This window comes from Actinospica acidithermotolerans (genome assembly GCF_018139625.1).
Taxonomy (GTDB): Bacteria; Actinomycetota; Actinomycetes; order Streptomycetales; family Catenulisporaceae; genus Actinospica; species Actinospica acidithermotolerans.
The window spans coordinates 1-57,671 of the sequence record NZ_JAGSOH010000001.1; the positions used below are offsets into that span (position 1 = coordinate 1).

A 57,671-nucleotide genomic window follows, 5' to 3' on the forward strand; every position below is an offset into this window, starting at 1 on the left:
GGTTGTGCCGGGGCGCTAGCTCAATTGGCAGAGTAGAGGACTTTTAATCCTTGGGTTGTGGGTTCGAGTCCCACGCGCCCCACCCGCGATCATGGGTTTGACGTGCACTTTTAACGTTCACCCTCCCATCCGAATGGCCGTACGCGGGCGTCGGCGGGAGGGAAGTGGGAGGGGCCCGGAATGATCTTGGGGCGGTGTCGCTGACATTTCGCTCTGCGGGAATCGACGGGTCGAATCTCTTGGTCACCGTCATCCTCGTGTGCCCTGCCGACGGCAAGGCAGTCGGGCGCTTTAGGCCGTCCTCAGGTTCCCTTGAGCCGTTCACAGTAAGACATAGCATCCAGACTCGAGGCCGACCCCATGTGCGTCAAGCATGGCGTCGGTAGGGCGCCGACAGTAGCCTTGTAAGCACTCTGCAACAGCTACCACAGCGGCGAGGATCTACGATGAGCATGGCCGACGGAGCGCGCGCGTGACCGATGTCGACGAGTTGTGGGTGTATCTGAATGCGCTCCTTCTGCCCGCCTTCACTCGGTACCGTGAGCGAATCGCCGATCTACCCATCGAGGTCAAGGCGGACAAGACGCTGCTGACTGAGGCGGATGTCGAAGTCCAGAGGTCGATCCTGGACGCGATCAGGGCCATAGAGCCGTCCGCCGTCGTCATCGCGGAGGAGGACGAACGCACGAGCGTGCGCACGGAGGTACTGGCAGCTCAGGGGCGCGTATGGGTCGTGGATCCGATCGATGGAACCGCGGAGTTCGTCCGAGGAAACAGGACCGAGTTCTGCAGCGTCGTGTGCCTCTTGGAGGACTGGCAGCCATCGGCGGCCTTCGTTCTCGCTCCCGAACTCGGCCGCGATCGGACACCAGTCCTGGTCACTGCGGATGTCACAAGCGCACGTATCTCGGTGAACGGCGTCCCTGCTACGAAACCGACGGCGTCTGGCAATGCGCAGTGGCTATCGCTCACCCGGAGCGAAGGCTCGCCGGTACGCGCCGTAGACCCGGCCGCCAAGGCCGCGGGATACCAACTCAAGACGCGGACCACCTCCCAGACGCTCGACATGGTCCGCACCGCCGTCGACCTCACGAACTTGACCGATCCAGCTCTGCCCGCGTTCTCCTTGTTCTCTCGACGCGAGCAGAAGCTGTGGGACGGCGCGGCCGGGCTCGCGCTCGGACGCGCCTGCGGCCTGCGCGACTGCGATGAGACAGGCACTGAGTTGCCGCTGGGGCCGGAGCTTCTATCCGCGGCGACGCCGGTGTTCTCCTCCACGGTGATGGGGCAGCCCAAGACCGTCGCGTGGTTCTTGGAGGCTGCCGGTCGATGACCGAGAGCCACGGCACCGACGTACTGATCGACGTCACCTCGCTGATCAGCGCAGAGGACTATTTGGTCTCTCAGAATCGCCACGCACGGCCAGGCGATCCGTTCGCCCAGCAGTGTTTTGTTGAGATCATCCAGTCACTGATCTTCATGACGCATGTCTACGTCTCCCACCCGCTCCTGCACAACCCCGAGCCCGCTGACTTCGGCCAACGACCTCTGCTGCTGCAGTCGCTGATGGCGGCGGGCCTGCTCAGCCCGCTGCAACTCGACTCGAAAAAGCAATCCAGCGCCCGCGCCCTCGAACGCCGCGCCATCGCTGATCTGCAAGGCGCGAACGGCATCAAGAGCATGGCGCGGTTCGTCGACCAGGCATTCTCCATCGACCAGAGCACCGTTGGGCGCCAGAACGGGTTATCCGAGCGGCTGCGCGCCTGGGGAGCCTTCCAGCACAGCGAAGTCAAGATCGCCACCGGACACCATCGAGAACGAATACCCACCCAGGACGGAGTCGAGGACGACGAGTTCGGCCGCTGGGCACGCGCCGCCGCACTGCTACTGGCCGGCGCCCTCGACACCATTGCCGAACCCGGCGACGGCCCGTACGTGATGGCGACTCTCGCGCGCGGGATGAAATACCGGGCACGCGCCGAGGCTTGCCACGTGGCCTACCAGTCCCACCCGCTGCGCCGCGACTTCTCCCTGACATTCGACCTGACCCGACGGGGCGCGACCGACGCTGCGGTACTCGACCTGATCCGCGCGGTCCGCGGCATCCACGACAGCCTCGCCGACGCCGCCGGCGTCGAAGAGACCCACCGGCTACGCCTGCTCCAGCTCGAACTTCCCCTACTCGGCGGAAGACTCTGGACCGCGCAGGAGACCGGAACCATCCCGGATCCGGACTGGATCGAACTGGTGGTCAGCCGGGTCCGGGAATACCGAGATCGTGCCGCCGAACTACGGCAGGCCATCATCGACTGCATCACCGACGAGGACCAGATCCGCTTCGCTCGCGACATCGAGGGCGTAACCCGCCACCTGCTCGAGCGCCTTGGCCTGCGGCGCGTCGAACTCTCTCCGCTCGAACAAGAACTCGTCTCGTCAGTCGCCTCGGTCGCCCAGGCCGCGCCAGGAGTACCAAAAGTCAGCGGCCTGTGGGTCTCCGCCCGCACCATCGGGAAACAGCGCACCTTCACAGGCGCGCAGCCGTACCAGCGGTTCCTCTACCGCGAGTTCCTTGACGCATGGAAACGCGCAGGACGATAGCCTCGTATTCATTGCTGTCAAGGCTGGTACTGCACGAGCGTTCCGCGGGCCGGAGACATGAGCATCGCAAAGTGCCGCGTCAGGCGCTGGACGTCGGCAGGCGCATGGATCACGGCTCCGACCTCGAGGTTGGAGCCCATCGCCCTGCCGGTGAGGTTGGCACTGCCGAGAAGCAGCCAGGAGTCGTCGACCGCGATGAACTTGGCGTGCATTGCGGCGCCGACAGGCCGAAGGTGCTCGGGCCAGTGCCACACGTTCATGCCTGGGATCCGGCTGAGGCGCGCTGCGGCTTCGGTACCGCGGGTCTCCGCGATCGCGTCGATGCGCACACCTCTGGTTGCGGCTGCAGTCAGGTCGGTCGCTATATCCGCGATGTCGTTGGCTGCGTACGTTGCCAGGAGGATGCTGTGCTCGGCCCTAGCGATGATGCTGGATGCGACGGCAGCGGTGTGGCGGACGGGTTCAGTGCGGTCGCTTGGACCCGAGATCACCCATTCGAGTGCGTGATCGGCCTTCCACGACTCGTACTGAGACATGGCTGTGCGTAGCGAGAGAGCGAGCGCCGCGCCGTGCGGTTGCGGCTCAGTAGCCCGCCATGCCGCCGCGAGTTGCCCGGCTAGCGGCCCCAGCCGGGGGTCTCCGGGCCGGGCGCGCACGAGAGAGGCCACGAGTCCAGAATCGGGTCGCACGAGCGGTTCGAGCACCTGTGCCCACGCCCGAACGTGGGCCGGGCCGAGCGAGGTGGCGACTTTCGCCAGGACCTCGGGAAGGCGGTCGCTTCCGTAAGGTTCGCCGGACATCAAGCCATCGCGGGTAGGAGATCAAAGAAGCCGATTCCGCTCTGCGCGAAGGTGTCCACGAGGAGGGCGCGGTCGAGGTAGCGGTTGCCGGTCTCGCAGGACGTCTCGGCGGCGAACAGGCACGCGTGGCACGCCGCCCCGTGAAGTCGGCCGTGCTCGCGCGGATCGTGCTCGGCGCACAAGGGGTCGGAGCCGCACAGTTGCGCAGCCTCCATCGCCTGACCGAGCAGCGGGACTAGACGGTCCTTCTCGCCAAGGCTCACGAGCCCGCCGAGGGTGCCCTCGCTGTCGGGTGCAGCTGTGTACAGGAGGAAGCCGGCCATGGGCTGGTCCCCGCTCCTGGCGTAAATGCGCTCGCTGATTCCGGACGCTCCGTAGCCGCACTCAAGGGCGAATTCGCGGATGAGGCAATGCGCGAGCGTATGCAGCAAGACGTATCGGACGCCCGGCCAGTCCAGCTGAGCGCCCATTCTCTGGCACCACCTGGCATGTGCGGTGCGCAGGACGGCTTCGCGCTCGCGTACGGCGGCGAGTTGTTCCCAGCGGGCGATGCGTGCCTCGTCGAAGCGGAGGAAGATTCCTTCGCCGCGTGTCTCGGCGCAGGGCACCCAACTCGGCGGGTTCGAGCTGATCGGCGCGCATCGTCGGTTGTCGGCGCCGACGGCACCTGCGGAGGTGTCCCAGTCCGGCGCGTCGAGTCGGGTGAAAGCGTAGAGGGCGCTGACCTCGCGGAGCTTGGTGACGCGCACAATGTCGGCCAGGGCGCTCGCTGCCCCGGTATCTCCTGCGGGCACGATTCGTCCACGCTCGCGGCGGGTCGAGAAGTCGTCGAGGTTGTGCTCGCGCTGGTCGGTGAACGCGTCCCATTCAGGCGCTCGTAGGTCGACGGCTTGTTCCTGCGTCTCACTTTCCTCGTCGGCTCCCGGGGCCACGGCGGACGCGTGCAGGGCTGCGATGGTCTGATAGACGCTCTCGACGCCGAATTGCTCGAGGACTTGCCAAGCACTCTGGGTAGGAAGTAGAGCCTTGACCGTCTCGGCGGGCAGCGGGGCGAGGATGCTCAGCGATTCCCAATGCTCGCGCACGGCCTGTTCGACCGGCTCGTCAGTACGTGGCAGCGAGAATACCTTGAGCTGCATGGCGAACCAGCTGTTGGTGGCGCCCAAGGCCAGCGTGCGGGTCTGCTCGCCGCATGAGTCGAACTTGTCCAGGTGGGGGTGGCGACCGCGGCAGGCAGGGAGGTTGGCCTGATTCGTGTGGCCGATGGCGTCGGCCATGCTGCGGCTTTCGTTGCATGAGCAGCGGACGAAGATGTTCGCCGCCTCGCCGGTGGTACCCCGCTCGACAAGAGTCAGCGTGTGACCGGGACCGGGGTCTGTGCCGCCGTGCACGAAGAAGAGCCAAGGGAAGTCGTCAAGGTGGCCGTTGGGGCAGGCGAGCACGAAGCGGGCGGGCAGCGCCGTCGCAGGGACTCGGTGGTTATGCACGTATCGCGTCTTCTCCGGCGCGTAGCTGTTCGCCTTGAGGGTGAACAGGCCCGAGCGCGCGGGCGCGAGCAGATTGCAGCTCGGGTTCGAACAGCGTAGCCAGCCTGGGAACACCTCGACGGGTACGCCGACGCTGGCCCAACTGCCGAACGGGTCGCGGGTCTTCGGTTGGTGCGGCGGCAGGCGGAGTTGAGCGACCTGCGGGCCGAGCTTGCGCCGGACGGCGGCGAGGAGGCGTTGTTCCGCTATTACGGAGGCGCTGCCGGGGTCCCAGCGGTCCAGGCCCATCACCATGACGGAGAGGTTGGGGAGGTCCGCGATGGAGCCGATGCCGAAGGTGTGCAGCAACTGGCTCGGGCGCAGTTCGCCGACCCGGAACCGGTTGTCGGGGGCGGGGCTCACTGCTCGGCTCCTGATTCGTCGCTCGTGGGGTTCTGGTCGTCCTCGGCAGGTCGGGGTGTCCACTCGGGCTCGGCCGCGCTTTCCTCGACGCGGGTGTGGCTCTCGGGGTCGTGGCTGAGAATGAGCTGGATGCCAGGTTCGACATTGCGCAGCGAGGTCGGGCAGGTGAAGCGCGTCCATGCGCCCGACTCTGGCTCGCGCAGCAGCGCTTCGATGTCGCCGGAGTCCGGGCCGCGGCCGGGGCGGTAGCCGAGCCTGATGCCGGGCGCGCGCCTGCGACGCTCCCAGTAGTCCAGCCGGTCGTCGACGTGGCGCAGTATCCGCTCGCCGGCGACTCGCGGTCCGACGACGTCCACGGCCCGGCGCTTGAGGTACTGGCCGACGTGGTCGGCGAGCTCGGAGTCACGTGTCAGGTACCCGGCGCCGAGATTCGTGTTGTAGTCCGGGCGCAGGTCCCGCACGAGTGCGGCAAGCACCCCGGACAGGCCGCGATCGATGGCCCGGTCGGCGAAAGGGGTTACCGACAGGGCCTCGACGTGCTGGTACATGGTCGCGTGGAACGCTTCGAAGGATTCGTAGTGGGACAGGTCGCGGGGCCTGGCCCAGTTGTAGACCGTAAATACGAGGCCCGGTGCGGCCCGGCCGACGCGGCTGGTCGCCTGAATGTATTCGGCGGTGGATTTCGGCTGGTTGGCCACGATCATCGCCCCGAGTCGGGAAACGTCAACGCCGACGGCGATCATGTTGGTGGCCAGTAGTACGTCGACGGCGCGCGGCGTTTCGGCTCTGGGTCGGCTCGGCGCCGCATCTGGGCCGTATCCTGCGGATCGGTTGGTGTAGGCCCGTTCGAGCTCGGCCAGGATGACTGGGATGTCGTCGTTCGACATGCGGGAGGTCAGCTCGCGCACTTGTGGCTCGCGGCGGTTTGCCAGTCCGCGTTCGTCCGCTCGACCTACCCTGGTGCTCACGTCGTCCTCGACGAGGCGGCGCATGCCGCCGAGGTCGCGTAGCGAGTTGAAGTATCCGACGACGGTCATGTACGGGTCGGTGACCTCGTTGCGCCCGTACTTCTCGTGCAGTGCGTGCGCGGCCGCCAGGAGCGCGACGTAGACCCGGATGTGCGTGTTCTTGATGCGGGATCCGTGCGCGCACAAGCCGATGTAGAGGCGGCCGGGCTTGCTGCCGAGACCGGTGGTCGGGCGGGTGCGGGCGAAGAACGAGTCGTCGGCGTCGAGGCCGGGCGGTGGGAAGACGCGCGTCTCCCGGTTGAACAGCGCCCCGATCTGGTTGCGAGCCCGTCGCACGGTCGCGGTGGAGGCGATCACCTTGGGCCGCACCGGCTGTCCAGGCTCGCGCTCCCAGGTGGCGAGGCGGTCTACCGCAGACTCATAGAGCCCGACGAGGGAACCGAGCGGCCCAGAGATCAGGTGCAGCTCGTCTTGGACGATCAGGTCCGGCGGCCGGATCCTCGTGCCGGGAAGGATGCGCGCGGCGGGAAGGGAATCGGTGGCCTGATGGCCTGTGGCGCTCTCCCAGGAAGCGCTCGTAGTCTCCGCGGCGAGATGACCGTGGCGCTCGCAATACCGATCCACACCGCCGAACAGCGTGCGGGTGGCGCCCTGCCAGGGAAGCTGCGCGAACTTGTCGACTGTGGCGATTACCAGGGACGGCAGCAGCCGGTAGAGCTCCTCGTCGGTGACGACCACCGGTAGCCCAGGTTCAGCTCCCGCGGCGCCGGAGTACTCGCCCATAGGCCCGAAGGGGCAGTACATGAGGTCGGGACAGCGCACCCACGTGCGGCGCAGGCCCTTGAGGTCCACAGTGATGGCGCGGGCTGCCTCCAGGGCACTCCCGCACCACGGGCAGTGCGTGAGCTGATGCGGGCTGCCTCCGCCGAGCCGAGGCCGACCCCGGTCGCGGTGTGCCTCCTTCACGTACTCATCGGCGCGATCCACCGTGTTCGGTGTGACTTCGCCACCGACCCACAGCCCGATCCGGAACGGCTCGTTCCCCCACCGTTCGGTGTCGGCGCGTCGTAGAACCTCGCATGCACAGATAAGGGCGGAAGCACGGTGGAACTGCTGAATTGTCAGCAGCCGCAGCGTGTAACGCATCAGGACCGCGATCCCGTGATCGGCGCGGTAACCGCCGAATTGGGGCTGCAGGCGGCGCACGGCGAGGGTGAATGCCGTCAGACCGAGATAGGCCTCTGTCTTTCCGCCACCGGTCGGGAACCAAAGCAGGTCCGCCACCGCCGTGCCGGAGTCGGTGGAGCGCTCCCGATGACCTGGGTCGGCCAGCGCGGGCAGATTCAACAGTAGGAAGGCAAGCTGGAACGGCCGCCACGAACGGTTGCGAGGAGCCAGGTCGTCCGCGTCAGCCTCCGCAACCGCCGTTTCCGGCGCGAGGCTAGGATCGCGGCGACGCGCCGCCGAGGCGATCGTGTGGATGCGCTGGAGGTGCATGGCGCTGTTCGCGAACCGGAACGCGGCCAGCGCGCGCTCGTCCCGCACTTCGTCGGCGCCCGTGAGCAGGTCGATGCCGGCTTCGATACGAGTGGCCGCCTCACGGGCGGCGGCGAGAGTATCGCGGACTTCGCGACCGAAGCCGGTAAGACGCGCCTCCGGTTCCGCTGCGCGACGCTCAGCCCGGTCAATCCAGGCGCGGTAACCGGTGACCAGGGGCATGAGCGCCGCGCGAAGCGGCTCGACCTCGAGATCCGCAAGCACCTTCATGTCGAGAACGAGTTCGGCCAGTTCGGGAAGATCCGGATCCGCGACGGCATCGGGCACGTCCGTCGCCGCGAGCTCGTGCTCGGGCGCAGTGGCCGTGCTGATCCGCACGGCGCGCATACGATCCGCCTCGTCGGTCTTCGTCTTCACCCCGCAGCCGTGGCCAACCGCGAACTCCGGGAGGAACCGATAGGTCATGGACAGACGCCGCTGCTCGGCACGATCCTCCGCATCCCCGCCCCTGCTGGTGCGGTCCGCCGAACGGCGTGGCAGGAAACACCCAGAGCCGTCCGCTGCACGGGCGGCGAGCGCCGCCTGAAAGACCCATGGGCGCACGCCGAGACCGTGCTGAGCGTTCACCAGGAACAGCGTCACCAGCCACGCGTCGTCGTGCCAGCGCACCCGGCCGCGCACCTTCACGTCGGGCACTTCGGGGTCGAGCGCCCGCGCGGCGATCGGACCCTCGGCGAGCTTGACGGGGATCTCGCCGCCGCGCTGCCGTCGCTGATAGCGACGCGCCTTCGGCCGGTCTGGATCGGGGACGCTCTCGTACTCGCCCCAAGCGGCGGAAACGAGCAGTTCAGTGACCGAGCCCTCGACCCGCGCGGTGAACCCGATGGAGGAGGGCACGAGCGACGAGGTGTTCGGCGCCTGGGTCTCTATGTCCGCGCCGTTATCGTCGGCCAAGGCGCCGTCGCTCTCCGCGAGCTCATCGAGTTCGTCGGGTGCTACCTCAGTGCCGTCCGGCGCGAGCTTGCCGAGCACATACCACTCGCGCGGATCATTGGCGAGCGACTCCTCGTCACCGAAGACGGGCCCGCGGAGATCCGACACGACCATATCCGCCAGCTCGTCACGCACCTCCTGCGCGGTGGGGGCACGCAGCACCGGCTCGGTGCCTCCAGCAGGAGGCAGCGCGTCAGCGGGGAGTTCTTCGCTCATGCCGACCACACTACGAGCGCGTCCCGACAGAAGCCTTCGACACTCGCCACGGGGCGGGCATAGCCCGCCGAAGCTGGCGCACCCTCGAAGCGTGTACCGGTCATCAGAAGAGCCGCCCGGAGTCGTCGTCGGCAGCGAGAGCCAGATCGCCGCTGAAGTCGGGAGGCGGCGGCAGAGCGGTCGTGCGCTTGGACGCGGCGCGCTTCACCGTCTTCTTCTTATCGTGCAGTCCGAGTCTCTCTTCCTCGGCGTAGCGCAGATGGTTGAGCTCGAGGAGGCGGTCAAGGATCTCGACCTGGACAACGGGGTCGATGGTGTACCGGAGACCGTGGCTCGTGGTGTGGAAGCCGTGGTTGAGGTCCAGGTCGGTCCATTCGGCGCAGTCCGGAGTCTGCTGGTAGGCACGGAAGACGGCCTCGTCGATGAGCTTATGGATCTCACGGAGTTCGACAATGTCCGGATCGTCGTTCGAGGGATCGTGGAACAGGTTGTAGAGCTTGGTCAGCCCCAGATCGCGGCGAAGCATGGTCGCGGAGCGGACCTCGTGAAGGCGCGTGCCGAGCTCACGGAGTTCGTCGGTGAGGTCCGGCCGCGCGAACGTCTCGAACCCGTCGGACGGGGTGTAGCGGAGATCGTTTCGCATGGTCGACTTGCCCTTCTCCGTCCACCACGCGAAGTGGAACGCGCTGGAGAGCAAGGCGAAGAAGGCGGGATCGTCTGACGCGAAGACGCCAAGCGCATGCGAAAAGACAGTTCCAGTGGGCACCATCGCCACCATGCCGTACTTGCTCACAAGCGAGATTACGATCACCCGCGCTAGGCCTCTGCTCGCTTCACCGAGACCCACGCTGCGCCTGCCAAACCGCCACCAAAACTTCCGATAATCCTTGCCGCTGCTGGAATCCCGAGACGGCTTTACTCTGTCAACCACGATCCGGAACACGTCCGGATAGGTAGATGCTCGATCGACATCCCAGTCCTGAAAATCAATTACCCAGCGACTGGGTGAGCAATCAGGTCGCGAATTGAGATCGTCACCATTGAGATAGGGGTAAATGACGTCGCCCGTACGTGAATCGGCTGAGATCAATGCGTCCGCTTCAGCGGGCTGCAGTACAAATCCGATGCCATTTACGAATGATCCGATAAATGCGCAGGCCATATTCGCGGTCAATCGCTCTGGGCGTCCCTCCGCGCGCGACTCGGGGTCCAAGGATGAAGAAATGGCTTGCACCAGACGACCGTCAAGTATGCGGCATTCCGCTTCGCCGATTCGGCCACACCAAAGTAGCGATACTGAGACGTTTGCAGCACCAGGCCACTGCTGAGACTTGACCGCTCGATAGATTCGGAGGTCATGACGCTCCAGCTGATCCAGGCCGACCTCGCGAGAGTCTCCTTGCGCGATCGTATTTGTAGCAATGATTCCGAAGCGTCCATGCGAAGCTACGGACGCGTATCGAAGCAGAAAATAGGAGCACAAATCAGCCGAACCGCGAACGCCAGCGGCAAGCCGCTCGACTAGATAGCCCCGATAGTCGTCGCCAAGCGGGCCGGTGACTTTTTTCCCTCCTAAGAAGGGCGGATTGCTAACCACTGCATCGAATGCATGCGTTGGCGCACTTCCCGACGACGTGCCGCACACTTCCGGGAACTCTAGTGCCCAATGCAGTGGGCGGATCGGCTCGGTCCGTGGGCCGCCCTCAGGACCCTTGAGCCACCCATCCAGAGCCGTTCGCATCTCGCTCTCAGCAGCCGAATCCCCGCTCAGGGCGTCCGCTAGCTTCGGTGCGATCGACGCCAACCGGTCGTCGTACGCCTCCTCTGACCTCTGCTCCGCCGTCGCGAGCGCTGCCGCGACCACCGCGTCCGCGACCAAACGCAGCTGCCCTGTCAGTCCTTCTGCCTCCTCGAGCAGCTTCGCCTTGGCATCGGCATCGCGGATGTCGTTGTCCGGCATCAGTTCGATCTCGCGTCGGAGCTCTGCCGCCTGTGCGAAGAGTGGCGCGGCCTTGTCCCGAAGCATGTTGATGAGCAGGTCGTTTTGGACCGACTGCCGTCCCGGGTCCAGGTGGAACGCCGTGATCTGCTCAGCCGTGATCGTGCCCACCAACGAGTCCCCACACCTCAGCGCATGGTCCACGAAGGAGAACGGGCGTCCCTTGGCCAGCGTCACCAACCACAGCGAAAGCTTGCCGAGCGAGACGGCCATCGGGTCGCGGTCGACGCCGTACAAACACCGGTCGACAACCATGCGCCGCGCTGCCAGCAGCAGCAAATCGCGGTCCTCGATCGCAGCGATGTCCTCCGGCCGTCCGTCGCGCTCCCAAGCCTCGACGACGCGCTCACTCAAGTACCTGCATGCTGAGACGAGGAATGCCCCGGAACCCATCGCCGGGTCGAGCACGCGCAGCTTCAGCAGCTCCTCCGCCGGAAGCACGTTCGTGGGATCAGCCGGTACACCGTCCGCCGGCCCCGGCTTGTAGCTCAGTGGCTCGAGCGTGTACTTGACGACCTCTTCCGCGAGCGCGCGCGGCGTGTAGTGCGTACCCGTATTCCGCCGGTCGCCGACCTGCGTGATGACGAGCGAGCCCTTGGGGAACACCGTCGGCAGGCCCCGCAGGTCTCGGCGCAGCAGGCCGTGGAACGGCTTGACGGCTTCGGCCAATTCAGCGTCGTTATCACAGGCGGCGTGCAGGTTCGCGTACTCGATATCGCCGATCGGCCTGGCCAGGCCCTTCGCGACCTGTACATCCGTCGCGTTCATCGCCGCCTTGAGCTCACTCTCGAGCGCAGACTCCGGCCACGACAGCATCTTCGACAGTGGAATCTCGGGCTCGTTCTTGCCGGTCAGGCCGAGATACGGCTCTTCTACGCGCAGGCAGGAGAACTCGAGCAGACCCTCGTACACGTGCCCGATCTGTTCGACGTCCAGGCCCTTGTAGGACAACCGCTCGGGAGTGTCGCGTCGTCGGCCGCTCTTGTCGATGCGCAGCATGAGCAGCGCGTCGAGTATGCGGTAGACAACGCGGTCGGTCACCTGCATCGGTGCGAGCCAGGGGAATTCGCTCGGGTCGAAGAGTGAGCCGCCGTACGCCGGGATGCGCAGGTCCGGGTGGACGCAGCCGTTGTAGATCGCTCCGAATAGGGCGATCAGGCGCGGCCACGCGGCGGCCTGCCGGTCGCCGATCTCCGCGCCCTCGCGCGATCCGGTCTCGTGCAACTGCGCGTAAAGTGTGCCGACGGCGTATGACTCCTGGTAGAGCGGGTCGTCGATCGGCAGCAGCCGCTGTTCCTCGGCGTAGAGCAGGAACACCAGGCGCATCATGACCGTGAGGGCCGCGCGGTAGACCGCGCGTGGCTCGACGTCGTTGAGCAGCTGGAGTCCGGCTTCCCGGTCCAGTCGCGACAGCTCCCCGGTGAGTAGCTCGACGGCGAGAAGCACCTGCTTGCCGAGGGTGTTGGTCACCTCGGCTCGGTCGTCGACGGTGCGGGCGATCAGGGCGGCGAGCGAGCCAGTGAACTCGCCTCGTGCGTCGCGTTCGGGCAGCGCGGCACGTCCCGGCTTGAGTAGCGTGGCGAAGGCGCGCAGCAGCAGCGGTTCTTCAAGCCACAGGTCCGGGTCGAAACGGGCGACGCTGACCGGCTGGCTTTCCCGAGAATGCACGAGGGCGAACTCGCGGCCGTTTGTTAACAGGGCCAGCGGCACCTTGCGGGCCCGGCACAGGGCGGCGGCCTGATCGGTTGGCGCGACTGTCTGGTTTCGTCCTGGCTTGTCGAGTCGGGTCCGCACGCCTTCCGGCCAGGGAAGCCGGTAGACGAGCACGCGCTCCTGCGGTCCAGTCTCGCCGCTGCCGGGCGTGGCCGGTCCGATGAGCGCTCCGTTGGGCCGCAGGGTGCCTTCGCCGTGGAACGCCGCGGCGCCGAGGTCGCCGGGCACGCCGTCGCGCCAGACCTGGCCGCGCCAGCCGAGCAGTTCGCCGAGGACGAGGTCTTGCCAGGCGCTGCCGAGTCTGTATGGGTCTTCCTGTACCTCGTTCCAGGCTTGGCGCACGCGTGTGGTCTGCTCGACTGTGAGCTTTTCCAGGCCTTGAGGGAAGGCGTCGGCTCGGGTGAGCACGGATGCTGAGAGGAACGGACCGTCGGGGCGCAACAGTCCGAGCCATTCAGCGTGCTGGTCGGCCGGGTTCTGCTCGCTTCGCTTGATTCGGGGAGCCATGGCTGATCACCTCCTGTGGGCGAGCGACGCGGGGACGAGGAACGTCACGGCAGCGGCGAAGTGCCGTGGAGACGGGTCGGCGTAATGGCGGCGCAGCGCTTCGGATTCTTGCGCTTCGAGTTGCGGAAGCTGCTGGTAGCGGCGTTCGAGGGCGTTGCGGTCTTGGCGTGCCTGTTCGCGTTCTTCGGCGACGGTGAGGATGTCGAGCTGCTCGTACCACTGCCGGTTGTCGAGCGCGGACTCGATGTTCCGGCGCAGTTCGGTGAGAATCGCGCGCATGTCCTCGATTTCCTGGGTGCAGCGCCGGTCCAGGGTTTTCGCCTGCTTGCGTGCGGTCTGGTCCGAGGTCTTCGCCAGGGCGCGGGCCACGTCGGGGCCGAGTTGGGTCCAGAGGGCGGCGAGCTGGTCTTGGAGCTCTTGCGGTGGCTGTTCGTCTGCCGCCGCGTCGAGCCAGATGCGCAGTTCCTCGGCTGGGCGGGGTTCGAGCTTGCCGGCTTCGATGCGGCCGCCGGCGAGCACGACTTCCTCGTGCAGTCGTACTCCCGCGGCGCCGGTGATTACGACGCGGCCGTGGGCGACGACAGCTGGTGCGCGCAGCAGGTCGCCGGGCACGATGCGTGCGGTGACGCGGCTCAGCCGTGCGCCGTCGCCGCCCTTCCACAGTTCGGCGCGCAGCAGGCGCAGGCACATCTGTACGAGGCGGTGGCCCAGGTGCAGCAGGACGACGTTGTTGGTCTTACTGGTGACCCGTTCGTCGTCGAAGGTGACCGGACGTTCCTTGCCGGTGACCGGGTGGCGCAGGCCGTCGTTGCGTGCCGCGGCCCACGCACCGGGGAGTTCGGGCAAGGTGAAGCAGCGTCCGTCGAAGCCTTTGGGCGGGGCAACCTCGGTCAGGTCGCGGCCGTGCGCAAGCCGAAGGGCCGTGCGCACGACGTGCTCGAGTGTCTCGGGGGTCAACTCGAGTGCATCGCGGGAGCCGTCCAGGGCGGAGCTGAGTTCGCCGAGCCGGTCGCGCAGGTCGCGCTCGATGCGCAACAGTGCGCGGGAGGATTTCTGCGCGATGGCAGTCTCGGCCCCGCGCCAGTCGGTGCGTTTGCCGAGCATCTTCTGTTCGACCTGATGGGCGATCACGTCGCCTGCAGAGCCGAGGTCTTCGCGGATCTGCTCGACCTTACGCACCGCGGTGCTCAGGAAGTGCAGCTCGTCCTCGAGCGAGCCGTCGGCTTCCTCGGCCATTCGGGCGCCGTGCTCGTCCCAGCCCTCGGGTACGAAGTGGTAGACCTCGACCTTCGGCGCGCTTTGGCCGTGCCGGTCGATGCGGCCGTTGCGCTGTTCGAGGCGGTTCGGGTTCCACGGGATCTCCCAGTGCAGCAGCCTGTGGCAATGGTTCTGCAGGTTGATGCCCTCGCTCGCGGCGTCGGTGGCCAGCAGGATGCGCACCGGCGAGTTCGCCGGATCGTCCTGGAAGACCTCTTTGACGTGGGTGCGCTCGTCCTCGTCCTGGCCGCCGAAGAGCTGCGCCATCCGCTCCTTCGGCACGCTCGCGTCGTTGATCAGCCGTTCGTAGAGCCAGTCCTGCGTGTCGCGGTATTCGGTGAAGACGATGACGCGCTCGTCGGACCAGCCGTCGGCGCTCGACAACCCCGGATTGGAGCTGTGGGGCCGGATGATGGGTTCGAGCCAGGCGCGGAAGGCGGCGAACTTGTCGTCCGGGCGGCGGGTCGCTGTGCGTGCCCAGGTCTCCAGGTGCTCGAGCAGGCCCTCTTCCTTCTCGTTCAAGGGTGCGGCCACGCGGCGGGCAGCCGCCAGCGCGTCGGCGCTGACCTGCGCGAAGGCCTTGTCGTCCTCGGCGGTCTCGTCGACCTGTTCGAACAGCGGCCGCAGCACGCGCGGTTGGAGTTCTTTCGCCTCGGTCTGCGCGAACGTGTCCGTGCTGTGGCGGCGCATGGTCTCGCGGTGGACCGCGATTGTTTCCGCGAATGCCTGGGGGCTGGAGAGTAATCGCTTCTTGAGTAGGGTGATGACGAACTCTTCGGCTGTCTGTTGGCCGGCGCCGCCGACCCGTTGACGGCGACTGGTCGCATACTCGCTGAGCAGTGCGTGCGCCGAACGTGAGTCCTCGCCGTAGGCGACCGGCACGGCCGCGAGCACCCGTTCGGGGAAGCGCGGCGTGCCGTCCCAGCGCGGCGGCAGGTCTCGCTTGAGCCTGCGGACCATCACCTTCGCCTTCTGCTCCTCGGTCGGCCGCACCCCGCGGGCGAAACGATGGTCGTCGAGAAGCTCGAGCAGCGCCTCGAAGGATTCCGGGTAGCCGTTATGCGGAGTTGCCGACAAAAAGAGGCGGTGTTCGCAGTGCGGGGCAAGCGTCTTGATCGCCTTGGTACGCAGGGAGTCCACGGCGTAGCCGCCGCTGCCCGAGGGGGCGCAAGTGTGCACCTCGTCGACGACCAGCAGGTCGAAGGCGCGCGGGTATTGCGGCACGCCGGGCAGAACCTCGCGCAGCAGTCGGAGCGGGCGCTCCCGCTTGAGCCAGTCGATCGAGACGATCAGCCGCGGATAGTGCGTCCACGGGTTCGCGTACAAGCCCTGTGATCTGCGCAGGTCCTTGAGCAGTTCGGTGTCGAGGATGCGGAATTCGAGCCCGAACTTGTCGCGCATCTCCTCGTGCCACTGCCGGGTCAGGCCGGCCGGACACACGATCAGCATCGTGCGGGCGCGGTGGCGTAGCAGCAGCTCCTGCATCACCAAGCCCGCCTCGATCGTCTTGCCAAGGCCCACGTCGTCAGCGATCAGCAGGTTGACCCGCGGCATGCGCAGTGCTCGCGCTACGGGGTCGAGCTGGTAGTCCTCGATCTGGATGCCGGAGCGGAACGGGGCCTGCAGCGCGCGGGTGTCGGCCGAGGCGACCGCGCCCCAGCGCACCGCGTGCAGGAACGCGTCCAGCAGTTCCGGGCGGTCGAAGCCCCGGCTCGGGTCGGGTAGCGCGCCCGACTCGCTGACCTGCGCCCCAGGCTCGAGCTCCCAGATAACGCGCAGTTCCTCGTCCCGGGCATCGGAGTCGACCGAGACCAGGCTCACCAGGTGCTGGGGCGGGGTAGACAGATCAGCGAGAGGATCATCCGCGCGGACGCTCGACGCCTCGACACCCGCCACAACCCACGGCCGGTTGCGCACCGTAACCAGCTGGCCGTCACCCGGTACCGCAGACCTCGTGGCCTCAGTCATCTGCGCACCCCTCACCGCGTCCCACCGCGCTCGCCACCTGTAGATCATCGTAATGCGCGACTGCGAACCACTGAAGGTGGCAGCGTCGCGCAGCGGAAGTCTATGGGTACGCACAGGCACGGCGGTGGCGCTACTCTGGCGCCCGTGCCTCAGCTGATGCTCGCCAGCGAGTTCCTCCCGGCCTACGCCAAGCTCGAGCCGCCCGTGCGGGCACGGGTGCAGTCCGTGTTCGGGAAGTTCGCTGAACACACGTTCGCTGGCCTGCACCTGGAGAAGCTCCAGAACCCTCGTGACGAGCGCGTTCGCACGATCAGGATCGACAAGTTCTGGCGCGGCGTCGTGCTCGCCCCGGAAAGCGGCGACCAATACTGCCTGATCAACGTGCTGCCGCACGACGAGGCCATCGCATTCGCGCGGACTCGGCAGTTCAGCGTGAACCAGGCGCTCGGCGTCATCGAGATGCGCGACGCGGAAAACCTCGAGCTGATCGCGCCGGCGCTGCGGGTCCAGGCGGCGCAGGCGCCCGAGCGGCTGTTCGAGGCCATCTCCGACAAGGACCTGCTTCGTCTCGGCATCGAGCCGGACCTGCTCCCGCTGGTCAGGGACATCACCAGCGAGGCCGCGCTGCAGGTCGTGGAGCGGCTGCTGCCTCAGGCGCAGGCCGATGTGCTCACGGCGCTTGCCAGCGGGCTGACCGTCGAAGAGACCTGGGCTGAGGTCAGCGCCGGATACGCTGCGCAGTCCGGCGCAGCTGGGACGGCTGATGCGGGCGACCTTGGCGCGGCACTGCAGCGCAGCCGGTCCTTTGCCGTTGCGGTGGACGGCGAGGCGGAACTCTCAGCGATCCTCTCGCAGCCCTTCGACGCCTGGCGCGTCTTCCTGCACCCGAGCCAGCACCGCCTCGCGTACGCGCCCTCCTACACCGGGCCAGCGCTGGTCACGGGTGCAGCGGGAACCGGCAAGACGGTCGTCGCGCTACATCGGGCGGTATACCTAGCCAGGAGCCGCCCAGAGCTGCCCGTGCTGCTCACCACGTTCACGCGCGCGCTGTCCGACAGCTTGCGCGCGTCACTGGCCAAGCTCGACGCCGACCCGGACGTACTTGGGGCCATCGACGTCCAGGGCGTCGACCAGCTCGCCTATTCGGTCTTCGCTGAGCAGCGTGCATCGCTTGGCGAGCAGTGGGCGGTAGCCAGCGCCGCCGATCAGGCTGCGGCATGGCGACATGCACTCGCTGAAACGCAGGCCCCGTTCGCCGCGGAGTTCCTCTCCGACGAGTGGGAGCACGTCGTCCTGGCCCAAGATCTGACCACCGCGGAGCAGTACCTCGCCTGCACCCGCACTGGACGCGGCGGGACTCTCGGCCCGCGACAGCGCGAAACGGCATGGCAGGCCATCAATGCCGCAGCCGAGCACCTGCGCGAAGCGAACCGGTGGACCTTCTTGCAGATCGCGGCCGAGGCAGCCCGCTACCAGGCCGAGCAGTGCGTGCCGCGCTACCGGCACGCTGTCATCGACGAATCACAGGACCTGCACCCCGCGCATTGGCGCCTCCTGCGCGCGTGCGTCGCCCCGAACGTCGACGACCTGTTCCTGGTCGGCGACCCGCACCAGCGGATCTACCGCAACAACGCTTCATTGCGCAGCCTCGGCATCGAAGTACGCGGCCGCAGCAGAAAGCTGACACTCGGCTACCGCAGCACCGGCGAGATCCTCGACTACGCCACCCACATCCTCACCGGCGAGCATGTCGCCGATCTCGAAGATGACCAACAGCAGGACAGCCTCGCGGGCTACCGATCGCTGCTGCACGGACGCAAACCGACGGTGCGGGCCGCTGCGCACCGTGCCGAGGAACTCGACGCGCTCGCCGCCAGGGTCAGGCAGTGGCTCGATGAGGGAATCCCCGCCGAGTCGATCGTCGTTGCAGCCCGCACCCGACACCTGGTCGACGAGGCCGCGCAGGCGCTGCGCGTTCACGAACTCGACGCCGTCGTCATCGACAAGGCCACAGCGGACGGCGGGGGCGTTCGCGTCTGCACGATGCACAAGCTCAAGGGCCTCGAGTTCCAGTGCGTCGCTCTCATCGCCGTGGAGGCAGGCGTGATACCACCGGCCCAGCTCGGAGACGATCCTGCCGACCTGATGCGCGAGCGCTGCCTGCTGTTCGTTGCCGCGACCCGCGCGCGAGACTCCCTCCACGTGTCGTACAGCGGGGAGCCGAGCCGGCTCTTACCTGGGCAGTCCAAGTGAGCGCGGGCTCGAGGTCTCAAGAGTCGGGGAGCGCGGAGATCAGCGTGTCCTCGGGACCGAAGTAGCTCGGGATGAGCGTGGCACGCCGCCCGGGCGGGGTGCGAAGGACTCCGCGGGCGACCACGCGCTGCTTGTTCGTGTGACATTGAAGCGCGATGCGGTAGGAGGCCTTGTCCAAAGTGATCCACACCGTACGCACGCGCCTTTCAACCAGCGTCTTCACCCCGATGGTCGTGTCGGGCTCGTCTTCTGCGTCGTGGAGGTCCTGAACCACACCGAAGATGATGTCTTCTCGCTCACGCGGCAGGGTCCTAAGCTGCGTGGCGATCTCGTCGAGGGGTCGCACCGACTCAGAGGGAAAGACGAGCGTCCCGGTCGGGTTGATCGGCGGTGATGCTGCTCGCGCCCAATTGAACGTAACGTCGAGCGCATCGAGCTCGCCTGGCGAAAGCACATCGACCACAGCCTTGCAAAGCTCGTATGAGAGGCCTTGGCCCACGGCTTCCGTGACCTCGGCCGGCCTGGGCATGGTCTCGCGCGACACGGCCATATCAGCCAGTGTTCCGAGCGCCCGAGACATCGTGACCATCACGCGCCTGTCGAAGAGGGACTCCTCGATCTCCGCGCTGACCGGGGGCGTATCGGCTCTCGGATCGAGCTCCGGCGGACGGGCCCTGCTGATGATCGGCACAATGTAGGAGCCACGCTTGGTGTGCCCCAAGCGCACACGATCAGCATGCTGGCGGGCTCGCGCCTGCACGCTCCTGCCGATATGCGACTGTCTGCGAAGAGTTGCCGATGCTGCGGCCACGACGAGACGTCGAGCGGAGTTGAAGATGTTGATCCCAGCCTGCAGTGGGATCGAATCGTCCGTGTCCGATCCGAGCGCCCTAAGGTCGGTGACGTCGTCGTAGACGTGGGCGATGTCCTGCTGGATGTGCGCGGGGTCGCGGTGCTCGATCTGGGCGAGGTCGTCGGCGAGTAGACGGATACGCTTCTCATAGTCAGACGCCGACTGAATCAGCGGCACGAGAAGCTCGAAGTCTTCGCTGTCCGGCCGCGTCCAGAACTCTGCGACTCTGGTCCGACCGGATTGAGCCCACCCTGTGTGGCGGAGGTATGCGAGCACCTCACCGCTCCCAGGGATCACAGTGGGTGCGCTCACGGCCTACCTCCCTCCGTGATCCGCTCCAACAGCCGCATCCGCCTTGACTCTTCGAACATACGCTCTAAGGACGTGCCGTCAAGACGGTTGAGGCGGGGCAACCGTACCGCAGTTGAAGATCGACCTGGTGGCGGCTGGCCGGGCTCCATGAGCGTCCAGTAACCATGACACTTCAACTCGACGGCTTCCAGATGATGGGTCAGCCAGTCCTCGAGATCACGAGGGACGATGACGAGGCATAAGTACGCTGGCGCCGACCTGTCGGGGTCGACGAGCTTCTCGTAGGTCGGCAGATCCAGATCAAAAACGTAGTCGCCGCCGACGCTTCGCGCCGACCGTGTGCACTTCAGCTGGAAGTCCACCATTAACTGCCGCTTCCGCAGCGTGACGTCGACTCCGTCTTTGTCGACGTTCCATTCGCCAATCGTGACGCCTGCTTGCGACGCAATCGCAAGCACGAAAGCCTTACTGATCTGCTCCTTCTGCCAGCTCTGCCCGTCCATAACGCACCCCCTCCCTCGACTCCAGCACGCACGGGGGACGACACCACTCGAACGCACTGAGTACATAACCCTGATACAGGTGCCGAAACATGCAGGTGGGAGCTATGGGGAGCGCGCAGACATTCGACGCGCCGTGCCAATTGGCGACGGAAATCGCAGCTGGACGCCGCGAGGTCGGGCTCCGGCTTCCGGAGCCCGGCCTCGCGATCGTTCGCCGTCCGGGTTAGCTCAACGTCTCGCTGGTCGTCGAACCATCGGACGTTCCGTCGTCGGCCGCAAGCCCGAGGAGCTTGGCGAGCCTCGCCGCGGCGGCGCGGCGGGCTTCGTCGGCGACGCCCTGGTAGGTGTCGCGGGTGAAGCTGGAGGTGGAGTGGCCGAGCAGGTCTTGGACGAGTTTGACGTCGATGCCTGCGGTCAAGGCATGGGTGGCGGTGCCGTGGCGGACGTCGTGCAGGCGGATGGGCGGGAGTTCGTGGGTGGCGACTAGTTTGTAGAACTCGTACGTAAGCTGCGCGGGGTGCAGGGCGGTACCGTCCTCGTGCGTGAACACAAGCCCGGTGTCGGTCCAGCTGTCGCCGCACTCGATGCGCTGCTTGTCCTGGGCTTCCTGGTGGGCGCGCAGGAGTTCGATCACCGGGTCGGACAGGGCGATGGTGCGGTAGGAGTCCTCGGTCTTCGGCTGGGTGAGTTCGGTGCGCCAGCCAATCTGGGCGATCTGGCAGGTGACCATCAGCTCGCCGGCGTCCAGGTCGACGTCGCGCCAGTGCAGTCCGGCGGTCTCGCCGCGGCGCATGCCGGTGAAGACCATCAGGTGGTAGGCGGTGGCGAAGCGGTGGCCGTGGGTGGCCTTGAGGAAGTCGATGGTCTGCTCGACCGTCCAGATCATGACCGGGCTCGGCTTCTCGCCGGTCTTGCGCCACGCGACCACGCGCGGCGGCGTCCACACCAGGCCCCTGGGGCGCCGCCCGCCCGAGAGACGCAGGAGTTTGGCGGGGTTGACCGGGATGAGCATCTGCGCAACCGCGTCCGACAGGGCGGAGGAGAGTGTGGCGCGGATCCGCTTTACGGTGGTGGGGCCGGTCTCGACCTCGGGGCGGCCGAGCGCCTTGAGCTTCATCCGGGCTGTCTTGGCCCGCTCGCGGTCTCCGGTTTCCACAGCCTGTGCAAGCTCGGCCTTGAGCACGGACTTGCGCAGTGCCGCGGCGCGGCGTTCGGCGTTCTGTGCCTCGATCGCGGTGACCATGCCGCGGATGTGGCTGACTCGCAGCTGGCTGAGCGGGATGTGGCCGAGGTGCGGGATCAGGTGGACGCGGATGTGCATCTCGTAGCCCATCAAGGTTCCGCCGGCCAGGTCGGCCTTGGTCTCGAGCCACTCGGTCAGGTAGCGGCCGAGGGTGAGTTCGGTTTCGACCGGCTGGCCGAGGGTGAGCCTGCCGCGCAGCTCGTCCTCGCTCGGCAGCGGGGTCTTGGCCTTCAGGGCGGCGCGGATCCGTGCGGCGATCACGCGCATCGCGTGGTTCGGGTCCTCGGCGAGGTCGGCGAGCCGGAGCAGGGCGACGAGTTGGGCGAGGGTGTCGCGGCATTCGGTTTCGGTGGGGAATCCGGCGCGCAGGTGCTCGCGCTTGCCGCCGTCGCTGGTGGGCACCTCGAGTTGGAAGCGCCAGGTGCCGTGGTCCTTCGCCCAGCGGCCGTCCTTGTAGGTCAGTTGGGGGCAGGCCTTGCCCCACGGCTTGGTCTCGCTCGTGCCATCCTGCAGGTGCGCCGTGCGGGTGCACGAGCAGCGCTTGAAGACTGTTCCGGCCAGCTTCTTGTTCGCCGTCATCGCCCGTTCGCCTTTCATCCGTTGCGGGAATCTGTGGGCGCGGTCCCGAAAATCTGAGGGATTCGCGCCGTCGGACGCCATGGACGCTCGCCGACCCGGCGGGCATCAACCGGTCGCGTGAAGATGCTCGATGAACGCCACTCCACGCCCCGGGAAAACCGTCACGTATATATACAGATCGGGCACCCCCATTTGTCACACAGTTCGGCAAAAAACGGGCGTGAGATAGATCGCAAAGAAAACCGGCGGCCGCTGTTACACGGGTGCGCCCGCCGTCGGGCCGAAGCTGCAACATGAGCGCTGACCAGCATCTTTTAGGCCGCTGTCGGTGTGCGCCTGCTACGTCGAAGCCCCGACTGGCTATCGGCATCGCCGTGGTGCGCAAGGAGAACCCGAACGGTCACGAGCCCCTGCGGCGCCGCGGGGCGCGGCATCGCACTGGCCACCATGACGACGACCACTCGTCCGTCCCTCCTCTGCGCCCTGCGCCGGCCTGCCGGGCCGGAGAGGTGCGCCGTCGGCAGAGTCGCCTCGGTACCGACCGTCCTCTTCGTGGGCCCGGTCCTGGACGAGGGAATGGCGGATCATCGTCGCCGACTGGTTGGTACGCGGACTGACAGCGCGACCGGGTCCTGTCGGTCTCGTATCCGTTAGCGCGTTCCACCGCTACGTTCGACAGCGCCGAGGGCCTTGCGTATTCGAGCGGCCACCAGCGCATTCCAGTGCAGTCTTGTGGCGATTTTCCGGTTGCACGCTCGCTCTTCGGCTACCTACCGTGGTCGCCCATGGCCGAGATTCTCGCTGGGATAGACGACATCGACTGGTCGAGCCTGACGCACGCCTATGGACGCGCGACCGATACCCCCGGGCAGCTTCGCGCGGCGTTCGACGGAGATGCTGAAGCGATCGAAGAACTCGACGTCTCGCTCTACCATCAGGGCGGCTGCGTCTACTCGGCGGCCGCCGCGGCGATGCCGTTCCTGATCGACCTGGGCTGCGAACCCGCGTTCGCCCATCGGCGCCTGGTGCTGGAGATACTGACGAGTTTCGCAAGCCTGCTCGGGGAGCTGAACGAGCCATGGCGCTCGCGGAGCGAGGCCGAATCGGTGCGCGTGAGCATGGGGAATGCGCTGCCGAGATTCATCGCGCTCCTCGACGATACGGACGTCCTCGTGCGCGCGACCGTAATCGACCTGCTGGCCGCTTACAGCACCGGAACCGGCCCCATCGTCGACGCGCTGCGGCGCCGTTTCGCTGTCGAAACCGACCGTCACCTGCGTGTCGTGCTCATGACGACGTTGGGCGAGATCGCAGACCACTTGCCACCGCAGGAGCGCACCGATCTGGCCGCGTGGATCGCGGAGACCGCCGCACACGACGAGCGCCTCCGGCTCGCCGGGTTGATCGCCCGGGCGAACGCGCTGCCCGGCACCGTGGCATCTTCAGAGGTCTTCGACGCGCTGACCGACCCGGCGCTCGTACCCCGCGACTACGTGGCAGGTGCCGCGACATCTCACGATCTCGCCGTGTGGGTCACGCACCGGTTCAACGGCAGGGATCTCGAGCGGCGGCTGTGCTCGTGGGCGCTGGAAAGCGCGCGCATTGGCGACGCGAAGACGGCGCTGACGCTGGCGAGCACGCTGATGCACCACTCACGCCGGGCCACCGCCGACCTGCTGCCGGATATCGCGCGGTTGCTCGACCATCCGCTTCCCGCCGCCCGGTCCGGTGCGGCCCATCTCATGGCCGCATCTGGACAGGCTTCCGTGCCGTTCGCCGACCGTCTCGCGGCGGCGCTCGACGACCCGGAACCCGGCGTCGTCACGCGCGCGATCTGGGCGCTCGCGCGGCTCGGGGATGCCCGGATCCTCGCTCACCTCACGGCCGCGGTCGAGGGCGATCCCGCGTGGTTCCGGGTCTCCCGGATGCACTACTCGGCTCCGGGTTTCATGCTCACCGATCTGCCCGGTCTCGCCGACGTCCTGACCCCGATGAGACGGCATGCAGACGCGCTGATACCGGCGATGCGGCGACGCCTCGCCCGGGAAAGAGACGTCCCAGCCCTGCACACGTTGACCGAAGTCCTCGCATCCTACGGCCGACCCGCGCAGGCTGCGCTGCCCGAGCTCACGGCCCTGCTGGCCACCCCACACCGCGCGCTGGCGTGCCGAGTCCTCGGTCAACTCGGCCCGGACGCGTCCGCAGCCGCCAAGGATCTACGCCGTCTCGCCACCGCAGCCGCGCGAAACGCCGCCGCACGCGAGGCCGCGACGCCGGCGTGGGCGTACTTCCGGGTGACCGGCGACGCCGATCCGTTCCTGCGCACAGTCAGCCTCGATCAGGGCATCTCCACGCCGCACGAACTCTTCCGGCAGATCGCCGATCTCGGCCCCCGCGCGAGCGCGCTGGCGGCCGGCATCGCGGAACTTCTCAACGCCAATCACGGCTATTGGGATGGCTGGACGGGCGTCGAAGCCGCCCACGCGCACTGGCGGATCACCGGCGACCCCGCCTTGTGCATCGAGGTGTTCGACGCTGCACTCGAGCCTGTTCGCCGCGGACGCCAGCTCCCCGTCAGCCGCCAGGTCCTGCGCTATCTGCCGGCGCTCGGCGAGGCGGCCGGACGGTTCCGGCCGCTGCTCGAGGAGATGATCGCGCGCCCGGAGCGGCTGGTTTACTCCGGCGGGTGGAGGGGATTGGCCGAGGACGACGAAGCAGTCGCCCTCGCCCAGGCGGCCCTGAACCCTTAACCGCTGCTCAGCCCCCGGTAGGCCGCGATCCCGATTCGGGCGAAATCCGGCTTAGCGGAAAAATTCAGGCAACTCTTAGGGTCGGATCTGTGACAAAACGGGTCTCCCGATCTGTATCTAGGTGGAGGGGAAACCACGAGCGACGACCAGCGGTTGCACCGTACGCGCAGCCGCGTGATCGTTCCCGAGCCGGTTTCCGCTCTCCGTCGATGACCGGATCGAAGGAGACTCGCACATGCCCCGCGCCACCAGCCGTTTCCCCGCCCCGAACACGGGCTTTCCGTATCTGGTGTTCCGCACCACCCCGCGTGACCGGTACCTGGCCACGATGCTCTTCGAGCACCGCGTGCTCACCTCCGAGCACATCGCCCGGCTCGCATTCACCACGCTGCGCCGCGCCAATCAGCGGCTGGCGGAACTGACCGAACTCGGCATCGTCGACCGCTCCCGCGCGAACCCGGCCGTCTACGGCTCCAGCCCTTACCTGTACACCCTCGGGCCTCAAGGCGCCCAGTTGGTGGCCGGCGAACGCGACACGACGATGAAGGAGCTGCGCTATGACCGCGGCGTGCTCCTGCGCCAAGCGGTACGCCGCGACCTGCCGCACACCCTCGGCTGCAACACCGCGATGGTCCGCCTCGCCACCCGCCACCGCACCTCGCCCGATGTCCGGTTGCACGCCTGGCTCGGAGCACTCAGCTGCATGCGACGCTGGGGCGACATCGCGCCATACCACCGTGAGGGAGTGCGCGCCGACGCCTACGCGCTCACCTCCGGCACGGCGCATCCGACCGATGAGCAGAGCCGTTTCGCATGGTTCTTCGAGTACGACACCGGCAGCGAATCGATCAACCAACTCGCCCGGAAGCTGCGCGGCTACCAGAACTTCGCCCACGAGTACCGGGGCCACTATCCGGTCCTGGTCCGCGTGCCGAACACAGCCCGCGAGACCCGCCTGCACGAGGTGATCGCCAAGACCCACCACATCCCGTGCACCGTGCCCGTAGCCACCACAACCAGCGACGACCTCGGCGCGGCGGTATGGCGCATCGTCAGCGACGAACACCTTCCAGCCCCCGTGTACGCCGGCCAGCGCTCCCCGCTGTCCGCGCTGGGCTTCATCTTCACCACGGTCGGCTATCGCCTGCTCGAACCGCTCACCGGAGGCGACGATGAGGACGATGAGTACGTTCCGGCACCGACCATGGATCAACCCTGAGTCCCGTCGACAGCGAGACCTCCGTGCTTGTACCGCACGCGACCTCGACACACCTGGGGTGGGGCGAGCCTGAGAAGGCCTTCGACGTCCTTCGAGCCAGCCGTCCTTCCGCCCACCGCTTCGCCCACCGACCCGTCCAACCCCATCCGCCCTGCTTCGCACACAACCGCAGGTCGTCGCCGAGTTCCCGTGATGACATGCGGCAGGCTAATAGGGCTATACGCCCTATACCGCGCGACCCCCGCCCCGCATGCGGCGACGACCGGTGCGGGCGCGGCCCACACGCGCCCCCTCGCGGGCTTTCGCCCCGTTCTGCGGTCGTGGTCCGCTCAGGCGGCTACCGGGCCCCACGTGGGCCCGCACCGGCCGCGCACGCCGCCGTAACCCGCCCCGGTGATCACATACACGCCGTCGACTTCGCGGGCACGGCGGCGTGCGCGGCCGGTGCGGGCCCGGGCAGCCGTCGGCGCGAAGGACGCTGGTGCCGTCGCGCCGACGTGCTTCGCCCAGGCCCACAAGGCCGTCGGCGTAGCCCGAGGCAGGCAGCGCAGCGGGAGAAGAAACCTGTGGTGATACGAGCCCGGCGACTGAGACCATCGACGCCATGAACCGTGGGGGTAGCGAAGCGATCAGCCTGGAGCCGATCGCGACCGAGTGCGTGAAGCTGGTCGCCGAGCAGTTCGGCCGCTCGCTGGACTGGAGCATCGAGAGCCTCACCGAACTGGATGCCGTATGCGTCGACTTGCTCGCCGACGGCCCGCTCGGCGAGAAGCGTCTCGACCTCTGGTGGAAGCTGATCGGCGCTTACACCGGTGAGGTGGTCATCAGGGCCTACAACGGTCAGTGGATCCAGCACGAATCCTCGACCGGAGCGCCGGGGATCTCCGCGCTCGGAGTAACCGGCTTCCCCTTCAACATCGCGAACAAGATCCTCACCGGCGAGGAGTTCAAGAGCCTCGCGTCGTTCGCGCGCGCCCTGCCTGTCATCGCCGAACGCCAAACCGGACAGGCCTAACCCCCCAGCCTTCCGCGCCGCCGCTGACGGGCCGCCGCGAGGCGGGTCGACCGTGGCGGCGCGAATGGTGTCAGGCGTCTTCGTTGAGCGCCGCCATCGCGGCGCCGATCCGGCGGGCGAGGTCGTGCAGTTCGGGCTGCGGGATCTCGAGGTACTCGGGCTTGTCGACCGCGGCGAACTGCTGCTCGTGGAACGGAACGCCGGGCGGCAGCGGAGCAAGGTGCCAGTGGACATGGGCTACGCCCTGCATGCTGCCGAAACTGTAGACGTACAGCCGCTCGGTTGCCGTGAGCCCGGACAGGACGCGGCCGAGGCGATGGACGCGGCGCTGCAGCATCAGGTACTCGTCTTCGGAGAAGTCGGAGACGACTCCAGTCACGTGCCGCAGCGGAGAGAGTAGGCAGTAGCCGTAGAGGCGCGGCCAGGGCGGGAAGAAGACGACGCAGTGCTCGTCGCGGTAGGCCACGATCTCGTGCTCGGGGGTAGTGGCCTCGTCGGTCAGCTCGCATATGAAGCAGCGGCCGGCCGCATTGTCCGTTTGGAGCTTTGCAGCGTACGCCTCGGAGTCGATCGTTCTCGTTCGCATGCTGAAAACCGTAGGCGCGATCGGTTATGGGCGGCTGGGCCAGGCATATCGAGGCCCGGAGATCCCGAAACGGCGCCGCCCCGGGCCCGGCGCGGCGCGGCGGTTCCGGTCCGGCCCCCGCCGCTATCCGGCCCGGCCGCCGCTCCGGCCCCGACGCGGGCCACGGCGCGCCGACACGGCCCCGGTGGGGAGAGCCCGGCGCCCCGGGCCGGGACGGCGGCGCCCGGCGGGCGTCCGCCCCGCACCGCCCCGGCGGCGGGGGCGTCGCGCGGAACGCGCCCGTGGACCACCCCGCACGCCACCACGCGCCGTGGCGAAACCGGCGAATTATCAAGCACCACGTATCCACATATGGCCATCTGGCGGAAGCGGAGCAACGCTGCGCACGACCGAAACCCGATCACACCGGGAGCCGCGCATGACCCCGCACACACCCACCGGATCCGAACCGAACCCGAACGCGCGCCCCGCGCCCTGGAGGGCGCTGAGCGTGCCGCTGCCCGCAGGAGAGACCCACCTGCTCGCTCCGCTGCGACGCATCGCCGCAGCCAACCTCGCCGCCTGGGGGCTGCCCCAAGGCATGACCGATGACGTCCTGCTCGCCCTGACCGAGCTCGCCGCCAACGGCCTGCGGCACACGTCCGGGCCCGTCCGCGTGCACATGTTCACGGACAGAGCCTCGACCTACGTTCAGGTCGAAGACACGAGCGCCACGGAACCGCCCCGACGCAACGAGTTGAACCTCGCGCCGGAGCGCACCCACGGCTTCGGCCTCGAGATCATCGAAGCCCTCGCCTCCGGGACCGTCAGCCGCGTCCACGCTGCGCGAGGTAAGACAATCACCGCCAAGTTCAACCACTGACGGGCAAACCGTGCAGCGTTCGGCGGGTGGCGCGTCGTCTACGAGGCGTCGCTCGCCGTTTCTCGTCGCGCCGGAACCTTCGTTAGTCGCGCGGCGCGGTTCTAGCGACATGCCAGTGGCGATCGCGCACAGCGTCTGCGCGTCCTCGCTCAGATCGGGCGGCAGAGCCGGGGGTGCACAGAGCGACGAACGGCATCATCGCCACGAACGCCCGTGCGTTCTGAAGCGGCGAATGCGGCATCGCCACCGCGCCAGACTCCCATTTCTGGACAGCTCGCTTCCGCGACTGTTCTGCTCGCCGATCCTGTCCCCCTCCCCCATCGGCTAGGCGAAACCCGCCTGCGAGTCGCCCAAACTCTCGCGCACGGACCGCAGCCTCACCGTTAAGGCGGACGGCCGCGATCCGGGATTGACGCCCGACGTCCTCGGCGCCGACGGTCTCAATCTTGAGGCACTCGGAGCCGCTGGACGCGAGAGCACCGGAAGCACTCGGCGCTCGTCCCGCCTGCAGACACAACGGGCCGACGGCGGCGTCACGGGTGGTGACGGACTTGCTACAACTTTCGCACGGGGTCAGACGCACTACCGGAAGCCACGCGCCCTCTAATTATCGAACTCGCCGCTCTTGGCGCCCTTGAGGAAGGCGTCCCACTCATTGGCGGTGAACCAGAGCACCGGGCCGGCGCCGTGCTGCTTCGAGTCCCGGACGGCTCGTCCGCCGTCCGGGAGTTCGGCGATCTCGACGCAGCCGCCGCCGTTGCCGCCGCTGAAGGTGGACTTGCGGAATGCGAGATTCGACAGTTCGCGGTGCTCCATCATTTCTGCTCCTTGATCATGCCTTCGATCAGCCCCAAGGAGGCCTCCGGGGAGAGGGCTTGCGCCCTGACGAGATCGTATCGAAGGCGGAAGCCGCGCACTTCCTCGCTGCGCTCGACGACCGTGCCTTGGCCGGGGCCGTCGGCGAAAGCGATGTCCGGTCCGTCGTCGAAGCCGAGCAGGATGACGGCGCCGTCCGAGCAGGCGTGGGCACCGGTGGCGAACGGCAGGACCTGCAGTACGCAGTGCGGCGAACTGCCCAGCTCGACGAGGCGTGCAAGCTGGTTCAACCACACTGCTTGCGGGCCGATGGGGCGACGGAGGACGGCCTCATCGATCACTGCCCAGATTTGCGGGCCGCCGGGCACGAAGGCCGTCTCCTGGCGTGCCATCCGTGCGGCGACGAGGGCATCTGTGTCGTTGCCCCGATAGGCGGCGATGAGTTCGCGCGCGTAAGCCTCGGTCTGAAACAAACCTGGCACGTTCTGCGGGTCCCATGAGTGGATGGACATCGCCCGCGTTTCGAGTTCGACGTATTCCTGAAACCAGCGCTGCACGCTCGCACGCTTCACGAGCGGCCAGAGGCGTGCGAAGGCTCCGTCCGTCCCGAACGCCCTATCGCAGCCTTTTGCGAATTCCTCGGTTGGAGTGCGGCGGGTGAGTTCCACCATGCCCACGGCCTGCTCCGAGTAGCCGAGCTTCTTCCCCAGGTCGTTCTGGCTGTAGCCGCTTGCTTCACGTAGGCGTCGGAGTTCGCTCGCGAAGAAGGCGGCGGGGGATTCGCCCGGGTCGATCGGCTTGGTAGGCATCGGTTGGCCTCCACACAGTTGTGCTTGTGGGGTTCTGAGTAGCTGTCAGCCTACTCGCGAGACGCCACGATAGGTACCACATCGCTCACGGCACGTGACGCAACCGTTGTGAGGACCCGAACATGGCGATCACGAAGTACCAGGCCCCAGAACACCAAGGACTTCAGAGGCTGACCGTCCGGCCGTCCGAGATCCGGATCGGCGACTGGATGCGCGATCTCGGCAGGCTGCGTCGGGTCGAGAGCGTCGAACCCGTCGAGGACAAGGTCATTCCCTCGACGCTCTACACGATCCGCTTCACCGACGACGCTCACGGCGCGTACCCCACGCTCGGCGTGCGCGAAGCGGTCCCCTTGACCATATGGCGCGAGCCTTAGCCCGTGAGCTCAGGGGACGAAGAGCACCGCGCGGAGCGCACCCGCGGCAAGCCACGTCACCGAAAGCTCACGACCACAGACACCTCCCCATCCCTTCGAGAACGGACTTCAATGCTCAACGAACTCACCGACGATCACGTGAAGAACGCGCGCATCCTCGCTGCCCAAGGTATGGACCCCGCACGGATCGCACGGGACTTCTGCTTCGACCCCGAAGCCCTGTTCGACGCGGTCGAGGGCGTCACGTTCCGGCACATCACCGACCCGCCCCGCGCGCGCTGCAAAACGCTGGAGATCACGAACCCGCAGGGCGCCCGCATCGCCGGGGTCCAGCTCGACGGACGCCGCCTGCGCAAGATCCGCACCGAACGCCTCAAGCTCAGCCAGGGGAGGTTCGCACTCGAGCTCCGCCAGGCCGGAGCCGCTCTGGGCGTACCCAACCGGTGCACAAAACGGCTCGTGCAGAAGTGGGAGCGCGGTCTGCACAAGATGCCCTCACCCAACTACCAGCTCGCACTGGCACAGGTCATCGGACAGAGCGTGGAAGCGATCTACCAGAGGGTGCTGCCCGAAGTGGTCGACGACGCGATGGAACAGCTCGCAGCCGTCCTGCCGGTGTTCGCTGAGACCTACGACAAGCTAATCGAACTCAACGCACACCTTGTCCATCACGTCAGCGAGGCGGACGCCGAGCAGGTCGTGCAGTCGCGACCCGGCGCCCGCACGATCGTCATCCCGCAGGCCAGCGTGCTGCCGTAGCTAATCGATCCTGCGGCAGCGTCCGCGTGCTACTGGTGACTTCAGGCGGTCCAGCGACCGGCCGCCCACGGGGCGCCCGCTAATCGTGTCGTGGCCCAGCCCGAGCTGCCGGGAACTCGGAGGACGCCGTGCCATGGTGGCGCCCTGTGATTACAGAGCGCCACCGTCAACCTGCCGCACAAGCTTCGCAGGTAGCTCCCGCTCTCGCGAGGCGACACCGTCGGCGCGGACTGGGCCGTCTTCGTCCACGTCGGAGCCATAGCCGCCGAAGTGCTACCCCTCGCCGCTCCAGTCGTCGCCGTCCGCCTCGGTGTTCAGTAACTCGCCCGGACCACACGCGGTGCAGCCCGAAGACCGGGCCCATAGGCTCTGAGCATGGCGAACACGGCGAGGACCGCGGCCAAGCGCAAGACTGAGACCGCGATGACCAGACGTGCCGAAGAGTTCCACCGCCGCGAAGAGATGCTGAGCGAGATCGTCGCCGAATACTTCGACGCCGCTGAACAGGCAGAAAAGGCCAGAGCCGCTGCCCACGCGAAGGCCCAGAAGATCCGCGCTCGCGCCGACGAACGCATCGCCGCCCTCGAGGTTCAGGCCGAGGCTGTCGCGGGCGGCCATGAACACCGTGCCGACCAGGCGATCGGCCGCATGCTCGAACTCGACGAGAGCCCAAGGGCGGTGGCGGACACCCTCGGCGTGCCGCTCGGCCACGTTCGCGACATTCAGCGCCCTGCCCAGGCTCCGAAACGCGTCCCGGACACGGAGTAGCTGAGTTTCTATTCTTCGCCGTCGTCCTCGAAGCCCGGGTGGTTGAGCACCCAGTGGCCTGTTTCGTCTTGGTGCACGAGCTGGTAGAGCTGTGTGTCTCCGGCGAGCATTCGCGGGAGGGTGAATTCGAGTTCGGGGAAGAAGTTCGGCCGCCAACCGTCGTCGTCCGTGAACGCCGCGGGGTCGCTGCTGACGGCGGCCACGACGGCGACGTTGACGGCATGCTCGTACTCCTCCTCGGCATTCTCGTCGAGGCCGGTCGCCTTCAGGTCGCACCAGGCGGCGAGGACGCCCTGCAGGCCCTGGACCGTAGTGTTCATCTGCTCGGTGTCGTCGGCAGGTTCGTCTGCCTTGCCCCAGCGCATCCACACCAAGCCGTCGGTCAGACTGACCCAGTAGCTGTTGTCCTCGTCGGTGTAGTTGGCGAGGAACGCCGCAGGTCCGCAGTCCGGCAGGTCGGCGCCATTCAGCTCCCGGACCGAGTCGCGGATGAAGATCTCGTACGCGTTGTGCGGCAGCCCTCGTCCGCCGAGCGCGTCGGCTGCGTGCTGCGGTACTTCGGCGTGTTCGAGCGTGTCGGGGTCGTACGGCGTCCACTCGGGTGTCTCGTAGTAGAGCCGGTCGTCGTCGGTGCGCATCCTGACTCCTTCGCGTACGTCCTCGGTGCCGGCCTCCGGTTAGACCTGTAGGCGCAGCGTAGAACCTCTGCACCGCTCGCGCGGTCTCGCTGAGTCACCATTTCGTCTCTTTCCAGAACGAGGGCTGCCGCAGGGCGCTACAGTCAGCGCGTATAAGGACTCGAGGTTCAGTTTCGTGGGCAGGGGTGGGCTGAGGGATGCGTGCTGGTGAGACGACCTTCGCGGGCTTACTGGAAGGCAAGAAGCAGTTCCAGGTTCCGCTGTTCCAGCGTCCGTATTCCTGGAAGGAAGATCAGCTTGGGCAGCTGTGGCTGGACATCCTCGAGCAGGCCGAGCTGATCACCGAAGGTACCGAAGGTTCTACGCACTTCCTCGGGTCCGTGGTCCACGCCCCGTCACCGCAGCACACAATGGCCTTCCCCCGCGCGCTCGTGGTCGATGGCCAGCAACGGCTGACCACTCTGTCCCTGGCGTTGGCCGCGCTGCGTGACCACGTGAGGGCGTCCGATCCTGATTGGGCCGCCGAGATCTCGCGCCGGTTCCTGGCCAACAGCCGTACCCAGGGCGACGACACGGTCAAGCTCATGCCCACCCAGGCCGACCGGGCTACATACCGGGCCTACATCACCGGACCGCCGCCAGCCGCTGACGATTCCAAGGTCGGGTTCGCCTACCGGTTCTTCCTGGCGAAGCTCGCCGAGATCGCGATCAGCGATGACCAACCGCCGCTCGAGAAGATTGAAGAGGCGATCACATCGCGGCTGACGCTCGTGGAGGTCAGCGCGGACGAGCGCGACAACGTCTACCGGATCTTCCAGTCACTCAACAACACCGGTCTCGATCTCACTCAAGCTGACCTGCTACGCAACTACCTGTTCATGCACCTGCCCACCCGCGGCCAGTACGTCTACGAGAATCTCTGGACGCCGCTGCAGAAACGCCTGGACCCCAAGCAAATCGAGCACCTCATCTGGCTGCAACTCGTACTCGAGGGCGAGAACCGAGTTCGCCGTCAGGACGTATACCGGGCTCAACGGGATCGATTCACCGCCACCGACGAGGACGAAGGCGTCTACGAGGCCTACGCCGAGGAACTGGTCAGGCGTTCCTGGCACTACCAGACCATGGTCGATCCCGCGCACGAGAACAACCCCGAAGTTCGCACTGCGCTCACCACGCTGCGCCGCTGGGACGCGGAGGTCATCGCCCCGCCGGTCATGCTCTTACTCGACCATCGCGAACGTGGCCTGGCCACGGACGCACAGGTCGCACGCGCTCTCGGGCTGATCGAAAGCCATCTCGTGCGCCGTATGATCTGCCGCGTCCCTTCGGCTGGACTGAACCGGTCGTTCATGGATCTGCCGGGGCAGCTCGACCCGGGTGCAGCCGTCGATGAGGAGATCCACCGGCTTCTCTCATCAGAGCGTCGCTCCTGGCCGACCGACGCGGAGGTTCTCGACGCGATCTTGACCAAGCCGTTCTACCACTACGGCCGTGCCAACCAGCGCACTTTCGTCCTGCGCCGTCTGGAGGAGTCGTACGAGCACCCTGAGCCGATCGACTTCGCCTCCGCCAAGCTCACGGTCGAGCACATCTTGCCCCAGACCCCCGGCCCGGAGTGGCTCGAAGTGCTGGCCGAGGACGCTCTCGACGGCGAGGAGCCGCTCGATCTGCACGCCAGGATCAAGCACACCCTCGGCAATCTGACCCTGACCGCACAGAACAGCAAGCTGTCCAACCATCCGTTCCAGCGCAAGCAGGATCTGCTCAACCACAGCCACCTCGAACTCAACCGCCGGATTGCGGCCACCAAGCGCTGGGGCGCTGCGGAAATCGAGCAGCGCGGCCGCGAACTGGCGAAAGCCGCGATCGAGATCTGGCCTGCCCCACTACCTGGACCACACGGGCCGACGGAGGGCAAGGACTGGTCGCTGCTGCACCAGGCGCTCGCCGCGCTCCCGCCCGGCGCTTGGACCACCTACGGAGACCTCGCCGCTCTCATCGGCTCCGCCGCCCAGCCCGTCGGCAACCACCTTGCTCAAGCCACAGACGTCACCAACGCATGGAGAGTGCTCAACTCCGCAGGCAAAGTCGCCGAGAACTTTCGCTGGACAGGCGAGAACCGCGGGCCGGTCCTCGACGTCCTGCGGGCGGAAGGTGTTCGCATTGACAGCAAGACCAAGCGAGCCGACCCTGCGCAGCGCATCAGCGCCGACGAACTCGCAGCTCTGCTTGGCCTCGGTGGCGGGGAAGATTCCTGATGCTCGCCCCATTACGGCAGTCGGACTTCATGGACTGATGTGGGGCGAGTTGTTTGCGCGGTGGGGTTATCTTCGCCAGAGGAAGTCGTCGGGCGCGCCGAGGTTGAGCCACGTCGTCAGCCAGTCCGCGAGCGTGAGTTCAAGGCTGTGCAGCTTCGGTTCCTCGCTTGGATCCCAGCCCCACAACGGGGCCGAAGGGTCCTTGAGGTCGATCAACGTCCAGATGCAACAGCCCTCGTCCAGAATCCACAGCATGCCCGGCGGCATGGGGTGGTAGAGCTCGTGATCCGGCGGAAGCTCTACCGTGAACTCCCTGAAGGCATCGACGATGTCGGCGAAGTCCCCGCTTGATCCACGCCCGCCCGGCACGCCCAGGACTCCGGCACGCGGGCCGAACCCGCCGTTCGCCACCTCCGTATACAGGCGGCGTAACAGGGCCGGCAAGGCATGTCCGATCGCCGCTTCCGCAGCCTCGACCATTCCGGGGCTCGCGGGCGCCTCCTTGAACCTGCCTTCGGCGGCCAGCGCGGAAAGCTCCTGGACCAGCTCGTCTTCCGTCACGCCCGCCATCATCGACGGCGCAAGCGGACTATGTCCACCCTCGATGTAGCTGGTCCTGACCATGACTCGTGCGAGCCGGCTGGCTGCGTCCGGGGGCTACGCCCGACAGAAGTCCCGTTAGCCAACATCTCAATATACTTGCTTTAAGCCCGGAGACTACTTAGGCGCGGGTGTCGTGGCGCGCACAGCAGACAGGCGAGGGGTCGATGGTCGCGAGCTGCCCATCCAGCTCGCAGGCGATCTGGACGTTCGTCCTCAGCTACCCGACCCGACTTCGTAGTCACGGCGCGGTGATTCACGGCTTCCGCGTGACGATTCATGGCCCCCGGCAGTTGGCCGATACTGGCACTTCGAACTCGAAGATCCGGCATGCGATGCTTCACAGATGCCATCGTCAGCGGCAATGCCCGGTGGTATGGTCGTTGCAGCCTCAGGGGGAGGCCTATCTCATGCGCATGGCCAAGTACGGGGAGGACGTGTCATGGCCGGTGGCTATCAGGTGGACGTCGCGGCGCTGCGCAGCTTCGCGCAGGTCGCCGATGCTCAAGAGCAGCAACTCGAGCGAATACACCAGACGCTCGCCGGAGTGCAGATCGACGGCGATGCCTTTGGCCTGTTACCAGCCTCTGGGGACCTGCACAGCGCGTACACCGCGCACGCGCAGGCCGAGGTGGAGAACACCGCTGAAGCGGCCCAACTGCTCCACGAGACCGGCGCCGGTCTCGAGCAGACCGCAGTGAACTACGGGCAAACCGAGCAGGCCATCACCGAGATGTACCACAACATGAGAGGCCAGCTGGGAGGCGGCCGTGGGTAACGGAATCGGCGACGAGGTCGTCGCGGCCTACAACTGGATCAACCAGCCGCTGTTCGACATCAACCTACCCTTCCACCTGCCGCATCCGGTCAAAGCTGCGGAAAACGCGCTGGACGGAGCCATCGACTCCACTGTGCACGGCATTCTCGAGGCCACCGGCCTGATCTCGATCCTGCAGGAGGTGACGGGAAAGCCGGAACCGCTGGCCCAGGCCGCCGACGTCTGGCTCGAACAGGCGCACAAGACCAAGGCCGTCGCCGATGAACTGCGCCAGAGCGCCCGGCCGCTTCCGCAGGAGTGGCAGGGGCAGGCCTCGGCTGCATTCGGACAGCACCTGGGCCAGTTCGTCAATGCGCTGGATTCGATGGCAGGCGACATGGGCACTGCCGCGCAGATTCTCAACCAGGCGGCGCAAGAGTGCCAGGTGGCCGAGGACCTGGTCAACGAGATCATCCGGGAGGCGATCGAGTGCGCAGTGGCCACACTGGCCGCCACCGCCGTCGCCGACCTCTTCACCTTCGGCCTTGCAACGATCGCCGGAGGCATCGCGGAGGGCGCGGAGATGACCGCGTTCGTCGCCCGGGCCGCCCAGGTCTCCACCAAGCTGGCCGAGGTCCTGGAAAAGCTGCTAGGCACGCTCAAGGACCTCAAGGCCCTGAAAGAGGCTGAGGGCGCCTGGAAGGCGTTCAAGGCTTTCCGTCAGGCCAAGGGGATCTTCCAGGCTGCGAAGGCGCTCAAAGAGGGCGACGGCGCGCTGCTGGCTACGAACCGGGCACTGCACTTCGCCACCGGGGTAGTCAAAAGCGGCGCAGTCGCGCCGGCACTGGGCCTAGTCGGTCTGACACCCGACCTCGTGGGCGGCGCCAAAGACATACTCACCAGCAGCGACGGACTCGGCGCTGACGCGACCACGATAGATGCCCTGACCGGGACCGGCCAACCGGCTGATCCGTACCACCTGCCGTCGCAGCTGGCCGGCGATCTCGATAGTCTGACGACGCTGCATCCGAGCGAGCGCAAGCCGCTGAACCTCGACTAGCCGGAGCATGACCATGGGACGTTTGCCTGACGACGCGGAGCACACCCGCCTCGCCGACCTCAGCCAGTACGGCTCCCAACTCCAGCCCGTCCTCGCGCCGGACGAGGTGCTCTATGCTGCGATCCCTGTGCGCCTGGACTCGGACATCAAGGACCCGCCGAGCAAGCTGCTGCCCAAGTCTCCCGGGTTGAGCGGTCACCTCGGTGGCACGCTCGAACGCGTCGCCCCCGTTCTCGCCCCGACCGAGACAGTGCTCACCGGTATCTTCAACATGGCGTCCCGCAGCAAGTCCTGGGATGGCGGCTGGGACAGCAACGCGGGCCAGTTCGTCATCGCCGTCTACCCCTGCAAACGCGCTGAAGGCTCGGCCATCCTCGGCGCATCACTGCAGTTCGTCCGCACCGACCGGCGGCTTCTGGTTGCCCACCTGCCCCGGCGCAGCAAGAGCCCGACACCGACCCTGATCGCGCAGTTCGGTCCCGGCCAGCTGCGCAACCGGCCCGAACCGCCGCCCAAACGCCAGAAGCACCGCGCCGACCTGGTCTTCCCCGACGGCTCATGGCTCGCGCTTCAGGCCGACACGCCACAGCAGGCTGACTTGCTGCGGCAGGTCTTGGGCGCCGCGAACTGAAGCTGTGGGGAGCCCGGCCTCGGCTTGAACTCACTGTCACGCGCGGGCGCCCACTCGAGATGCGCGACGGGCAAAGACTCCCCTGGAATGTCAACCTGGGCGCGGTGACGACCGCCCGCACCTTGTCATGCATAAGCAGGCTTATGCACAGCTATGCCCACAGATTCCGGCGAGGCTCGAGGACGATGTCGACATCGACGAGATCGCGCCAGCGGGTGTTGGCGGTGCCGCGCTGCATCATCGTTACGATCTTCTCGGCGAGAACCATCGAGAGCGGGTAACCGGTGATCTCTAGCGTTCCGCCGAGGATCCTGGGCAGCTCGACCGGACGCGGGGCCGGCCATACCGGATCGCCCACGTCGATATCGATATGGAAGGACAAGCGAGCCACCGAGAGCGTCCCGGTGAGGGTGACCCGTACTCCGGTGTACTCGTTTTCATCGCGGATCGATTCGGCGCTGGCCGAGTCCGGGTCCAGTTCCAGGCCGTCGTCGAGACGGATGGCGGCGATGGCGCGCACCACCTCGCGCATAGCCTCGACCTCGCCGGAGAGTTGGTCGGCGTACAGATCGATGTCTCGAGTTGGCCGGCGGGTTCCGAAGGCGGCGAGCAGTACGCCGCCCTTCGAGACGAACCGATCGGCATAGGGGGAGACGGTCAGCCGGGCAAGGAAGCCCTCAAGGGCGTAAAGCTGGTGCAGCTCGTCCGTGGGGCGAGCCTGCCTGCGCGCAAGATTCTGCAGGTCGAGGTAGGTGCGCCCGCTCGTGGTCGAGCGGGTCGGGTGCTAGGCAAGGAGTGTCTCCAGGGCGGTACGCAGCGCAGGCCGGGTACGGGGGAAGTCGGCGGCGAGTCCGAGGAGCGTTGCCGGCTGGCTTCCGGGCAGGCGCAGCCAGCGCTTAAGGGCGCCGATCGCCAGATCGCTTCCTTCACGGTGGCGCAGTCTGAACGCGTCGATGATGCTGCGTTCGGGGCTGTAGAGGCCGATGGACAGCTCCTTGGTCAGCTCGAGCGTTTCGCGACCGAGATCGAAGGTGGCTGGGGTAAAGCTGTGCCAAATTGCTGGCGCCCTAGTCGCGGGTCTCCATTGCCCACGGGGGAGGGCGATATCGATACCCGCCGGAATCTCGTCCGTCAGCCCGTGTCTGGCCAGAGCGGTGGTGAGACATAAGGTGGCCTTTGGAGCTCGTATGGCGATCTCGATCAGGTCGATGTCGGCGTCGTGGCCGCGGTTGCTTCTCTGGAAGAGGCCGTGCCCGAGCTGTTCGATCTGCCCGTCGTCACGGAGTTTGTAGAGCCGCCGCTTCGAGATCCCGGCCGTGCGCGCGTCGGTATACGTGAAAGTCTCAGGTAGCGGCGTGTCTGTAGCTCCGCTCATCGTGCCTGCCTCTACGCGCGTCGGTCCTGACAACCGCATTCTGGGGAACTATTCTACACAGGTAGCCACTACCTGTAGTGGATAGTTCCCGGCCGGGTTCATCGGCGAGAAAGCCCTGGTCATCGGCCCACCGGGCGTTCTGCAGCGGGGAGTGCGAGCCCATGGCACGAGGCAGATGAAAGGCGGCTCCCCAGCGGTCTGAAGTCTCGAGCCGTAGACCTCGACGACGTCGAAGCAGCCCCCGCTCCATTCTGGTCCACGGTGGCATACTGGGGGTGTGGAGCGAGCTGGATACGCGCAGACCAGGCCCTATGCTGTGGTCGATGACTTGGCTGAGTTGGCTGGGCCCGACAACGGCGTGGTTGACCTGCCCTTGCGCCTAGACTGGTCCGGACCGCGTCATTACGATCTGGCCGACGACCAGGATCAACGGCTGCTGTACGAGACCGTCTTGAATCAGGCTCTCGATCCCGCCGACCTCCGCGCAACCTTGAATGCGGAATTGCTGCGCGGGCTCTGGACTCGTTTGTGGTTGCCCGCGCGCGTGCGGCAACTGTGGGAGTCGCGCTTCCCGGCCCTGGCTATGGCCCGGGCGGCGTAATCTGTGGATCCGCTGCACGAACGCGTCGCGCGCACAGCGCTGGCAACGATCGACAAGTTCGGCTTCGTGCTCGCCGGGGGCTACGCGATTCAAGCCCATGGCCTTCTCGAACGCATGTCCGAGGATGTCGACCTGTTCACCGACCGCGGTGACCCCGCCGCATTCGAGGCCGCGGTCCGAGCAGTCAGCGAGGCGTGGATGCAAGAAGGCCTCATCGTCACCCTCGACGCACAGCACGAGACTTTCGCGCGGTTCACCGTCACCGATGAGCAGCACCAATCCATGAAGGTCGAACTCGGCTACGACTGGCGGGCGAATCCTCCGGCTCGAGCAGCCGTCGGGCCAGTCCTGCACCGCGACGACGCGGTCGCCAACAAGATCTGCGCAGCCTTCTCCCGAGGACTGCCTCGGGACTACATCGACATCCACGCCGCCATGACCACAGGCGGCTACACCCGCGAGCGACTCGTTCAACTCGCCGCCGAACACGACCCCGGGTTCGACACAACGGTCTTCGCACAGGCCTTGCTCGCGAGCTCCCGCTACGACGATACCCGCTTCACCTTCTACGGCCTCGCCCCCGAGCAGGTCGCCGCACTGCGCCGGGATCTGCTCGATTGGGCTGAAGACCTCCGTCAAACCGGTGAAACCCAGATTCTCTGATCCCTCCCGCCTCGCACCAGGTCAGCAGGTCACCACGTGGGGAACCCTCGTGCCCAGGCCAGGTCGATCAGCTGCTCCATCGCCACAGCGCCGTCCTCGATGTCTGTCTGGATGCAGTAGACCTGGCGAGAGGCCACATGGCGACCCACGGTGTCGACGACTCGTGAAAACTGACCCCCTAGCGACTGTTGAATCTTGACCCCCCGACGCTAGGGAGGTGCTGAAAGTGCAAGGCTCGGTCATGGTCACGTGTCAGCCGCCGCTTGCGGCGACGATGCCGTTAGCCCAGAACGACTATGGGCCTGACAACCCCCGGCCGCGCTCCCCGCGGTTCGTCGGCGGCGCCATGGTGACCACGAGCGCGCGGACCGCACCCCAGCCGTGTCTGACGCCCCTGCGTGCGTCGTCACCGTGTCGTCGACGGTCGGTGACCCGCAGGGCACTCAGACCGGTTGCGGCGACAAGCTGTTTACTGCGAGAGTGCAACACCACTCCGCCCGTGGACACCGCGGGCGCCGGACCAGCACCCTGACAGGGATGAGACGTGATCGAGGTCATCGACGCCGAAGCAGCGCGGCGTGCGCTGCATCACGGGGCCCTGACCTGCCCTTCGTGCCGGACTGGTCGGCTTCGCCCATGGGGCCGCGCTCGGCACCGCGCCATCACCGGCGCGCACGGCGTTCGGCGGCAGCTGCGCCCCGACCGCGGCCGCTGCAGCGACTGCCGGGCCACGCACGTGCTGCTGCCCGCCGACATCCTGGTCGGGCGCGCCTACGCCGTCGACGTCATCGGACCCGCGCTGGCCGCCTTCGCCCGCGGAACAGGCCGTCGCACCATCGCCGCCGAGCTCGGCGTGCCGGCCTCCACCGTGGCCGACTGGACCCGGCGCCTGACCGCGAACGCCGACGCCATCACGCTCGACGCCGTCCGCCGCGTCGTCGCGCTCGATCAGGACCTGCTGTCCACCACCGTGCACGCGCGTCCCGCCGCCGCAGCGCTCGACGCGCTCGGCCGCCTCGCCACAGCCATCACCGCCCGCTGGCCCGCGGCCGGCCGCGACCCGTGGCGGCTGCTCGCGCTGGCTACGGGCGGACGCCTGCTGCGCCCGTCCTACCCCGGCTGATCCAATTGCCGCGTGATGCTCCCGCCTGCCCGAAAACGCGACGCAGAACCTGAATCCCGTGATCCGGCGACAGCGCGACGATACGAGCGACACCACGACGATCCCCAACCATCGAAAGGCGAAGAATGCCCGAGTCCACCATCGTCACCGTCAACGACGCCCGCCATCGTCATCTACCGTGGCGCCTGACAGTCACGAGCAATCTGCCCTTCGGGCGCTGGGGAGAGACCTTCTCAGACGACGTAGTCGCAGCAGCCATGATCGATCGCCTGGTCCACCACGCCGAGGTCCTCACCCTCACCGGCGACTCCTACCGCACCCGCCAGCGCCGCGAACTACTGGCCAAGGACAACCGCGCCGCCAACGGCTAATCACCGTCGATACGCAGCTGAAGATCCGACTCCGCCGAGCACCGGCGCGCCAACTGCTCGATCCCCTCGAGTAGCGCTCCTGAGAAGCGGGCCTTCTCCCGCTGCCGCAACACAGACAACTCCGTCACGAACTGGTCCATCTCCGCGCTCGAGAGCACCAGTGAGCCGTATGGGTCGATGCGCTCGAGCATCGGCAGACCGCAGCCGCTACACAGCTCGGCGAAGAGATCGCTCGGGTCGAGCACGACCTCAAGATGCTCCTGCCGCCACCGGCTCGGATTGCTACCCGAACGGTGCACACGGATCAACGAGACGTCGGCTCCCACAGCCCAACAGTGTGCACCACACCACGCCGGACCCGCGCTTCCGGGCCCGGGCACCACGACGAACGAGAACCACCGGGGTCAGATTTCGCAAGACCGCTGGGGGTCAAATTTCACGAGGCGTTGACACACGGTTCGCCATGTGGCGAGGTTCAATCGGCGAGGCGCTTCGCCCACTGAATCTGGCGAAGCCGGATGTCAGGTTCGGCTCGTGTCTGGCGTAGTCGTATCGACGTCGACGACGCGCAGCGTGCCCTTGGTCAGGACCAGTACGGTGCGGGATCCGTGCTCGCGAAGAGCCCTGATCCGCTGCGCGATGCGCCTGGAGTGCGTCGAGTAGCGCGGCGCCCCGGGGTCTGGATCGACCAGCGCCAGCCGCCCCCTGGAATCAGCGACTACGAACCCCGAGTCCGTTTGGACGGCATGATCGACGTCCGCCGCGGCGAATCGGCGCAGCGGTGTCCCGTCGTGCGCCTGGAGGGCTCTGACTCCGCGGCGGGCCTCGCGTACCCAGAGGATCGGGCCCGTCCTGCTCACCGCCCGAGGCTCCAGGTCGAGGTCGTCAGATCTGAAGAGGGTCGTGACGGCTCCGGTGGGGAGCGAGAGTTCAACCACGGTACGCGGACCGCACCGCGCAAGGACTCGATCGCGATCCAGCGGCGTAAGGACCGGCCGCGTGTCGCCCGAAACCAGAGGCTCGGGCAGCGACCACTGCGCCTTGATCCTTCGATCACGCGGTTCGACCAGGCTGACCTCCGTGCCGTGCGGCTCACCGATCAACACGCCGGACTCCACCACCACCGGCACCGCGCTCTCGACTCGCTGCGGAGTGCGCCACAGCATCGATCCGGTCTGCAGATCGAACGCGGTCAGCGGAGTGTAGCCGCGCCAGCCGCCGACCAGCACCGTGTCCCGCGTCGCGGCGAGATGCCCGGTGAACTCGGCCAATTGCGCGCTCCAGAGCACTTCGCCGGTGCGCACGTCCAGGCAGGACAGTTCTGGACGATTCTGCGAGATCACCAGGCAGCGCTCGCCCACGATGACGGTCGCGCGCGGCCACGCGCCGCATGCGATATCCCAGCGCAGTGCCCCATCGCGGGGATCGAGACCGACCAGGCGAGTGCGTCGCTCGTGGACGACGATGTGCTCGCCGGTCACCGCCAACCCGGCCGGGCTACCCGCCTGATGAAGATCCCGCTCCCACACCGTCTGCCCGAACATGCGTTCATCCCAGCAGTGGCGTAGCGGCGGCGCAACGCGTTTCTGGGGGCTCGCCGTCCCAGACAGGCCTCGCCTGCCTCGGCAACCTGGCTGCGTCACTCGCCGGGACGGCGCGCTGCTTCGCCACGCAGCCCGCCCCTCAGCCAGTGGCGACGCGCCCGGACAATCTCCTGCGCCGCCATGGCGACGCGCCGTCGCTGTTGTGGATGCGGACGACGGAGCCCGATGGCGTGAAGCGACCGCGGCGCGCCAGCGACCCCGCAAGGCATCATGCATAACGCTATGCCCGTCAAGCCCGTGGCGCGTACAGCTCGTCCAAGCCGATGACCGTGACCTCTCCCTCCGCGGCGAGGCTGCGCAGTTGCGCGGAGGGTTCGGCGGCGCCGAAGCAGAGCAGCTTCGCGCTCTCGGCACCCGGATGCCCGGCGGCGATCAGCAGTTCGCGCACGCGCTTGAGGCGCTCGAGGTGGCCGAGGCCCAGCGGTTCTTGCCACTTTGCCTCGCCGAGCCCGAGCAGGATCCTGCGCCCTGCCGCGTCGTTGCCGGAGACGACGATGTCGATCTCGTGGGATGTGCGCCGCTCGGGGTCGTTGACCACGCCGTGCCCGACGTGGGCGACCGGTGACGCGAACAGATCGCTGGGCGCGTAGTCCTGAGCCCAGTCGCGGCAAATCTGCTCGAAGCGCGGACCCATCACGCTGCCCAGGAAGCGCCGCTGCGAGTCCTGCCACACCTGCTCGGCCCGTCCCTGCCGCTCGAGCCGGCTCCATTCCGGCCGCATCACCGCGTGGTGGAAGACGATCAGGGGCTCCCTCATCCGGTACACGCTGCGCCCTGGGCGGAAAGCATCTACGTCACGCACCAGCAGGCCTGCGTCCTCGAGGACCGAGAGGTGATGGGAGATGTCGGTGGACTTGCGTTCCAGGTAGCCGGCGATTCCGCCGCGCGTCGCGTTGCCCTCGGCCACTGCTGCGAGCACGGAGTGGTAGAGCGCGTTGTCCCGGATGTCGGGCTCCTCGGCCAGCAGGTAGCGTGCCTCGCGAAACAGCGGGCTGAATCGATCAAGCACATGCTCGATCACCCACTGCCCGAACTCCGCCTCCGAGCCCGGCGCCCGGCCGCCCGCGGCGCCGTCCCGATACGCCGGGGTGCCACCGACCACCGCGTACAGCAGCGCCGCGAGTCGCGGATCGCGCACTCCCCAGAACTCGGCCGCCTGTCGGTAGTCCAGCGTCCGGACGACCATCTCCAGCCCAGCCCGGCCTCGCAGCGGCGCCGTGCCCGACAGCAGCCTGCCCATGAACGACATCGCCGATCCGCACAGCAGCAGCCGTGTGCGCGACCGCAGCCGCTCGTCCCGTCGTGGGCCGAACGCCGCCTGGATCACCGATGGCAGCGACGGACTGGCCTTCGCCAGGTACGGGAACTCGTCGATCACCACCGTCACCGGGCGCTCCTCACCGAGACGCAGCAGCCCGTCGACGACCTCGTGCCAATCGGCCGGGCGCGGAGGGAAGGCCGCGCCCGTGTACTGGCCAAGCTCCGCCCCGATCCGCATCAACGACTCCGGATCCGCCGCCTCCGTCGCCTCGAAGAAGAACCCGCCACTCTCCTTGCACAGCGCATCGAGCAGAAACGTCTTGCCCTGACGGCGGCGCCCGGAGACCACGCCCAACGTCGCGCCTGGCCGCTCATCGGCCGCGAACCGCGCGAGGGCGGCCCACTCCGCATCCCGGTCGAACATGTCCTGCGGCTTCGCGAACACCCGGCCTCCAGAGTTAGGAGCGTAATACTAAGAATCGTACTCCTAACTATACAGCCGTCATCCTGTGGCACCTCGGCGGCTCGCGGGCGCACGACACTCGAGCCGCGACGACGATTTGAAGGACGGGGCGCTGCCGCTCGGCGGCCCTGCAGAAGAAGTTGTTCGCTGTTCGGTCACCACCGAACAGCGAACGGACATTGGCGCGGCATAGCCAGGGCCGTCCTGTTCGACACCGTGCGCCTCGCACCGGCCCGGCAACGCGCGGCACGGCCGTGACCTGCGCCAAGCCCGCAGCGCAACCACGCTGCGTCGGCTGCGGCTACGTGGAACGGTGACCGCCGAGATCTGCGAGCAGTTCGGCCAGGACGTGCTCTTCTTCGACGCGGACGGCGCGGGCGCAGATCGCTGCGCGCAGGTGCGGGTCCCAAGGCGCGTCGCAGGGTTCGCCGGTGTTCAGTGGGGTGCCGTGGCCGCGGTCGACGGCGTCGAGGTAGTCGCGGGCGGTGTAGCGCCAGGGTGCCGCGCCGGTGAGTGCGAGTACGGAGTCGGCGATGCGCACGCCTCCCCAGTCGAAGTCCCCGTGGTAGCGGAAGCGCGCGCCGCGTTCGCGCAGGGCGCGCAGCAGGGCGCGGGCGGCGGCGGAGAGGTGGCCTTCGACGCAGATCAGTGGTGGGCAGGACGGGCCGAGGTGCCGGGCGGCGGCTTCGAGGACGGCGGGGTTCTCGCAGACGAACACCTCGCCTTGGCCGACGCCGAACGGATCGGGTATGCCGGCCGCCGCCTCCCGCTCGGCAATCACCGCTCCTGGTCCGGGCACTGCAGCCGACCGCTCGCTGATCGCCGCGCCGTGATTGATTTGGCGCAGGGTGAGCGCGAGTGGTTCGCCGTGCTCGCGGGCGACGGTGAGCAGGCGGCCGAGGCTGCCGGGTGCGGCCGCGTCGCCGGGCAGGGCGAGGACGAGCACCCGCGAGGAGAGTTCGTCGAGGCTGACGCCGAGCTCAGCCCACTGGGCGCGGCGCTGCTCGGACTTCGGGGCGGTGATCAGGGTCTCGGGGTCGGGTGCGAGCGAGCGGGCCCATGACTCGGTGGCCGGCGAGCACGAGCCTGCCGATCGGCCGGTCGGCGTCCAGGGCGTGGGCGTCGCCGGTGGCGCGTGCGGCGAGGATGGGCAGCGCGACGCCGTCGGCCGGGAGGGCGGTCAGGACTGTGGCGGTGTGGGCGGCGAGCGTTCGTGCCGCGGCCGGGTCGCCGCCTGCCAGGCGCTTGAACGCACCGCGCGTATGGGGTCGGGTCCACCAGGCTTCGAGGAAGGCGTTGCCCGATAACGCTTGATCCAGCGGTTCGTATGCGCGGCGCCAGGCCTGTGCCTCGGCCTGGGCGTTCGCCTTGGTGTCCGGGATGGGACCGGTGAGCTCTTCGACGGCGGCGCGCAGGCCGCCGGGGTGGATTCCGGAGGTGCGCACGATCGCGTCGAGTTCCTCGAGGCGCACGGTGAGCGAGGTCCCGCGGCTCGGTGCGCGGCCGAGCAGGGTATCGACGGCGCGGCGTTGCGCGGGCGAGGCCGTGCTCAGGGTGAGGGTGCCGGTCAGCGTCCGTCCCTCTGCGGCGCGTTTGCGGATGCGCTCGAGCAGCCACGAGGTCTCCGGCGTGCCGAGGATGCGGGCGAGCCGGTCGAGGTCCGGTCCGTGCGTGGTCACGCGAAGAGTGCTTCCTGCGTGTTGTCGGCGTCCGGCTGCTCGGGCGCGCCCGAGGCGAAGGATGTGCTGCGCGGTGCGCGGCGGCGTTCGCGTCCGTCCCAGACCCAGGGGGTGACGAGCACGGCGTCGACGCCCTCGCGGCGGGAGAGTTGGGCGATGGCGACGCCGGGCACGGTCGGGTAGCAGGCCCATTCGCGTTCGCTGGTCATCACGACGTCGAGGTCGAAGGAGGCGAGCAGGCCGAGGCATTTGGCCCGCGAGTCGTCGTCGACTCCTGCGAAGGCCTCGTCGAGGGCGATCAGCCGCGGGGCGGTGGGTCGGCCGGAGGAGTAGTGCGAGGAGGCGGCGGCGAACAGCGGGATCGAGGCGGCGAGCACTCTTTCGCCGCCGGAGGCCGGGCCGGTCGCCGGGCGCCATTGGCCGTCCTGGCGGCGTTGGATGGCGAATTCGTGCCAGGCCCGGTAATCGAGGGCCCGGGCGAGCTGGTCGGCCCACGAGTCGCCGGGGCGTTCCTCGCGGTCGGCGGCGATGCGCGCCTGGAGGAACTGTCCGACCAGGGCGCGGTCGGCCGGGGTCCAGACGTCGGCGGACTTGCGCAGCAGCCTGCCGCGCACCGCCTCGAGGCCCTCGGGCGCGGTCTTGGCGGGGTTCCACTGGAAGCGCAGCAGCATGCCGGTGGAGGTCGGGCGCTGTTCGAGGTCGGTGTTCATCTCCAGCACGTGTTCCTCGGCGGCGGCGATCAGCTCCTGCAGGGCGCCTGCGACTTCGCCGACGAGGTGGTTTTCGAGCAGTTCGCGCTCCTTGGCCGACAGCAGGCGGCCGCGCTGCTCGGCGTCCTCGGCCAGGGCGGCGGCGAGCGCGGGCACGTCCTGGGATCGGCCGAGGTAGACGACGTCGACGAGCATGAGCCCGGCGTGCGGGGTCATCCCGACGCTGTGCCCGTGTCGGCCGAGCGCGTCGGTCAGGGCCTTGATCTCGTGGGCGACGCGCTGTTGGATCAGATCCCAGGCCCGGTCCGCGTCGTCGACCGCGTCGAGGTCTTGGTTGATCGCGCGAGCCAGCGCGACGGCCGGGCTCGGCGCCCACTCAGCGTCCAGCGGCGGGTGCTCGCTGCCGGGCAGCGCGGTGGCGAGCAGCCCGGTGCGGGCGAACTCGCGCAGCGCGAGCACGGCCGTGTCCCTCTCCTGGGTGGCCGCCTCGATCTCCCGGCGGATCAGGTCGCGGCGCCCGTCGGCTCGCTCGCGATCGCGCATCGCGGAATCGTGCTCGGCCCGTGTCGCGCGCTCGGTTTGTTCGCGCTCCTGTTGCGCGGCCTCGACCTCGTGCAGGCGGCGGAAGAGTTCTTCCACGCTCGCGCCGATCGTCTCCTGGAGCACGCGGCGGCGTTCTTCGGCGCCGGCGGCTTCGCGTTCGGCGCGTTCGGCCTGCTCCGCGGCGGCGGTGAGCGTCTCGGCGGCGGCGTTCGCTTCCGCCTGCGCGTCGCCGAGTGCCGCGGTGGCCTCGACCGCCGCCTTCGCGGCCGGCCAGAGCGCGGCGAGCGCCGTGCGATAGTCGTTGACCGCGTCGCGGATCCCGGTCAGTGCCTCGCGATCGCTCGGCAGTGCGGTGTCCTGCGCGTACTGGTCCGCCTCGTTCTCGGCGTCCTCCACAGCCTGCTGCCGGTCGACGGCGACGCGCTGGGCCTGCTGTGCGCGCTCGATCAGGGCGCGCAGCAGGTCGTTCTGCGCTGAGAGCCGGGAGTGCGCGTCGCGCAGCGCGGCATCGGAAGGCTGGACGCGCAGGTGCTCGGCGAGCGCTTCGGCAAGCCGGTGCACCTCGTCCAACCCCAGTGCGATCCGGTCGAGCTCGGCCTGGATCTGCGCGCTGTGCGCGGCCAGTTCAGCCAGGCGGGCGCGCCGCGCGGCCTCGCGGGCGCCGTCGCCGATGAAGCACGCTGATTCCTTGCTCCATCGCCCGCGCAGCACGCCGAGCCGGTAGTGGCCGTTCGTGTCGGCCCACGCGGCGTGATCGGATTCGCGTGCGCCGATGGATGCGAGCACGGCCGTCACAACGTGGTCCGGCAGCTCGGCGGCCTGCGGGTCCGCGCGGTCCACGGCGGGACGCAGCAGTGCGGTGAGCCCGCCGTCCGGGGCGGGGGTCGCGGTGGGCAGGACTAGGGCGTCGCCGGAACCGGCCGCATGCAGCACACCGTCGGGGCTGAGCCAGGCATCGAGAATGCCGGCGGCCTCGAGCGCGGCCTCCAGGCCGGCCCGGTCGGCCTCGGAAACGTGCTCGGCGAAGTCCACGGCGCGCCAGAACGCCGCCCCCGGCCGGTCCGCGCGGGCCGGTGCGTCGCGCGTGTGCGCAGGCGTGGGCGCCTGATGCCCGCCCGCCTCCAGCCGTTCGATCTCGGCCGCGGCATCGGCAAGCCGCGCCCGTGCGTCCGTGCGCTGCGCCTCCAGTCCGGCCTCCCGGCGCGTCAGGGCGCCGCTGGTGCGCTGGTGGGCGGCTCGGGCCGCTTCTGCGGCCGGGTTGGCGCCGTCCAGGGTCTCGGCCCACGACTCCAGGTTCGCCAGCACGGCATCCGGGTCCTCCGGACACGTGCCCGGGTGCGCGTGGAACCAGCCGCGATACGCCTCGACCAGCTCCGCGGCGAGCTCGGTGATCCGGGCCTGCGCCGCGGAGACCCTGTCCTGGCCCGCTGTGCGGTCCTCGGCTGCGCGCGAGGCCTCCGCTCGGGCCGCCTTCGCCCGCTCGTGCGCCCGGTCGAGCGCGGCCAGCAGCGACTCCAGGCCCGCGATCGCCCCGGTGCGCTGCTCGACCGCCCGCTCACCGGCGCGCCGCGCCTGCGGGTACGGTGCGGCCTCGCGCTCGGTCTCGGACCACACCGCCGCGTGGTCGATGCCAGCGCGCTCGGCAGTCCGGGACGCGCGGGTACGCGCGTCGTCGAGGGCTGATGCGTCGTTGTCGGATCTGGCCTGCGCGGCGGCGACCCGGCGGGCCCAGTTCTCGGCCTGGTGACGTGCCTGGTCCCGGGCGGCGGCGCGGTCGGCGGCGAGATCGGCGAGGGTGCGGGCGGCCTTGCCCGCCTCCTGCAGGCCGCGCGCCGCGTCCATCTCCGGGCTCCGGTTGAGCGCGTCGCGGGCCGCGGAGAGCCTTTCGCGCTCGGACTCCAGTTCGCCGAGCCGGTCGAGGGCGGAGGCGAGCCGGCCGGCCGCGTCCGTGTACGCGGCGTCCTCCTCGCCCAGGTCCCGGCCCAGGTGCTCGTACTTGCTGTGCGCCAGACGCAGCACGGCCGCCTGCCGTTTCGCGGCCACGCGCGCGTAGCGGCGGTAGTGGCCGAGGAACAGCTCGGCCGCGCGGGCGGTCTCCTGCAAGGCGAGCAGCGCCTCGCGCTCCTCGTCGAGACCGCGGAAGGCCTCGGCGACCTCTCCGATCAGCGCCGGATCGAGCGGCGGCAGCGCCTCGGTCAGCGCCCTCGACAGCAGCTTCTCGTCAGGCTTCTTCGACAGCTGGGGCTGGCGCAGCTGGATCAGCAGGCCGACCAGCGCCTCGTACCGCTCCCGGCCGAGCCCGAACAGCGCCTCGTCCACCGCGCGCCGGTACTCGGTCGCGGTCTCGTACACCAATCCGCGATCGCCGAGCGCGTCCTTGAGCCGATCCCGGGTCGCCGGCACGCGCGTGGCCGAGACCAGCGCGAGGTCCTCGCCGACGCGCCGGTCGGTGACGAAGAACCAGTGCCGCGCGATGCCCTTGCCCTTCACCGCCTTCAACCCGCACCCGATGGTGCGGTAGTGCGCCTGGCCATCCTCGTCCAACCTACCGAACTCCAGCCAGGTGTATCCCGTGCGCTCGTCGTTCGGGTGCTTGCCGCCGAGCAGCAGGTTCCACTCCATCCGCTTCGCGCGGTCTCCGTCCGGCTCCACCCGGTTCGCGGCGAGTTCGCCGTCGAGCAGGAACGGCAGGGTCAAGGCGAGCACCTTGGACTTGCCGGTGCCGTTGTTGCCGCGCAGCAGCAGCCGCCCGTCGTGGAAGCGGAACTCCTCGTCGTCGTAGTAGAAGATGTCCACCAGGCCGGCGCGCAGCGGCTGCCAGCGGGGACGCGCGGGACGCGGCAGATCGGGGTTCGTCGGTTCAGTCATCGCGAGCGGTCCTTGCGAGCGGTCTTGGCGCCCGGGACCGTCACGCGCGGCGCGGCCAGGGCATAGCGGTGGATCGCGGGCTTCGCGGCGAACAGTTCGTCGCCCGCTTCCCCCGAGACCTCGATCAGATCGAGCGCGAGCAGGCGGCGCAGCGCGGCGTCGACCAGGTCTCCGGCGGCGGCCGGGTCAGTGGCGGACTTACGCCAATACTTACCGTGCTCGGCGGCCAGCGCACGCACCAGCCGCGCCAGTTCGAAGCGCGAGGCGGCACCGCCCTGCTCGGCCAGATGCGCCGCGATCAGCAGCGTGACATGCCCCTCGGTGCCCTGCTCCGGCATCCGCACGTCGGTCAGCTCGTCATCCGGATCGACCATAGCCACCCCCTCGGCACGCAGCTCAGGCACCAGCCCGGTCAGAGCATTGATACGCGCGGTGATGGCCTGGCGCTGCCGGACCAGGTAGTCGCGCTCGTCCTCGTCGAGCTCGGCGTAGTAGACGACCGGGTCGTCGAGCAGGCGGCGGGTGAGCCGGTGCCGAAGAGCACGAAGCCGCGACTCGTCGGTGTCCGGGCGCGGCTCGGCCGTCAACTCGGCCAGACGCTGCTCGAAGCCGCCCGCCCGCACACCGGACGGCGCGCGCGTCGTCGCGAGCAGCCCGGACAGCACCCTGCGTCGCACGTCGTAGAGCACGTCGTTCTCCGCCTGGGCGACGAACGCCTCTTCATCGCCGTGCACCCGTTCGAGCACCTCGAGATCCAGCAGCAGCCGCACCGCCGCCACAAGGTCGGAGCGCTCCTCCCGCCGCTCGAGCCGGAAGTCGATCCCGGCCTCGGTGAACGCCGGGTCGGCCATGCCCGTGATCACCCCGTCGGCCAGCCGACCGAGGGTGATCTGGCTGTCCGACCGCTCGAGCACGGCCAGCGCGAGGCACAGCAGCACATAGCGGCGCCGGGTGAACGCGGTCTTGGTCTTCGGGGCCACCGCGGGCCGGGACGCGTCGTCCAGCCGCGCCGGCGTCTTGAGCAGCCGCGCGGTCTGCGCATCGACCGACAGGCGCCAGCCGGTCTCCGCGGCGAACCACGCCGTCAGCTCCGCCGCATGCTTGCGCACCAGCCGGAACTCCTCGCAGCCGACGTGCAGCAACGGCCGGGCCAGCAGCGCCCGCGCCGCCTTGACCCGCTCGGCTCGCACATCCGCCGCCAGTGCCGCGGATCGCGGGCCGGCCAGCACCGCCCCGTCTCCGGCGGTCGCCGCCAGGTCCGCATCCGTCACGCGCCGCCTCCGGAGCCGACGAGGTCCAGAATCTCGATGACGTGCTCGGGGCCGGACAACACACCGTCGTCCGTCGGGACTTCGACGATCTTCGAGGCGTCCACCAGCTTCAGACGCACCTGCATCGATCCGTCCCCGGTGACGGCCGAGCACTCCGCCTCTCCCGGCGTCCGCGCGGCGAGCGCGTCGCCGAGCACCGCCAGGAACAGCCGGAACGCCTGCCGGTCCAGACCGTCCGGCCCGGCGAGCTCGGACAGGAGCGTCGGACCGTCCGTGGCCAGCCGGGTCCGTGCCGCAGCCGTCTGCGCCGCCTCCAGTTCGGCCTGCTCGGCCAGAAGCGCGCGGGCCGCGGACCGGTCCGCCACCCGATTCGGCGAGCCGCGCCGCTCGTACGAGCCGGTCTCGCGCAACCGGGGGCTGATCCGCAACGGCGGCGCCTGCTCCCACGGCGTACTGGGCGAAGGCGCCTCGCGCTCCCACAGCTCCTCGGTCTCCCCGTCCACGCTCAGGTGCCGCGCCGGACCGAGCGCGAACGCCGCTCGCCACAGCCGGTGCGCATCCTCATCGGAGGGTGCCTCTGCGAAGAAACGGGCCAGGGCACGGAAGTCGGCGGACCGGTCCACCCGCCCGCCGCGCCGCTCATTGAGCGCCGAGACCGTGTTCACCAGATTCGTGATCGCGCTCACCGCGCTCGCGCGCAGCAGCTTGGCCTGCGAAGGATGATGCGCGCCACGCGAGATGAACCAGTCCGTGAGCCCCCGCCAGCGGTTCTCCCACCCGGCAAGCGCCGCGGCGGCCGCCACCGTCAGCGCACCATCCTCCCACTGCGAGCGGTCCACATCACCGTCGCCGTCGGGCACCGCGTCAGCCGAGCCATCGGGCACCGCGTCCGCGGCCTCGCGCCGTGCCGCGAGCGCGAGCAGCCGCTCCACTCCCGCATCGCCCACGCGGCCCAGCAGGTCGGCGATCTGCGCGCCCCGGTTCGCCAGATCCGCGATGAACCGCTCGATATAGCCGATCAGCCGGTCCTTGTAGGCGATGAAGGCCTCTTCGTCACCGTCCTGGAAGTCGATCGTGCGCCGCAACGAGGCCATGAACGCCTCGGCGTTGTCCGCGAGCGAGGTGAACCGGTCGACCAGACCGAGCAGCGCGAGGTGCACCTTCGCCGGATCCGGATCGGCCTCCCGCGCCAGCACGAGCAGCGACGCGAGCTGTTCGGCGATATCCTCCAACGCCACCGCCTGCAACTGGCCGCGGTGACCCAGCGCCTGCTCGTACGCCGCGATCGCCGCAACCGCGGCCTGCCCGTGCCGGGTGAGCTGATAGAGATAGCGCGCACGATGGAAGTCCTCCACCGTCGTCACCCGACCGGTATCGGCGTCGGCATGCAGGTTCCCCCACGCCACCAACTGCTCGAGACCACCCGAAACCGCCTCGATCGCCACCGGCGCCGCACCGGCCTCCCGCCGCAGCTCGGCCAGTACGTCCTCCGGCCGCAAATGCACCGTGAACCGAGCCCTGGCCTGTGCGAACACGCCCAGAATACGCCCGTACAACGCCGCGTTCGGCGTGCTGAGGTAGGCGAAGGGCTGCGGCTGACCCGTCGGGGTCGATGAAGACGCAGGTGCGGTACTCACAAGGTCCTATTGTTCCGTACTGTCGGAGCGCCGGACCCGGTTTCGCGGAGATCGACGACGGTGCCGACGAGGTGGATCGGCTATCCGGCCTGCCGGACGCCGGCTTACGAGGCGGCGGCGCTGGCTACCCCGGGCAAGTCCGCGAACCGCGCCTTCGCGTCGCGGGAGACCACAGTACGGCCGGTTTCCACGGCGTGCGCGGCGATGATCAGGTCGTGGGCGCCGCGAGGCTGACCGGTGCGCCGGATGTGGGCGAGCAGGCGGGCATGGTGGTCGGCCGTCCTGCGCGTGTACTCGAGGACCTCGACCTCAGCGAGAACGACGTCCAGCCAACGCGAGCGGGCCGCGGCGCGTTCCACGCTGTCGGCCATCTCGATCCCGACCCTGTACTCGGCGAGCGTGACGGCCGCAATCGACAACTCGTCCTCGCGCAACGCGGCCCGGTCGATCGTGCCGCGCTCGTAGGCGATCAGGACGTTGGTGTCGAGGATCAGGCGTCGGCCCACGGGTCGGTCCCCTCGTTGACCACCAGGGCCACGGCCTCGGCGACATCGTGTTCGAAGTCCTCATCCAGCGGGGGCAGTCCGGCAGCGAGCAACGCGGCCTCCAGGTCCGCCCCCGTGCGTCGCCGTGCCGGGGCGACCTCCGCGATCGGCTCATTGCCGCGGGTGATCCGGACGGTCTCCCCGGCCGCGATCAGATCGAGCAGACCGGAGAAGTTCCGGGAAGCTTCGGTCGCGGTCATCGTTCGCATGGAATCAGACTATCAGATTCCGCCCCGGCCGCCATCGGTCCACATCGCACACCTCACGCCGACCGTCGCCCTCCCGCGAGCGGGGACCGCCGGGAGGGGCGCGAACGATCGCGCCGGACGTCGGACGGGAGGCACGCGGGAGGGACCGGCCGTGACATGCGGCAAAACGGAACGGCATCTCACGGGCAACGTCAACGGCGAATCGGGACAGCCCGGCACGGAACGGCACACGAACAATGTATTGGAATATCAAGGTGCAGACTTTTAATCCTTGGGTTGTGGGTTCGAGTCCCACGCGCCCCACACCCGGCTCGACGCAGTCGGCCGCGACCAGCAGAGCTTTTCTGCTGGTCGAGGCCATATTGTTTGCACAAGGCCTTCATTGTCCGATATCAACCCAGTCCCCCCACCCTCTCCATAGGGGACCGGTCGGCAACGGGTGCCACCGTCTCTCCAGGTGACTGCGGCTTATTCCTCGGCTACGTTTTCGCGGCGGCCGCCCACTTGGTCGCTCCATCGGACTCGGCAGGGTGCCTTGGACCGCTCGACCAGCTCCTCGATCTTCTCCAGGAACGGGTCGATGCCCATCGGGCGCGCCATATGCGAACGGGTCGCCGCCGTCGCTCGCAGCGCGACGTACCTGGCCACCGTCTTCAGATCACAGCCGGCCAGCTCCGCACATCCACCCGGCGGGATTTCTGATAGCCGCCCACGAGGAGAAGCCGTGGCCGCCCGGAGGGATCAACCTGTCCGCATACACGGATCTCGCCGTGGCCGCCGAGATCGAAATTCGCCGTGCTGTCGACGCTTTCGATGGCTCGGGCTTCGAACCAGACCAGTTCGGCGACTTCTTGGGCGCAAGACGGCCCCGTGTGCGTGCGCCGGAAGAGGCCAACGGGAACCGGTAGACCTTCGTGGTCTGTGAGTTGCCGATCTCGAAAACCGTATGGTCCAGTCTTGTCCACGCGCCGATCGGCCTGCCGGGGCTCCCGTTGCCCAGCAGCGTCCGAGAGCTTGAGGTTGCAGTCGTCGTTCCGGGAGCGTATTCGCCGAGCGGTCTGGGCCGACCTGAAGCGCCGCGCCCGGGGGCGAAGGACACAAGAGCTTCCGATGCGGCTTCCGATGCGGCTTCCGACTCGGTGACCTCCCCGCCGCTCGAACCCTCGGCCCTGTGCGCGGCGGCGAACCATTGCGCGTGTTGGATGCTGGTCCTCCTCAGCACCTCCACCAGTTCCTTGACGCGCTCGAGTCATTGCATCTGGAGCGGACGCAGTGGCCCGAGCGCACGAAACGCCACCTCCAGCCATTCGACCTGGCGCACCTCGAGCACGCGACCGATCTCCCTCATACGGACAAAACGCCGATCCCCGCGGCTTTTCCTAGATTCCCGGCAGAAGTCGTGTCAACCCGAGCGCAGTTCGCACATCAGTCGCCTGTTTTCGCTGGTCAGCGATGGAGCGTCGGCCGCAGGCATCTAGGAGTTCTAGTCCTCCGGTCGTTCTGTGCCGTTCGTGCAATCGCTGGAACTGCGTGACCTGCACGCAAGAGGCTTGCGCGCAGGTCACAGGAGGGCGGCTTGCTCAGCTCTGCGTCAGGGCGATCAGCTGCGACGAGCCGTTGGGCATGCCGGCGATGTCGGCCGACGCGACTGGCACGGTGCTGTTGGGGGTCGGCAGTTGCGCCCAGCCCTGTTGCTGCCAGGAGCCGTTCGCGTTGCGCACGTCGTGGTAGATCTTGGTGCTATTGCCGACGGGAACGACGTCGACGAACTGCGAGGAGCCGTCGGGCATAGCGGTGATGGAGATTGCTGTCGAGCTCACCGGAGCGCCTATGCTCGCAAAGCCCTGGGGCTGCCAGGAGCCGTTCGCGTAGCGGATGCTGTGATACGCGGGCACGGTGGTGCTCGGCGTGATCGCGACGATCTGTGCGGAGCCGTCGGGCATGCCCGCGATGTCTGCGCTCGTGAAGTAGACGTCCCTGGATATGACGTCGACAGCCACGACCTTCCAGCCCTGCCAGGAGCCATTGGCGAACCGGATGTTGTGCTTCAGAACGCCGCCGTAAACCCCGATCAATTCCGAGGATCCGTCGGGCATGCCGGTGATCTTCGCATCCGACACGATGTAGGGGTCTGCGATTAGGCCCCAGCCGTGTGACTGCCAGGAGCCGTCGGCGTTGCGGATGTTGTGCCAGACGGCGCCGGTAGTGGTTTCCTCGACGATCTGCGCGGAACCGTTGGGCATGCCTGCGATGTCGGCGTTCGTCACCGTGACGCCGGGCTGGTTCAGTGCGTCCCAGCCCTGCCAGGCGCCGGTGGCGGAGCGGATGTTGTGCTCGAGAACGCCGCTGGAGGTGACGCCGACGAACTGCGTGGAGCCATCGGGCATCGCGGTCTCGGAGACATGCTGGAACCCGGTGGAACCGCCGGGGATTCCCCACCCCTGCGGTTGCCACGTGCCGTTGGCGTTGCGGACGTCGTGATACATCGTGCCGCCTGCCGTCGTCGACGCGGTTGCGTGAGCTGCGGCAGGCACCAAACCCATCACCGAAACCGCGAACGCAACCGCGGCAGCCCTTTGACGCTTGCGCAAGGAATCCCCCACTCGAAGAAGAGATACGTGCTCGGGCGCCGAAATCCACCGACGATCGTGGCGACGCCATACCCGCGAGCGACTCTAGTCAGCAGGCAAATC

44 protein-coding genes, 1 tRNA gene and 2 pseudogenes are annotated in these 57,671 nt (G+C 68.0%); 19 read left to right on the forward strand and 28 right to left on the reverse strand.

The genetic code is table 11. The features are described from left to right. Positions 1 to 9 precede the first annotated feature (9 nt). From KDK95_RS00005 to KDK95_RS00015, 3 genes are all read left to right on the forward strand, one after another. Positions 10 to 82, forward strand: a tRNA-Lys gene (locus KDK95_RS00005). Between the two features lie 390 nt (positions 83 to 472). Then, a complete protein-coding gene (locus tag KDK95_RS00010; protein WP_212515832.1) occupies positions 473 to 1,333 on the forward strand; it encodes an inositol monophosphatase family protein in 861 nt (286 codons plus the stop codon). Continuing rightward, positions 1,330 to 2,598 (forward strand): hypothetical protein, encoded by a 1,269-nt coding sequence (locus KDK95_RS00015; RefSeq protein ID WP_212515833.1) that lies wholly within the window; start codon positions 1,330 to 1,332, stop codon positions 2,596 to 2,598. The genes KDK95_RS00010 and KDK95_RS00015 overlap by 4 nt, the downstream gene beginning before the upstream one ends. Positions 2,599 to 2,615: 17 nt before the next feature. Here the strand turns inward: KDK95_RS00015 and drmC are convergent, their stop codons facing one another. From drmC to drmD, 5 genes are all read right to left on the reverse strand, one after another. Beyond that, positions 2,616 to 3,398: a DISARM system phospholipase D-like protein DrmC gene (drmC, locus tag KDK95_RS00020; RefSeq protein WP_212515834.1), complete on the reverse strand. Its 783-nt coding sequence runs from the start codon at positions 3,396 to 3,398 to the stop codon at positions 2,616 to 2,618. Then, on the reverse strand, positions 3,398 to 5,287 hold the full coding sequence (gene drmB / locus KDK95_RS00025; RefSeq protein ID WP_212515835.1) for an MrfA Zn-binding domain-containing protein: 1,890 nt from the start codon (positions 5,285 to 5,287) through the stop codon (positions 3,398 to 3,400). Before drmB ends, drmC begins: the two co-directional genes overlap by 1 nt. Beyond that, positions 5,284 to 8,961: a DISARM system helicase DrmA gene (drmA, locus tag KDK95_RS00030; RefSeq protein ID WP_212515836.1), complete on the reverse strand. Its 3,678-nt coding sequence runs from the start codon at positions 8,959 to 8,961 to the stop codon at positions 5,284 to 5,286. Before drmA ends, drmB begins: the two co-directional genes overlap by 4 nt. 103 nt (positions 8,962 to 9,064) lie before the next feature. Next, on the reverse strand, positions 9,065 to 13,180 hold the full coding sequence (locus KDK95_RS00035; protein WP_212515837.1) for an Eco57I restriction-modification methylase domain-containing protein: 4,116 nt from the start codon (positions 13,178 to 13,180) through the stop codon (positions 9,065 to 9,067). A 6-nt stretch (positions 13,181 to 13,186) separates the two neighbouring features. Further along, complete coding sequence (gene drmD / locus KDK95_RS00040) at positions 13,187 to 16,525, reverse strand: DISARM system SNF2-like helicase DrmD (protein ID WP_212515838.1); 3,339 nt, start codon at positions 16,523 to 16,525, stop codon at positions 13,187 to 13,189. 36 nt (positions 16,526 to 16,561) lie between these two features. On the opposite strand from drmD, the gene KDK95_RS00045 reads away from it, so the two are divergent. Continuing rightward, positions 16,562 to 18,658: a UvrD-helicase domain-containing protein gene (locus tag KDK95_RS00045; protein WP_212515839.1), complete on the forward strand. Its 2,097-nt coding sequence runs from the start codon at positions 16,562 to 16,564 to the stop codon at positions 18,656 to 18,658. Between the two features lie 16 nt (positions 18,659 to 18,674). On the opposite strand, the gene KDK95_RS00050 is transcribed toward KDK95_RS00045, so the two are convergent. From KDK95_RS00050 to KDK95_RS00060, 3 genes are all read right to left on the reverse strand, one after another. Next, the gene (locus KDK95_RS00050) at positions 18,675 to 19,823 is read right to left on the reverse strand and encodes a hypothetical protein (protein ID WP_212515840.1); all 1,149 of its coding nucleotides are present in this window, start codon (positions 19,821 to 19,823) and stop codon (positions 18,675 to 18,677) included. Then, positions 19,820 to 20,326, reverse strand: coding sequence for a DUF4365 domain-containing protein (locus KDK95_RS00055; RefSeq protein WP_212515841.1), 507 nt, complete (start codon positions 20,324 to 20,326; stop codon positions 19,820 to 19,822). The genes KDK95_RS00050 and KDK95_RS00055 overlap by 4 nt, the downstream gene beginning before the upstream one ends. Positions 20,327 to 20,549: 223 nt before the next feature. After that, positions 20,550 to 22,148, reverse strand: a complete 1,599-nt coding sequence (locus KDK95_RS00060) for a site-specific integrase (RefSeq protein WP_212515842.1) — start codon at positions 22,146 to 22,148, stop codon at positions 20,550 to 20,552. A gap of 785 nt (positions 22,149 to 22,933) precedes the next feature. Here KDK95_RS00060 and KDK95_RS00065 point away from each other — a divergent pair. From KDK95_RS00065 to KDK95_RS00075, 3 genes are all read left to right on the forward strand, one after another. Then, the gene (locus KDK95_RS00065) at positions 22,934 to 24,898 is read left to right on the forward strand and encodes a HEAT repeat domain-containing protein (protein WP_212515843.1); all 1,965 of its coding nucleotides are present in this window, start codon (positions 22,934 to 22,936) and stop codon (positions 24,896 to 24,898) included. Positions 24,899 to 25,133: 235 nt separating this feature from the next. Beyond that, positions 25,134 to 26,117 (forward strand): replication-relaxation family protein, encoded by a 984-nt coding sequence (locus tag KDK95_RS00070; protein WP_212515844.1) that lies wholly within the window; start codon positions 25,134 to 25,136, stop codon positions 26,115 to 26,117. Between the two features lie 604 nt (positions 26,118 to 26,721). After that, positions 26,722 to 27,132, forward strand: a complete 411-nt coding sequence (locus KDK95_RS00075; protein WP_212515845.1) for a hypothetical protein — start codon at positions 26,722 to 26,724, stop codon at positions 27,130 to 27,132. Positions 27,133 to 27,202: 70 nt separating this feature from the next. On the opposite strand, the gene KDK95_RS00080 is transcribed toward KDK95_RS00075, so the two are convergent. Next, entirely contained in the window at positions 27,203 to 27,718 is a 516-nt protein-coding gene (locus KDK95_RS00080) for an HIT family protein (protein WP_212515846.1), read from the reverse strand. 418 nt (positions 27,719 to 28,136) lie between these two features. Between KDK95_RS00080 and KDK95_RS00085 the strand changes: the two genes are divergently transcribed. Further along, positions 28,137 to 28,580: an ATP-binding protein gene (locus tag KDK95_RS00085; protein ID WP_212515847.1), complete on the forward strand. Its 444-nt coding sequence runs from the start codon at positions 28,137 to 28,139 to the stop codon at positions 28,578 to 28,580. Positions 28,581 to 29,183: 603 nt separating this feature from the next. On the opposite strand, the gene KDK95_RS00090 is transcribed toward KDK95_RS00085, so the two are convergent. Both KDK95_RS00090 and KDK95_RS00095 read right to left on the reverse strand, forming a co-directional pair. Then, the gene (locus KDK95_RS00090; RefSeq protein ID WP_249159940.1) at positions 29,184 to 29,399 is read right to left on the reverse strand and encodes a DUF397 domain-containing protein; all 216 of its coding nucleotides are present in this window, start codon (positions 29,397 to 29,399) and stop codon (positions 29,184 to 29,186) included. After that, positions 29,396 to 30,205 carry a helix-turn-helix domain-containing protein gene (locus KDK95_RS00095; protein ID WP_212515848.1) on the reverse strand — a complete coding sequence of 270 codons (810 nt, stop codon included), beginning with the start codon at positions 30,203 to 30,205 and terminating at the stop codon, positions 29,396 to 29,398. Before KDK95_RS00095 ends, KDK95_RS00090 begins: the two co-directional genes overlap by 4 nt. Positions 30,206 to 30,327: 122 nt before the next feature. On the opposite strand from KDK95_RS00095, the gene KDK95_RS00100 reads away from it, so the two are divergent. From KDK95_RS00100 to KDK95_RS00110, 3 genes are all read left to right on the forward strand, one after another. After that, positions 30,328 to 30,582, forward strand: coding sequence for a hypothetical protein (locus tag KDK95_RS00100; protein ID WP_212515849.1), 255 nt, complete (start codon positions 30,328 to 30,330; stop codon positions 30,580 to 30,582). A gap of 111 nt (positions 30,583 to 30,693) precedes the next feature. Continuing rightward, entirely contained in the window at positions 30,694 to 31,341 is a 648-nt protein-coding gene (locus tag KDK95_RS00105) for a helix-turn-helix domain-containing protein (RefSeq protein ID WP_212515850.1), read from the forward strand. A gap of 375 nt (positions 31,342 to 31,716) precedes the next feature. After that, complete coding sequence (locus KDK95_RS00110) at positions 31,717 to 32,109, forward strand: hypothetical protein (protein ID WP_212515851.1); 393 nt, start codon at positions 31,717 to 31,719, stop codon at positions 32,107 to 32,109. Between the two features lie 8 nt (positions 32,110 to 32,117). Here the strand turns inward: KDK95_RS00110 and KDK95_RS00115 are convergent, their stop codons facing one another. Beyond that, positions 32,118 to 32,747, reverse strand: a complete 630-nt coding sequence (locus tag KDK95_RS00115) for an SUKH-4 family immunity protein (protein WP_212515852.1) — start codon at positions 32,745 to 32,747, stop codon at positions 32,118 to 32,120. A 197-nt stretch (positions 32,748 to 32,944) separates the two neighbouring features. On the opposite strand from KDK95_RS00115, the gene KDK95_RS00120 reads away from it, so the two are divergent. Beyond that, a complete protein-coding gene (locus KDK95_RS00120) occupies positions 32,945 to 35,008 on the forward strand; it encodes a GmrSD restriction endonuclease domain-containing protein (RefSeq protein ID WP_212515853.1) in 2,064 nt (687 codons plus the stop codon). A gap of 66 nt (positions 35,009 to 35,074) precedes the next feature. On the opposite strand, the gene KDK95_RS00125 is transcribed toward KDK95_RS00120, so the two are convergent. Further along, positions 35,075 to 35,569, reverse strand: coding sequence for an SMI1/KNR4 family protein (locus KDK95_RS00125; RefSeq protein ID WP_212515854.1), 495 nt, complete (start codon positions 35,567 to 35,569; stop codon positions 35,075 to 35,077). Positions 35,570 to 36,050: 481 nt separating this feature from the next. Between KDK95_RS00125 and KDK95_RS00130 the strand changes: the two genes are divergently transcribed. The 3 genes from KDK95_RS00130 to KDK95_RS00140 are packed head-to-tail and all read left to right on the forward strand — an operon-like array spanning position 36,051 to position 38,056. Beyond that, on the forward strand, positions 36,051 to 36,386 hold the full coding sequence (locus tag KDK95_RS00130) for a hypothetical protein (protein WP_212515855.1): 336 nt from the start codon (positions 36,051 to 36,053) through the stop codon (positions 36,384 to 36,386). Then, complete coding sequence (locus tag KDK95_RS00135; RefSeq protein ID WP_212515856.1) at positions 36,379 to 37,425, forward strand: WXG100 family type VII secretion target; 1,047 nt, start codon at positions 36,379 to 36,381, stop codon at positions 37,423 to 37,425. Before KDK95_RS00130 ends, KDK95_RS00135 begins: the two co-directional genes overlap by 8 nt. Positions 37,426 to 37,447: 22 nt before the next feature. Next, on the forward strand, positions 37,448 to 38,056 hold the full coding sequence (locus tag KDK95_RS00140; RefSeq protein ID WP_212515857.1) for a hypothetical protein: 609 nt from the start codon (positions 37,448 to 37,450) through the stop codon (positions 38,054 to 38,056). Between the two features lie 151 nt (positions 38,057 to 38,207). Here the strand turns inward: KDK95_RS00140 and KDK95_RS00145 are convergent, their stop codons facing one another. Together KDK95_RS00145 and KDK95_RS00150 are read right to left on the reverse strand one after the other, a co-directional pair. After that, positions 38,208 to 38,798: a nucleotidyl transferase AbiEii/AbiGii toxin family protein gene (locus tag KDK95_RS00145; protein ID WP_212515980.1), complete on the reverse strand. Its 591-nt coding sequence runs from the start codon at positions 38,796 to 38,798 to the stop codon at positions 38,208 to 38,210. 42 nt (positions 38,799 to 38,840) lie between these two features. Continuing rightward, positions 38,841 to 39,431, reverse strand: coding sequence for a type IV toxin-antitoxin system AbiEi family antitoxin domain-containing protein (locus tag KDK95_RS00150; protein ID WP_212515858.1), 591 nt, complete (start codon positions 39,429 to 39,431; stop codon positions 38,841 to 38,843). 277 nt (positions 39,432 to 39,708) lie between these two features. Between KDK95_RS00150 and KDK95_RS00155 the strand changes: the two genes are divergently transcribed. The 4 genes and pseudogenes from KDK95_RS00155 to KDK95_RS00170 form a co-directional block, all read left to right on the forward strand. After that, positions 39,709 to 40,032 (forward strand): hypothetical protein, encoded by a 324-nt coding sequence (locus tag KDK95_RS00155; protein ID WP_212515859.1) that lies wholly within the window; start codon positions 39,709 to 39,711, stop codon positions 40,030 to 40,032. Positions 40,033 to 40,035: 3 nt separating this feature from the next. Beyond that, positions 40,036 to 40,695, forward strand: coding sequence for a nucleotidyl transferase AbiEii/AbiGii toxin family protein (locus KDK95_RS00160; RefSeq protein ID WP_212515860.1), 660 nt, complete (start codon positions 40,036 to 40,038; stop codon positions 40,693 to 40,695). Between the two features lie 544 nt (positions 40,696 to 41,239). Next, on the forward strand, positions 41,240 to 41,818 hold the full coding sequence (locus tag KDK95_RS00165) for a hypothetical protein (protein WP_212515861.1): 579 nt from the start codon (positions 41,240 to 41,242) through the stop codon (positions 41,816 to 41,818). A 185-nt stretch (positions 41,819 to 42,003) separates the two neighbouring features. After that, positions 42,004 to 42,189: pseudogene (locus KDK95_RS00170) on the forward strand (ATP-binding protein); the annotation flags it as partial. Here the strand turns inward: KDK95_RS00170 and KDK95_RS00175 are convergent. The 13 genes and pseudogenes from KDK95_RS00175 to KDK95_RS00230 all read right to left on the reverse strand — a co-directional run bounded on the left by KDK95_RS00175 (position 42,186) and on the right by KDK95_RS00230 (position 57,581). Continuing rightward, complete coding sequence (locus KDK95_RS00175; RefSeq protein ID WP_212515862.1) at positions 42,186 to 42,515, reverse strand: hypothetical protein; 330 nt, start codon at positions 42,513 to 42,515, stop codon at positions 42,186 to 42,188. The pseudogene KDK95_RS00170 and the gene KDK95_RS00175 overlap by 4 nt on opposite strands. 195 nt (positions 42,516 to 42,710) lie before the next feature. Beyond that, entirely contained in the window at positions 42,711 to 44,009 is a 1,299-nt protein-coding gene (locus KDK95_RS00180) for an outer membrane protein assembly factor BamB family protein (RefSeq protein ID WP_306466350.1), read from the reverse strand. A gap of 13 nt (positions 44,010 to 44,022) precedes the next feature. Then, complete coding sequence (locus tag KDK95_RS37315; protein WP_372463237.1) at positions 44,023 to 45,477, reverse strand: ATP-binding protein; 1,455 nt, start codon at positions 45,475 to 45,477, stop codon at positions 44,023 to 44,025. Positions 45,478 to 45,817: 340 nt separating this feature from the next. Beyond that, positions 45,818 to 46,462, reverse strand: coding sequence for a DUF2399 domain-containing protein (locus KDK95_RS00190; protein ID WP_212515865.1), 645 nt, complete (start codon positions 46,460 to 46,462; stop codon positions 45,818 to 45,820). Positions 46,463 to 46,496: 34 nt separating this feature from the next. Beyond that, positions 46,497 to 47,195 (reverse strand): TIGR02679 domain-containing protein, encoded by a 699-nt coding sequence (locus KDK95_RS00195; protein ID WP_212515866.1) that lies wholly within the window; start codon positions 47,193 to 47,195, stop codon positions 46,497 to 46,499. Next, positions 47,192 to 51,316 carry a TIGR02680 family protein gene (locus KDK95_RS00200; RefSeq protein WP_212515867.1) on the reverse strand — a complete coding sequence of 1,375 codons (4,125 nt, stop codon included), beginning with the start codon at positions 51,314 to 51,316 and terminating at the stop codon, positions 47,192 to 47,194. Before KDK95_RS00200 ends, KDK95_RS00195 begins: the two co-directional genes overlap by 4 nt. Beyond that, positions 51,313 to 52,587, reverse strand: a complete 1,275-nt coding sequence (locus KDK95_RS00205) for a TIGR02678 family protein (protein ID WP_212515868.1) — start codon at positions 52,585 to 52,587, stop codon at positions 51,313 to 51,315. Before KDK95_RS00205 ends, KDK95_RS00200 begins: the two co-directional genes overlap by 4 nt. Then, positions 52,584 to 54,224, reverse strand: coding sequence for a TIGR02677 family protein (locus KDK95_RS00210; RefSeq protein ID WP_212515869.1), 1,641 nt, complete (start codon positions 54,222 to 54,224; stop codon positions 52,584 to 52,586). Before KDK95_RS00210 ends, KDK95_RS00205 begins: the two co-directional genes overlap by 4 nt. A 104-nt stretch (positions 54,225 to 54,328) precedes the next feature. Further along, positions 54,329 to 54,730: a PIN domain-containing protein gene (locus KDK95_RS00215; RefSeq protein WP_212515870.1), complete on the reverse strand. Its 402-nt coding sequence runs from the start codon at positions 54,728 to 54,730 to the stop codon at positions 54,329 to 54,331. After that, positions 54,715 to 54,969 carry a type II toxin-antitoxin system Phd/YefM family antitoxin gene (locus tag KDK95_RS00220; protein ID WP_212515871.1) on the reverse strand — a complete coding sequence of 85 codons (255 nt, stop codon included), beginning with the start codon at positions 54,967 to 54,969 and terminating at the stop codon, positions 54,715 to 54,717. The genes KDK95_RS00215 and KDK95_RS00220 overlap by 16 nt, the downstream gene beginning before the upstream one ends. A 531-nt stretch (positions 54,970 to 55,500) precedes the next feature. Next, positions 55,501 to 55,656 (reverse strand): annotated as a pseudogene (locus KDK95_RS38050) (IS21 family transposase); the annotation flags it as partial. Further along, positions 55,632 to 55,943, reverse strand: coding sequence for a hypothetical protein (locus KDK95_RS00225; protein WP_212515872.1), 312 nt, complete (start codon positions 55,941 to 55,943; stop codon positions 55,632 to 55,634). The gene KDK95_RS00225 and the pseudogene KDK95_RS38050, both read right to left, overlap by 25 nt. A gap of 615 nt (positions 55,944 to 56,558) precedes the next feature. Then, the gene (locus KDK95_RS00230; protein ID WP_212515873.1) at positions 56,559 to 57,581 is read right to left on the reverse strand and encodes a PLL family lectin; all 1,023 of its coding nucleotides are present in this window, start codon (positions 57,579 to 57,581) and stop codon (positions 56,559 to 56,561) included. Positions 57,582 to 57,671 lie beyond the last annotated feature (90 nt).

What these genes read in the sequence shown, in the direction of transcription:
- KDK95_RS00110 (WP_212515851.1), top strand. Translation starts at nt 31,717, where the DNA reads ATGGCGAACACGGCGAGGACCGCGGCCAAGCGCAAGACTGAGACCGCG.
- KDK95_RS37315 (WP_372463237.1), bottom strand. Translation starts at nt 45,477, where the DNA reads ATGTTCGACCGGGATGCGGAGTGGGCCGCCCTCGCGCGGTTCGCGGCC.
- KDK95_RS00085 (WP_212515847.1), top strand. Translation starts at nt 28,137, where the DNA reads ATGACCCCGCACACACCCACCGGATCCGAACCGAACCCGAACGCGCGC.
- KDK95_RS00065 (WP_212515843.1), top strand. Translation starts at nt 22,934, where the DNA reads ATGGCCGAGATTCTCGCTGGGATAGACGACATCGACTGGTCGAGCCTG.
- KDK95_RS00045 (WP_212515839.1), top strand. Translation starts at nt 16,562, where the DNA reads ATGCTCGCCAGCGAGTTCCTCCCGGCCTACGCCAAGCTCGAGCCGCCC.
- KDK95_RS00150 (WP_212515858.1), bottom strand. Translation starts at nt 39,431, where the DNA reads ATGAGCGGAGCTACAGACACGCCGCTACCTGAGACTTTCACGTATACC.
- KDK95_RS00220 (WP_212515871.1), bottom strand. Translation starts at nt 54,969, where the DNA reads ATGACCGCGACCGAAGCTTCCCGGAACTTCTCCGGTCTGCTCGATCTG.
- KDK95_RS00120 (WP_212515853.1), top strand. Translation starts at nt 32,945, where the DNA reads ATGCGTGCTGGTGAGACGACCTTCGCGGGCTTACTGGAAGGCAAGAAG.
- KDK95_RS00200 (WP_212515867.1), bottom strand. Translation starts at nt 51,316, where the DNA reads ATGACTGAACCGACGAACCCCGATCTGCCGCGTCCCGCGCGTCCCCGC.
- KDK95_RS00115 (WP_212515852.1), bottom strand. Translation starts at nt 32,747, where the DNA reads ATGCGCACCGACGACGACCGGCTCTACTACGAGACACCCGAGTGGACG.
- KDK95_RS00075 (WP_212515845.1), top strand. Translation starts at nt 26,722, where the DNA reads ATGAACCGTGGGGGTAGCGAAGCGATCAGCCTGGAGCCGATCGCGACC.
- KDK95_RS00035 (WP_212515837.1), bottom strand. Translation starts at nt 13,180, where the DNA reads ATGGCTCCCCGAATCAAGCGAAGCGAGCAGAACCCGGCCGACCAGCAC.
- KDK95_RS00180 (WP_306466350.1), bottom strand. Translation starts at nt 44,009, where the DNA reads ATGCATGATGCCTTGCGGGGTCGCTGGCGCGCCGCGGTCGCTTCACGC.
- KDK95_RS00130 (WP_212515855.1), top strand. Translation starts at nt 36,051, where the DNA reads ATGGCCGGTGGCTATCAGGTGGACGTCGCGGCGCTGCGCAGCTTCGCG.
- drmA (WP_212515836.1), bottom strand. Translation starts at nt 8,961, where the DNA reads ATGAGCGAAGAACTCCCCGCTGACGCGCTGCCTCCTGCTGGAGGCACC.
- KDK95_RS00080 (WP_212515846.1), bottom strand. Translation starts at nt 27,718, where the DNA reads ATGCGAACGAGAACGATCGACTCCGAGGCGTACGCTGCAAAGCTCCAA.
- KDK95_RS00070 (WP_212515844.1), top strand. Translation starts at nt 25,134, where the DNA reads ATGCCCCGCGCCACCAGCCGTTTCCCCGCCCCGAACACGGGCTTTCCG.
- KDK95_RS00100 (WP_212515849.1), top strand. Translation starts at nt 30,328, where the DNA reads ATGGCGATCACGAAGTACCAGGCCCCAGAACACCAAGGACTTCAGAGG.
- KDK95_RS00095 (WP_212515848.1), bottom strand. Translation starts at nt 30,205, where the DNA reads ATGCCTACCAAGCCGATCGACCCGGGCGAATCCCCCGCCGCCTTCTTC.
- KDK95_RS00105 (WP_212515850.1), top strand. Translation starts at nt 30,694, where the DNA reads ATGCTCAACGAACTCACCGACGATCACGTGAAGAACGCGCGCATCCTC.
- KDK95_RS00090 (WP_249159940.1), bottom strand. Translation starts at nt 29,399, where the DNA reads ATGATGGAGCACCGCGAACTGTCGAATCTCGCATTCCGCAAGTCCACC.
- KDK95_RS00060 (WP_212515842.1), bottom strand. Translation starts at nt 22,148, where the DNA reads ATGACGGCGAACAAGAAGCTGGCCGGAACAGTCTTCAAGCGCTGCTCG.
- KDK95_RS00055 (WP_212515841.1), bottom strand. Translation starts at nt 20,326, where the DNA reads ATGGACGGGCAGAGCTGGCAGAAGGAGCAGATCAGTAAGGCTTTCGTG.
- KDK95_RS00015 (WP_212515833.1), top strand. Translation starts at nt 1,330, where the DNA reads ATGACCGAGAGCCACGGCACCGACGTACTGATCGACGTCACCTCGCTG.
- drmC (WP_212515834.1), bottom strand. Translation starts at nt 3,398, where the DNA reads ATGTCCGGCGAACCTTACGGAAGCGACCGCCTTCCCGAGGTCCTGGCG.